This is a genomic window from Pseudoalteromonas rubra, from assembly GCF_005887115.1.
Classification (GTDB): Bacteria; Pseudomonadota; Gammaproteobacteria; order Enterobacterales; family Alteromonadaceae; genus Pseudoalteromonas; species Pseudoalteromonas rubra_F.
Genome location: NZ_PNCJ01000015.1, coordinates 57,672 through 115,342, shown reverse-complemented (window position 1 = coordinate 115,342; position 57,671 = coordinate 57,672). Strand labels below are relative to the sequence as shown.

General features: G+C 46.3%; 46 protein-coding genes and 1 pseudogene (2 of these 47 cut by a window edge). 26 read left to right on the top strand and 21 right to left on the bottom strand.

Going from position 1 to position 57,671, the window contains the following annotated elements; all coding sequences use genetic code 11:
* From CWB98_RS11245 to CWB98_RS11225, 5 genes are all read left to right on the top strand, one after another.
* Window positions 1-44 carry the end of a hypothetical protein gene (locus CWB98_RS11245; protein WP_138544967.1) on the top strand. It extends 376 nt beyond the left edge of the window, so the window shows 44 of its 420 coding nt (coding positions 377-420); the start codon falls outside the window, past its left edge; its stop codon occupies window positions 42-44.
* A 72-nt stretch (window positions 45-116) separates the two neighbouring features.
* Window positions 117-812, top strand: a complete 696-nt coding sequence (locus CWB98_RS11240; protein WP_171045629.1) for a response regulator transcription factor — start codon at window positions 117-119, stop codon at window positions 810-812.
* 6 nt (window positions 813-818) lie between these two features.
* Window positions 819-2,090 (top strand): sensor histidine kinase, encoded by a 1,272-nt coding sequence (locus CWB98_RS11235; RefSeq protein WP_138544965.1) that lies wholly within the window; start codon window positions 819-821, stop codon window positions 2,088-2,090.
* A gap of 363 nt (window positions 2,091-2,453) precedes the next feature.
* On the top strand, window positions 2,454-2,633 hold the full coding sequence (locus tag CWB98_RS11230) for a hypothetical protein (RefSeq protein WP_138544964.1): 180 nt from the start codon (window positions 2,454-2,456) through the stop codon (window positions 2,631-2,633).
* A 109-nt stretch (window positions 2,634-2,742) separates the two neighbouring features.
* Window positions 2,743-3,243: a hypothetical protein gene (locus tag CWB98_RS11225; RefSeq protein ID WP_138544963.1), complete on the top strand. Its 501-nt coding sequence runs from the start codon at window positions 2,743-2,745 to the stop codon at window positions 3,241-3,243.
* Window positions 3,244-3,332: 89 nt separating this feature from the next.
* On the opposite strand, the gene CWB98_RS23950 is transcribed toward CWB98_RS11225, so the two are convergent.
* The gene (locus CWB98_RS23950; protein ID WP_171045628.1) at window positions 3,333-3,503 is read right to left on the bottom strand and encodes a hypothetical protein; all 171 of its coding nucleotides are present in this window, start codon (window positions 3,501-3,503) and stop codon (window positions 3,333-3,335) included.
* 210 nt (window positions 3,504-3,713) lie between these two features.
* Here CWB98_RS23950 and CWB98_RS11220 point away from each other — a divergent pair, with 210 nt between their 5' ends.
* Window positions 3,714-4,445, top strand: coding sequence for a carbon-nitrogen hydrolase family protein (locus CWB98_RS11220; RefSeq protein ID WP_138544962.1), 732 nt, complete (start codon window positions 3,714-3,716; stop codon window positions 4,443-4,445).
* A 480-nt stretch (window positions 4,446-4,925) separates the two neighbouring features.
* Entirely contained in the window at window positions 4,926-5,303 is a 378-nt protein-coding gene (locus CWB98_RS11215; RefSeq protein ID WP_138544961.1) for a hypothetical protein, read from the top strand.
* A 144-nt stretch (window positions 5,304-5,447) separates the two neighbouring features.
* Here the strand turns inward: CWB98_RS11215 and CWB98_RS24405 are convergent.
* Window positions 5,448-5,608, bottom strand: a pseudogene (locus CWB98_RS24405) (IS4 family transposase); the annotation flags it as partial.
* A gap of 129 nt (window positions 5,609-5,737) precedes the next feature.
* On the opposite strand from CWB98_RS24405, the gene CWB98_RS11210 reads away from it, so the two are divergent.
* From CWB98_RS11210 to CWB98_RS11200, 3 genes are all read left to right on the top strand, one after another.
* A complete protein-coding gene (locus tag CWB98_RS11210; RefSeq protein ID WP_138544960.1) occupies window positions 5,738-6,199 on the top strand; it encodes a hypothetical protein in 462 nt (153 codons plus the stop codon).
* 127 nt (window positions 6,200-6,326) lie between these two features.
* A complete protein-coding gene (locus CWB98_RS11205) occupies window positions 6,327-6,572 on the top strand; it encodes a hypothetical protein (RefSeq protein WP_138544959.1) in 246 nt (81 codons plus the stop codon).
* A 116-nt stretch (window positions 6,573-6,688) separates the two neighbouring features.
* Entirely contained in the window at window positions 6,689-7,048 is a 360-nt protein-coding gene (locus CWB98_RS11200) for a hypothetical protein (protein ID WP_138544958.1), read from the top strand.
* A 161-nt stretch (window positions 7,049-7,209) separates the two neighbouring features.
* Here the strand turns inward: CWB98_RS11200 and CWB98_RS11195 are convergent, their stop codons facing one another.
* From CWB98_RS11195 to CWB98_RS11180, 4 genes are all read right to left on the bottom strand, one after another.
* Entirely contained in the window at window positions 7,210-8,739 is a 1,530-nt protein-coding gene (locus tag CWB98_RS11195; protein WP_138544957.1) for a basic secretory protein-like protein, read from the bottom strand.
* 443 nt (window positions 8,740-9,182) lie between these two features.
* Window positions 9,183-10,073: a sterol desaturase family protein gene (locus CWB98_RS11190; RefSeq protein WP_138544956.1), complete on the bottom strand. Its 891-nt coding sequence runs from the start codon at window positions 10,071-10,073 to the stop codon at window positions 9,183-9,185.
* Between the two features lie 4 nt (window positions 10,074-10,077).
* A complete protein-coding gene (locus tag CWB98_RS11185; protein WP_138544955.1) occupies window positions 10,078-10,686 on the bottom strand; it encodes a hypothetical protein in 609 nt (202 codons plus the stop codon).
* Window positions 10,687-10,780: 94 nt separating this feature from the next.
* Entirely contained in the window at window positions 10,781-11,359 is a 579-nt protein-coding gene (locus CWB98_RS11180; protein ID WP_138544954.1) for a TetR/AcrR family transcriptional regulator, read from the bottom strand.
* Window positions 11,360-11,487: 128 nt separating this feature from the next.
* Here CWB98_RS11180 and CWB98_RS11175 point away from each other — a divergent pair, with 128 nt between their 5' ends.
* A complete protein-coding gene (locus CWB98_RS11175) occupies window positions 11,488-11,688 on the top strand; it encodes a hypothetical protein (protein ID WP_212751133.1) in 201 nt (66 codons plus the stop codon).
* Between the two features lie 186 nt (window positions 11,689-11,874).
* On the opposite strand, the gene CWB98_RS11170 is transcribed toward CWB98_RS11175, so the two are convergent.
* Window positions 11,875-13,347, bottom strand: a complete 1,473-nt coding sequence (locus tag CWB98_RS11170) for a serine hydrolase domain-containing protein (protein WP_138544953.1) — start codon at window positions 13,345-13,347, stop codon at window positions 11,875-11,877.
* 160 nt (window positions 13,348-13,507) lie between these two features.
* Between CWB98_RS11170 and CWB98_RS11165 the strand changes: the two genes are divergently transcribed.
* The 3 genes from CWB98_RS11165 (at window position 13,508) to CWB98_RS11155 (ending at window position 16,900) form a co-directional block, all read left to right on the top strand.
* Entirely contained in the window at window positions 13,508-15,613 is a 2,106-nt protein-coding gene (locus CWB98_RS11165) for a winged helix-turn-helix domain-containing protein (RefSeq protein WP_138544952.1), read from the top strand.
* Between the two features lie 531 nt (window positions 15,614-16,144).
* The gene (locus CWB98_RS11160) at window positions 16,145-16,504 is read left to right on the top strand and encodes a hypothetical protein (RefSeq protein ID WP_138544951.1); all 360 of its coding nucleotides are present in this window, start codon (window positions 16,145-16,147) and stop codon (window positions 16,502-16,504) included.
* 21 nt (window positions 16,505-16,525) lie between these two features.
* Window positions 16,526-16,900, top strand: coding sequence for a hypothetical protein (locus CWB98_RS11155; RefSeq protein ID WP_138544950.1), 375 nt, complete (start codon window positions 16,526-16,528; stop codon window positions 16,898-16,900).
* A 270-nt stretch (window positions 16,901-17,170) separates the two neighbouring features.
* Here CWB98_RS11155 and CWB98_RS11150 read toward each other — a convergent pair whose 3' ends face one another.
* Together CWB98_RS11150 and CWB98_RS11145 are read right to left on the bottom strand one after the other, a co-directional pair.
* The gene (locus tag CWB98_RS11150; protein ID WP_138544949.1) at window positions 17,171-17,905 is read right to left on the bottom strand and encodes a zinc-dependent metalloprotease family protein; all 735 of its coding nucleotides are present in this window, start codon (window positions 17,903-17,905) and stop codon (window positions 17,171-17,173) included.
* Between the two features lie 11 nt (window positions 17,906-17,916).
* Entirely contained in the window at window positions 17,917-18,639 is a 723-nt protein-coding gene (locus CWB98_RS11145; protein ID WP_138544948.1) for a hypothetical protein, read from the bottom strand.
* A gap of 712 nt (window positions 18,640-19,351) precedes the next feature.
* Here CWB98_RS11145 and CWB98_RS11140 point away from each other — a divergent pair.
* The gene (locus CWB98_RS11140; RefSeq protein WP_138544947.1) at window positions 19,352-20,215 is read left to right on the top strand and encodes a hypothetical protein; all 864 of its coding nucleotides are present in this window, start codon (window positions 19,352-19,354) and stop codon (window positions 20,213-20,215) included.
* A gap of 118 nt (window positions 20,216-20,333) precedes the next feature.
* Here the strand turns inward: CWB98_RS11140 and CWB98_RS11135 are convergent, their stop codons facing one another.
* The 8 genes from CWB98_RS11135 to CWB98_RS11100 all read right to left on the bottom strand — a co-directional run bounded on the left by CWB98_RS11135 (window position 20,334) and on the right by CWB98_RS11100 (window position 34,341).
* Window positions 20,334-22,862, bottom strand: coding sequence for a TonB-dependent receptor plug domain-containing protein (locus tag CWB98_RS11135; RefSeq protein WP_138544946.1), 2,529 nt, complete (start codon window positions 22,860-22,862; stop codon window positions 20,334-20,336).
* A gap of 187 nt (window positions 22,863-23,049) precedes the next feature.
* Window positions 23,050-24,117: a hypothetical protein gene (locus CWB98_RS11130; protein ID WP_138544945.1), complete on the bottom strand. Its 1,068-nt coding sequence runs from the start codon at window positions 24,115-24,117 to the stop codon at window positions 23,050-23,052.
* 60 nt (window positions 24,118-24,177) lie between these two features.
* Window positions 24,178-25,656: an internalin gene (locus CWB98_RS11125; protein ID WP_138544944.1), complete on the bottom strand. Its 1,479-nt coding sequence runs from the start codon at window positions 25,654-25,656 to the stop codon at window positions 24,178-24,180.
* 11 nt (window positions 25,657-25,667) lie between these two features.
* Window positions 25,668-26,540: a GEVED domain-containing protein gene (locus CWB98_RS11120; RefSeq protein WP_249364666.1), complete on the bottom strand. Its 873-nt coding sequence runs from the start codon at window positions 26,538-26,540 to the stop codon at window positions 25,668-25,670.
* Between the two features lie 10 nt (window positions 26,541-26,550).
* Entirely contained in the window at window positions 26,551-27,798 is a 1,248-nt protein-coding gene (locus CWB98_RS11115) for a hypothetical protein (protein WP_138544943.1), read from the bottom strand.
* A 55-nt stretch (window positions 27,799-27,853) separates the two neighbouring features.
* The gene (locus CWB98_RS11110) at window positions 27,854-29,881 is read right to left on the bottom strand and encodes a Hint domain-containing protein (protein ID WP_138544942.1); all 2,028 of its coding nucleotides are present in this window, start codon (window positions 29,879-29,881) and stop codon (window positions 27,854-27,856) included.
* Window positions 29,882-29,962: 81 nt separating this feature from the next.
* Window positions 29,963-33,328 (bottom strand): M4 family metallopeptidase, encoded by a 3,366-nt coding sequence (locus CWB98_RS11105; RefSeq protein WP_138544941.1) that lies wholly within the window; start codon window positions 33,326-33,328, stop codon window positions 29,963-29,965.
* 380 nt (window positions 33,329-33,708) lie between these two features.
* On the bottom strand, window positions 33,709-34,341 hold the full coding sequence (locus CWB98_RS11100) for an arylesterase (RefSeq protein ID WP_138544940.1): 633 nt from the start codon (window positions 34,339-34,341) through the stop codon (window positions 33,709-33,711).
* On the opposite strand from CWB98_RS11100, the gene CWB98_RS11095 reads away from it, so the two are divergent.
* Both CWB98_RS11095 and CWB98_RS11090 read left to right on the top strand, forming a co-directional pair.
* The gene (locus tag CWB98_RS11095; protein ID WP_138544939.1) at window positions 34,340-35,059 is read left to right on the top strand and encodes an ABC transporter ATP-binding protein; all 720 of its coding nucleotides are present in this window, start codon (window positions 34,340-34,342) and stop codon (window positions 35,057-35,059) included. The genes CWB98_RS11100 and CWB98_RS11095 overlap by 2 nt on opposite strands.
* Entirely contained in the window at window positions 35,049-37,550 is a 2,502-nt protein-coding gene (locus tag CWB98_RS11090; protein ID WP_138544938.1) for an ABC transporter permease, read from the top strand. The genes CWB98_RS11095 and CWB98_RS11090 overlap by 11 nt, the downstream gene beginning before the upstream one ends.
* A gap of 55 nt (window positions 37,551-37,605) precedes the next feature.
* Here the strand turns inward: CWB98_RS11090 and CWB98_RS11085 are convergent, their stop codons facing one another.
* Window positions 37,606-38,394, bottom strand: coding sequence for a class D beta-lactamase (locus CWB98_RS11085; protein WP_138544937.1), 789 nt, complete (start codon window positions 38,392-38,394; stop codon window positions 37,606-37,608).
* Between the two features lie 73 nt (window positions 38,395-38,467).
* Window positions 38,468-39,334: a helix-turn-helix domain-containing protein gene (locus CWB98_RS11080; RefSeq protein ID WP_138544936.1), complete on the bottom strand. Its 867-nt coding sequence runs from the start codon at window positions 39,332-39,334 to the stop codon at window positions 38,468-38,470.
* 377 nt (window positions 39,335-39,711) lie between these two features.
* On the opposite strand from CWB98_RS11080, the gene CWB98_RS11075 reads away from it, so the two are divergent.
* From CWB98_RS11075 to CWB98_RS11060, 4 genes are all read left to right on the top strand, one after another.
* Complete coding sequence (locus CWB98_RS11075; RefSeq protein WP_138544935.1) at window positions 39,712-42,684, top strand: TonB-dependent receptor; 2,973 nt, start codon at window positions 39,712-39,714, stop codon at window positions 42,682-42,684.
* 586 nt (window positions 42,685-43,270) lie between these two features.
* Window positions 43,271-44,533 (top strand): MFS transporter, encoded by a 1,263-nt coding sequence (locus CWB98_RS11070; RefSeq protein WP_138544934.1) that lies wholly within the window; start codon window positions 43,271-43,273, stop codon window positions 44,531-44,533.
* Entirely contained in the window at window positions 44,530-45,393 is an 864-nt protein-coding gene (locus CWB98_RS11065; protein WP_138544933.1) for an ROK family protein, read from the top strand. Before CWB98_RS11070 ends, CWB98_RS11065 begins: the two co-directional genes overlap by 4 nt.
* A gap of 8 nt (window positions 45,394-45,401) precedes the next feature.
* Window positions 45,402-47,981: a family 20 glycosylhydrolase gene (locus tag CWB98_RS11060; RefSeq protein ID WP_138544932.1), complete on the top strand. Its 2,580-nt coding sequence runs from the start codon at window positions 45,402-45,404 to the stop codon at window positions 47,979-47,981.
* A 30-nt stretch (window positions 47,982-48,011) separates the two neighbouring features.
* On the opposite strand, the gene CWB98_RS11055 is transcribed toward CWB98_RS11060, so the two are convergent.
* A complete protein-coding gene (locus tag CWB98_RS11055) occupies window positions 48,012-49,748 on the bottom strand; it encodes an amidohydrolase (RefSeq protein WP_138544931.1) in 1,737 nt (578 codons plus the stop codon).
* A gap of 71 nt (window positions 49,749-49,819) precedes the next feature.
* On the opposite strand from CWB98_RS11055, the gene CWB98_RS11050 reads away from it, so the two are divergent.
* Complete coding sequence (locus CWB98_RS11050; RefSeq protein ID WP_138544930.1) at window positions 49,820-50,500, top strand: response regulator transcription factor; 681 nt, start codon at window positions 49,820-49,822, stop codon at window positions 50,498-50,500.
* Complete coding sequence (locus CWB98_RS11045; RefSeq protein ID WP_138544929.1) at window positions 50,497-51,684, top strand: HAMP domain-containing histidine kinase; 1,188 nt, start codon at window positions 50,497-50,499, stop codon at window positions 51,682-51,684. Before CWB98_RS11050 ends, CWB98_RS11045 begins: the two co-directional genes overlap by 4 nt.
* Here CWB98_RS11045 and CWB98_RS11040 read toward each other — a convergent pair.
* Window positions 51,672-52,136 carry an OsmC family protein gene (locus CWB98_RS11040; protein ID WP_138544928.1) on the bottom strand — a complete coding sequence of 155 codons (465 nt, stop codon included), beginning with the start codon at window positions 52,134-52,136 and terminating at the stop codon, window positions 51,672-51,674. The genes CWB98_RS11045 and CWB98_RS11040 overlap by 13 nt on opposite strands.
* 99 nt (window positions 52,137-52,235) lie before the next feature.
* On the opposite strand from CWB98_RS11040, the gene CWB98_RS11035 reads away from it, so the two are divergent.
* The 3 genes from CWB98_RS11035 to CWB98_RS11025 all read left to right on the top strand — a co-directional run.
* Window positions 52,236-53,162 carry a LysR family transcriptional regulator gene (locus tag CWB98_RS11035; RefSeq protein WP_138544927.1) on the top strand — a complete coding sequence of 309 codons (927 nt, stop codon included), beginning with the start codon at window positions 52,236-52,238 and terminating at the stop codon, window positions 53,160-53,162.
* A 100-nt stretch (window positions 53,163-53,262) separates the two neighbouring features.
* Window positions 53,263-57,417, top strand: coding sequence for a response regulator (locus tag CWB98_RS11030; protein ID WP_138544926.1), 4,155 nt, complete (start codon window positions 53,263-53,265; stop codon window positions 57,415-57,417).
* Window positions 57,395-57,671, top strand: the 5' portion of a protein-coding gene (locus tag CWB98_RS11025) for a CheR family methyltransferase (RefSeq protein ID WP_138544925.1). The gene runs 608 nt beyond the window's last position; the window shows 277 of its 885 coding nt (coding positions 1-277); it begins with the start codon at window positions 57,395-57,397; its stop codon lies beyond the right edge, outside the window. Before CWB98_RS11030 ends, CWB98_RS11025 begins: the two co-directional genes overlap by 23 nt.

Here is a 57,671-nt window from a genome sequence, read left to right as displayed (position 1 = left end):
ACCTGTCTTTGCAGTATGTGCGTCGCTGGTTGCACACGACCTGAGCTGATTTTCACATTGCTTTCACGAATGTCGCGTTAGCCTTTAGTTATATTCTTACGAACGTGGTGTCCTGCATGGCGCAAATAAAAGTACTGCTGATTGAAGACAATCAGGATCTGAGCCTGAATATAGGTGAATATTTTGAGTCGCACGGTGCGGTCATCGACTTTGCTCATACCGGTGAGCTGGGTGTACAACTTGCTTTGGAACAATTTTACGATTGTGTGGTCCTAGATGTGATGCTACCCAAAATGGATGGATTGGCTGTCTGTCAGCAACTCAGAGCAGAAGCCAATCGCCATATTCCCATCATTATGCTCACTGCCCGCGATACGCTTGATGACAAACTCAATGGTTTTTCTTTGGGGGTAGACGACTATCTGACCAAGCCTTTTGCCCTTGAAGAGTTATGGGTACGTTGCAATGCTCTGGCCAAAAGGCATTTACTTAATAGTGAGCACACACTATCTTTGGGGCGTGATGAAAAAGCGGTATCACTTAATAGTCAGACTCAGCACATTGAACGTGCCGGGTGTGAAGTGACGCTTCAGCCTATTCCATTTAAAATTTTGCGTTTACTGATGGAGCATCACCCTCGCGCGCTGAGTCGCAGTGAGCTGTGTGACAGGATCTGGGGAGATGAACCGACAGACTCTGATGCATTACGCTCGCATATCTATCAGCTTCGCAAAGCGATAGACAAGCCATTTAGCAGTCCGATCATCAAAACAATACATGGCATAGGGTTCGCTCTGGATATAGAAGGGTAATGCAGCATGAAAGCCACTCAGTTACGTAACCGGATTGTCGCTTTCTTTGTCGGTATTGCGTTATTTATTAGTGCTGTGTTTGGGGCGGCAAGTTTTTTGTTTGCGTACAGCATAGAAGATCGGTTTTTTGTTTATTTGCTGAATGATGAGGCCCAGACCGTTGCTGCGCAACTTGAGTCTGGCCTTGAAGCCAGGCCCAGACTCGACTTTATTCGCTACTACCCTGAAAAGCATGAATTACCGGCAATCATCCGGGAAGTACTCGAGGATGAACCCAATCGGATCGAGTTTAGCGGAGAAAACGATAGCCATTACCATCTTAAGCAAATTCCCACCGGCTATTTACTGGCCGAAGTCAGTGAGCAGCTGGTGGTGCGTAAGATTAAAGGTGGCATGCTGAAGTTTATTTTGGTTTTGTTTGGCGGCGTTCTCGTGCTGGCGTTGATATTGGCGTTTACGTCTCTGATGATGGCAAAGCGTTTGATCAAGCCGCTGGATACTTTGGTTAAGATTGTAGAAGACGCGCCGGTAGAGCGCTTGCCGCAGAATTTCTCTGGGCAGTTTGTCAACGATGAAATTGGCGCATTCGCCAGAACCCTGGAGCAGGCTTTGTCTCGTATTCGGCGCTTTATCAGTCGCGAGCAGGCATTCACCCGAGATGTTTCCCATGAATTAAGAACGCCAGTGGCAATTACCCAAAGCTCGCTGACTTTACTCAGACAAACATCACTAACCGACAAGCAAGCAGAGCTGGTAGGTCGTATTGCCGATGCTCAGCATCAAATCACACAAAGCCTGGAAGTCTTACTGGCATTGGCCCGGGAAGAAACTTTAGCTGATGCAAATACTCGCGTTTTACCTGTGGTTGAGCAGGTTATCTTAAGCCAGGCAGAAAAAATTGCCGGTAAAGACATCGAGGTAGAAGTCGACATTGCAGCAAAGCTGGAGTTACCCATTGCCCCCAGCGCATTACGGCTGCTGCTGAATAACCTGATCGGCAATGCATTTACCCATATTCGTAGCGGCGTAGTCACCATAGAAGGACGCGCACAGTCAATCATGGTATCGGATACAGGGGAGGGGATTACCCCAGAACTTTTGAAAACGCTGTTTGAACCCGGCGCAAAAGGTCCCGAAAGTGAGGGAATGGGTATGGGGCTTTCCATGGTTAAGCGCCTGTGCGAAAAACTCGACATTGAGCTGAGTGTTTCCAGCTCAGATTCGGGCAGTGCGTTTTGTCTGAAGTTCCCTGATGGAGATAACCAGATCAACCAATAGCTGAGTCTTTATTCACTCACAAGGTGACACAGGGTGTCTAGCAAACCATTCAGCCACTTCCAAACAACTCCGTGGCCTCCAGATAACTCCGTGACCTCCAGGCAACACCATCATCCCGGACGCTTGCGAGCCGGGAACGACTGAAGCACCACGCAGCTTTGCCGTATTGCAGAAGAGCTCCACAAACCGCTCTGTCATCCGGTAAGTGGAGTCATGAGGTGTTTTACCCAGCGTTACCTATCGCCAAACCATTCAGAAGAAAGGTACTGGCCACTATAGATTTGTGAATTTATGATTGGGTGTCTATAAAACTCCGCGATCGCCTGCACTGAAACTGTTGAAGAAGTTGGTTGAAGAGGTCATATGCTCCCAGAAGGGGCGCTTTGGATCAGCAGCTTTTATTATGGGCATATTAAACCAGACAAAAGCTCGCCAACATACGTTGATGACTTTAAGGCTCAAATCGCTGATACTGAAAACTGGTATATGCGGGTTATTGGAATTAATAAAAGCGTTGGTAAATGTATAAAAGCCAATGGTTAATCCGCTAAGAGATTTCCACTTAATTTGGTTAGCTACATTGTCAATAGCAGGTGTCGTGATATTAGTGCGCGCTTCATGTACTTAGAATCAATCTTAATAAAGGTATTTCGTGAGAAAATTTCTGCCAATACTCTTATTCGTAATCACTATATCTGTTCATGCTGAACCGGAGACTACAGTTTCATATGAACAGCTAGTTGTACTAATAAAAGAGTGGAATGATGAAAAAGAAGCTATGTGGTATTACAAAGGTTCAGGTATCGCATTTCACTATTTTCACTACAGCGGTTTCGGTATTGAAACGACATATAAAGTCGCTCGTGATGGCATAGCAGTTGAAGATGAACTCCTATTAACATCGGATAAGAGCATGTGGCATAAGCTGCCTTTGGGGCCTAGGGCTGATTCTTTCGTTAATTGGAGCACTGTTATTCAGATTCTGAACTCAGGCCATGTTGTCAAAATTTTTCAGAGTCATAGTAATACAGTAACGCTCTACCTCAATGATGGAACATCAGTAAAAGCTCAATCCCCTCAGCTAGATGATATTCTTAAAGAAATTAGAAAGTGTGGTGTTCGGTGTGAAAATATCGAGCGTATACTTGAGTAGGAGGTTACAAAACAACCATCTAAAACTGTCAAAATAAGATGTTCAGTAGGGCACATGATTCGCAAGCGGGGCCTGGCCGAACCGTTCTGCTAGGTACAACAACGGCAAATAGTAAGCTGACCTTTATGCATGGCGGTATAGCCAAGCAGCCGGTCCAAACGTTTGATATTGCGCTTAGCAGCGACTAGGCGCTTCATATTTCGATCCGGCTTAGTAAGAGAAAGTTGATTGCTATCGAGCAAAGCTTCGATTGCCAGCATTAATGAACCAAGACGCCGGGCATGAGCTTGGGGGCAGTTTTTTATGAGCATATCGTGTAGGATAGTTGACAACGTATGGTGTTGTTATCTGGTTCGTTTTCGGATAAATAAGTGAGATAAAACAATGCCGAGGGTACCACCATTTTAATTTTAAATATCTGGTGATTCTTCAGACAACGACGTTATTTTTCAGGCCACACGGAGTTAAAGATGAGAATAGCCGTAGCGCAAAGTAGTTCAATAAGAGGTAACGTTAGCCTGAATATGGAAAATCACCTCAGGTTTATCCAGCAAGCTAGTCGCCTTGATGTTGATTATTTAGTTTTTCCAGAACTATCCCTATCTGGTTACGAGCCTGACTTAGCAAAAGAGCTAGCTTTTACAGACGACGATCCACGTCTAAAGCCACTAGTTGAAGCTGCTAAAAAATACCAAATATCTGTCGGTGTTGGTGCACCTTTGCAATCGGAAGGGCAACCTAAGATCGGTTTGATCTTAGTTCACCATACTGGTGCAGTAGACAGGTATGAAAAAATACACCTTCACGAAGGCGAAGAGGTGTTTTTTGGCAGTGGTCAGAAACATCACATGTTTAGCTTAGGTCAAGATACCGTCGCAAATGCGATTTGTGCAGATACAATACATCCAGAACACGCAGAGATCTGTTATGAAGCTGGCGCAACTATTTATATAGCGGGCGTTTTGATCACCCCTGAAGGTTATGGCAAAGACTCTAAGAAGTGGGCAACATATGCATCGGAGTATGGAATGGTAGTCGCTATAGCAAATTACAGTCAGCCGAGTGGTGGTTTGGCATCGTCAGGCAAAAGTGCAATCTGGTACAAAGATAATTTGTTGGCTCAGGCTGGGGAGAGTGGAGATGCCCTTGTCTTAGTCGATAATAGAAGTGGAGTTTGGCTTGGTGAGGTGCACGAAATATAACAAAACCTTCAACCCGATGCCTTCCCACGGTGAGTTTAGGTGACACCCACACCAAGCTGGCGTACAGGGTGTATGCCGTCTACCGTTAGGTGATACTCAAAGCATTGAGAACAATGGGCTATGCCGACTGCAAGGAAGAAGCCGGTCAGTAGTCTGTTGAAGCTGCCCACAATTAGGCTGTGAACTTATGGTGGGTGTCGATAAAAACTTGTTATTATATGCCAAGTAATAAGACACCGTACCATGTGTCTCAATAATCATTCGTCCTTTTCTTCACCCTATTACACTTCTTATCGCATCCACGCACTCTGGGCTATTTGTTATAATTGCTAAACAAACTCTCGGTTGAGTTAATTTGAGAATAAAACTACACAAATCAGAAGTTTAAACAAGAAAACTTGACTTGTTACACGACTGAGGTTAATTTTTAGTTGCTCAAAATGAGAGCGTGAAAATCTAAAGTTAAAAAGGAATGTTTACATGAAAAAATTAAAAGCACTTGCCATTGTCGCTGGCACTCTTTTCGCAGGCTCAGCATTTGCAGCCAACTTAACTTGCTCTGTTTATGTTGCTAATGGCGGTTTTACCAGTGGAAACGGTACGAGCAGCTGTTCTGGTGTCGATTTTACTAATAATAACTCAGCCAGGGCCTTATTTTCTATTGGCAATGTATCTAAATCCATCAAAGAAATTCGCTGGAGCGGTATTAGCTGTACCGGCGGTATAGCTTGTAATACACGGGTGCGCGCATTCTCTTCAGCCTCTGCTTCAGCGCTCATATTGTATAAAGATGGCACCTGGGAAAAAACGAATACCGCCACTGCTTCATATGAAAATGAGCCGGGCACGCCATTTTAATCTGACTTTTGGGCCTTGCAAAGGCCCTCTCCCCTCTATTACCTTATGCCGTCAAATCCAAGCGTAAGTTACAAAGGCAGCCTCCTAAAACTGCTAAAAGAAGATGTTGCCAAGCAGTCGGTCCATACGTTTGATATTGTGCTAGTCTGCGACAGAACTCTTCATATTTCGGCCCAGCTCGGTAAGAGAAAAGTGGTTGCTATCGAGTAAAGCTTCAGCTGCCAGAATTAATGAACCAAGACGCCTGGCATGAATTTTGGGCAGTTTTTTCTGAGCATAGCGTGTAGGATGAAGGAATCACGTATAGTGTTGTTATCTATTTTTTTTTTGCGAAATAAATTAGATCAAACAATGCTGTGCGTGTCCATCACATTGATTTTAATTATGATTATCTGGGGATTCTTCAGAGCTTAGCGTTAGGTGTAATTTGAATTATGCGAAATCATTTAGTTATTTTATCTATATTTATTTTCTCTCTATACGCACCTTTATCAAAATGTGCTCCCAATGACCTTATAGGAATATGGATAATTAACCATAACAGTGAGCATGTGGACTATAGTTTCATTGAGTATCAGGCCAATGGCGACAAGTGTGAAATTGAATTTTCATTAGTTAATTCTCTAGATGTAACTCTTTATTGGAATAAATGGCGATTGGAAAACGGTGTCATACATTCTTCCATATACAATACCACCTCATTTATTGAATATGGTTTTGAGATTGGAGACAAAATAAATACTTTAAACAAAAATGAGCTTTTTGTGGATATGGTTATCCCTGAGGGTGATTATGAAACGGAATATCATTACAAAAAACATGGCGCTAAGTCAGGTCAAATCTGCGATACAGTGAGAAAGTTTTTTAAAAATAAAAGTAATGAACCTACTAAATAGCTTATACCTAAAAATTGCCTAAATATCGTGCGAAAAACAGCAGGCTTGCGCTCCGCCGTCGCTAATTTTAGCCTGCTATTTCGCGTCGGTTAGGCAAGCATTGGGTACAATCGAGGCGTTTGTGATTTTGAACTTAATCTATTTTGTTTTATCGCTATTTTTTACCTTTCTTGTATATGAAAGCTTACCGCGAAATGGATGCCATTCTAATGGTGTTTGCATAGATTTTGATTCTTTTGAATTAGTGGGTATCTTGTACTTCTTTTTGGCTTTGTTCTTTGCAGTTTGGTGCTTAAAAAGGCTTTTTAATAAAGCAACGTATAAAGAGCTAAATGATTACAGTGCAAAAGATTTAAGTGATATTGATGGTTAATTGCATATAACAAGGGTTCAATTCGCGCCAGCTAAGAAAGTGCGGATGAAGCTGAGACTGATTAGATATAGCTACCTCAGCGCATTTACCACGCAAAATACATCTTTGGAGTTAACTTGCTTAAGGTATTAATACTCGTTTTATCTATTGGAATAATAGGGTGTAGTACCTACCAACCTATCTCAGGGTATCCCGAGAATGGTGCCAATGGGTATTCTGAAAAAGTGCTCAGTGAAAACCGCTTTCTTGTTCGTGTGGACGGCAGAGATACCGAGTCATATGGCAGTTTAAGGATGAAACTGGTGCGCAGAGCCGCCGAGCTATGCCCGGGTTCATTTGAACTGACAGACTACACAATGAAACAGGGCTTTGTGATTCACGCAAAAAGCGTTCACTGGCCATACGTAACAGCACATTTGATTTGTACAGAACTGCCAATAGATAAGTCCGTATTGTTTTCAGGCGGCATACAATAAACGCCTCATAATCGGCGCTTTGGAGAGCTTTGCTGTGTAAAAACGCAGTGGTGCGGCGCACATAACGAACGATATGCCCAGCCTGACTATTAAAGTACGTGACAGCGGCTGAACCATCATAAGCCCGAAGCCTATGCAGGTTTCGGGCTGTTCACTGTCTGCTAATACTGTAGCTGTCCGCCGTTTTGAATAAATTGCACGTAATCTTGCCAGGCTTGCTCTACACCAATGCCCAGTATATCGGTGAAGACACGGTCGAATGACCAGGTGTGGTTGGTGTAATCCACTGCAGACTGGTTAAATTTACGGATAAACAGCGGATCTTTTTCCTGCTTGATGTAATGCAGGAAGAAGCCGGTGGTGGTGTATCCGCCCAGCCACTTTTTAGGGTTGGTGATATCCGGTTGTCTGGTTTTATGAAAACCCGCGCCAATTCGCACGGCATCTGCCAGGCCTTCGGTATAGGCCCAGTAAGGACCGCCGTCACCATAGCCGTCGTGCGTTATCGGAGAGTTGTTATAGCCATGGGTAACTTCATGGAATAAGATGCCGTCAATTTCGTCGCGGATCGCGTTGTCGTCATTGTTTCCTTCCCGGTAGACTTTTTCCAGATGTTTTGTGCTGACGGCAATAGTCATCTCGCCGGACCCATCCTGGCCGAGTTTATAGGCCACAAAGTCGTTGCCCCAGGCATCTTTTTCTCTGAGTTCAAAACGCAGGTGTCTGAAACGTTGCGATTCTTTCGGATCGGTATAGAGCACTTTGGCTACATCTACGCAGCGGTTTGCCATATGGCCAGCAGGGTCACTGATGATGCGCTTCACCAGTTGCGAGCCCGCCGTTTCCGGGTTCATATCAACAAAATCGACCACCGGCTTATCCCAGTTACCGCCGCCATTGTCGCTTTGTTCTTGTATATTGATGGTGTAACGGGTGGCAGACCAGCCATAAACTGAGACATACAGGTCGCTGCCCTGAGCCTGACAGGATTCCGCAGCTGTGGGCGACGTGCTGGCACACTGGTAGTTGTTGGTGGTTGGCAGGCTACCCTGGCCGATATACAGATCGGCATCGCCGCTACCTGAGGTGGTTGCCAAGACCTTTCCCGCGACATTGAATGGCCCATAATGCTGCCAGCTCCCCTTATTGAGCGACTTGCTGTCTGTGAGTGGCAGAGAATCTCCCGGTGGTGTCGTTCCACCCAGCAATTCGATTTCTGCCAGTTGCAAAATTCCCGCGCCCTGATTGGCAGTGACGTTGAGCTTGTAGTGGCGGTAAGCCTGACTGTTCGTAACACTATACTGACGAGTCTGATAACGTGCAGAAAAGGTTTGATTGATTTGTGTATCAAGTTCGTACCAGGTGTTGCCATCGGTGGAGCCCAATAGTTGCCAGTCTTGTGGATCGCGGCTGGCCGCATCGTTGGCCGAAGTCAATGTGTAACCCGATACTATCTGAGGGGTATTGAACTGATAAGCTATCCAGCCTGTAGGCGTGAAGGTCAGCCATTTGCTGTACTGAGAATCATCAAATGCCTTGCTGCGTCCTTCAGCCGAGCCATTCTCCCCACTGGCGGTGATAATCCCTGCATTTGGCTGAGTCAGGTCGGTACTCGCGAAGCTTAATGGAGCTATAAGTGCTCCGCTTAGGCACAATGCCAGCGTGATTGGATTTAAAAGTTGTGTTTTCATCCTGTTGCTCTCTTTTACATGTTGTAATGTGTGCTGTATCGTTCCAATTTATTTTTGAGCGATAAAGATTTGCTTCTCATTTTGATTCGAGCATGCCTGCTCTTTTTCTTTCTGGAACGGTCTAAATGTGACGTTTAATATATAAGTTGTCAAACATATGTAAATAATAATTGATTTAAAATTGAGCAGTTCGGTTATAAGTAGCGAAGAGTGTGTTTCACTTTCTACTTTGATTGTCTGATAAAATTAAGATTGTTTGTGAGTCGAGTACTGGCAAAAGACGCGATGATATCAGCACCGGAATTGTCTGCTCAGAGGTGAAATTGCGCTGATGGGAAAGGTTTCCTTTTGGGATTTCGGAAACCTGTTTCGGGCCCGACGTGGTTAATATGACATACAGCGCACGCTTTAATCCTCTAAAAGCCAGGCCAGCTGACGTTTGTTTACCCTTTGTTTTTCTGTTCTTGTTGCCAGGCCCAGACAGGCGGCTTTATCAGTAACTTAAACCTGTATGTCCAGCTTGGAGCATTAAAGAGTTGCCTGAACAACTTTGCGTACCCGCTAAAGAAAATGGTAAACGGGTTTACGCTGCTAACTCGTGGAAAGACGCCATATCTGACTTGTGCTTCTTCCCTGGCAAAGGTACCGAACAGCTTGTCCCAGATAATAAAAATGCCCGCATAGTTTTTGTCCAGATACTGTTTGTTCGTAGCGTGGTGCACCCGATGATGAGAAGGAGTATTAAAAATGGCTTCTATCGGGCGAGGCAGCTTTTTAACGGTTTCTGTATGCAATAAAGTTTGATAGACCTGTACGACTACCTCGGCCAGCAAGATGATAAACGGATGGAAACCCATTAACGCCAGTGGCAGGTAAAAAAACAGCGGGAAAAACCAATCCATTGGACCATGGCGATAAGCAACAGAAATATTGAAATGTGGTGAGCTGTGATGGACGGTGTGTGTTGCCCAGGCAAAGCCGTTCTTATGTAAAAAGCGGTGTTCCCAATAGTAAGCGAGATCGGCCAGTACAATACAGCACAATATAGTCCAGGGAGTGAGTGGCAGATCTGTAATTCTGAAATTATCATAAACGTAGAAAAATATGCCTACGTAGGTCAGTGCAATTAAGGCAACCAAAAGCATAAACAGCCCAAGCGTCACAAAGTTGGCAAGACTGTCACCAATCAGGTTTTTGGTAAATTGTTTTTTGCAGGCATACCGGAGCATTTCAACAATGAATAAGCCTAATGCAATGACTAAAAACCAGTCGTCGATAAAGACTTCAAGCCACCAAATATCGTCTGCTGATAGAGGATAGGTTAATAAGTCCATGGGTTTACTCTCCATAATTTACCAGCAGTTCAGAGCTCGTTATTTCACTATGCTCTGACAGATAATGGATCTCAACGACTCGGTTTATTGGTCTGCGGTAATCGATGTCTTGCCATGCCAGAGCAATATCTTGAATGGTATGCTTTTTCTTTGATAACAACCGCTCATACTGCGCGGCGTTAAGCGTGACTGTGTCATCTGCAGAAGACAGGGTATCTATGGAATAGCCGATAGTGATAGTGGCTTGCTCAAAGTTTGCTGAGAAGTCTTTATACACAACATAGACCGCGAGAGGCTGCTTGATTAACCGGCTATTTAAGGCCGTATTAGTATTAAATTCCTGCCAAAGCCGTTGCACTTTATCTGTAGGTAAAGTTGCTGTATTGCCGGAGATTATCAGTGTATCAAGAGTAACCCGTAAGGTGTTGTGTTCCTCTGTTCTCGTTTTAGTCTCTACATTCGAGCGTGTTGCCTCGAGGGGGAATTGTTTCGGGGTAACTGAATCGGGTTGTGCAGAGGATAGAGCTTGTACAGGCATTGGCTGTAGTAAAGCAATCCCCCAAACTGAAATGGCAATGATCCCTGTGACTAACAAGGAGCTGGCTAGCTTCATATCTAAATCCTATCGATGTGTGATGAATGAAGCATAGCCTAAATTTTGAGTTTTAAATTGTCAATATGAAAATTTATTAGTTCAAGTGACCGATTTACGTCAGTGTGGTGCAAAGTAGTTTCGAAGCGGCTTTGAGTTTATAAACCTGATCAACCAGGGTTAGCGGTAAAAAAGATTCTGATAATAAATAGTTGGCGTAAATTCCGTGAGCAACCAGCTCCACTTTATCTGCGTCTGCACCGGGATATTCATCGCGTAAAACATCGCTGATAATTGTAATAAATTCATCCATAATATTTGCCTGATCTTGTTTGATAGCTGGTAAACGCTTGGCTTCAGAGAAGATGGCTTCACCGATAATGGTCGCATTAATCCTTTCCTGAGAACCCACTGTGAATAGAGCGTCTATGATTGATTCAACTTTATTTGTCGAAGGGAGCCAGCATAAAACTTGCTGCCACTGCTCTGAGTATCGGGTGCGTAACCGTGTGCTCAGTGCGCAGATGATATCGTCACGGTTACCAATGTAATGACGTAAAATAGTACGTTTTACGCCTGCGGTTTCAGCGATATTCTCGAGTGATGTTGTTTGGATCCCATACTTCAAAATGCAGGCTTCAAGTGCATCCAGTATCTCTTCTGTACGTTGTGCCGCCATACTTGGTCTTGCCATGGTTTCTCCTGTTTCGCTTTTTCAGTCACTATATCAACAGAGGTTTTGATTGTCATGTTGACAATTAACGATGTTGCAAGTTATGGTGTAAATTGTCATTGTGAAAATCTATAGTGAGGAAGTTGAGGATGTGGATGGGGTTACCGTGGAGTTATTGGCTTGGTTTTGGACTATTGTTGTGGTTGCTCTATGACTTGATAAGAGGGGTCAGTTATTTGTGGCAGCGCTATGTGCGCAGTGAGCAGCCCTATATGTACTGGCTGACCATATTACTCTGGACTTTGGTTGCTGCATCATGCTTTGTCTACCCACACTGGCCATACGTTTGAGTTGTGCTTGCTGCTCACAGATGTCAGGGGGGAGAGGAACGCTGTTCATTCGTTTCGAGATAGTTGGGGTTTTGTACGAAAATCGCGGTATAGAGCGTTACCTGGTATGGGGTCTAAAAAATTCCCCATACCAGAGCTTTCAGGACAACTGTGTCAGCACTGTTTCGCATGTCATTCGAGTTGGCACTATAAATGTTCAATTAGATAATCGGCGACTGTCAGCACAGGAGTTGTGGCGTCATCCTGGTTCCCGAGAATAATCAGCACTAAGTCTTTATCCAGAAAAACCCTAAACTCTGCACTGACCCCAATGAATGCGCCACTGTGCCCTATGACTTTGCCGTTTTTGCCCTCCCAGATGCCAAAACCGTAACCATAGCGCGCTGAATTGAATTCAGGTTTTGCGCTGTAAGCCAATTCGCTGTAATGATTCGACAGTAGTTTGTGGCTGGTTAATGCTTTGGAGAAAGCATGAAGGTCTTTAATGGTCGAATAACTGCCGCCTGCTGAGTTCCCTTTAATTGCATGAATAAACCAGTTAGATTGCATGGAGTTTAATTTGTCGGAGTAGAAATACCCCATTGCCATATTTGGCGTTACGCCATCAATATCATAGTTACCAGTGTCGGGCATCCCTGCTTTGTCGAATATGTGCGTTTTCACATACGTATCGTAAGACTCCTGAGTTATAGACTCTATGACTAATCCCAACAAAATCATTCCCTCGTTACTGTACCTGAAGCGTGTGCCAGGTTCGGCTGTAAGCGGCAGATACTTTAAAAAAGGCAAATGATCGTTCAGGTTACGTAGATCATTAGGATGGGTTTTTGGATAGTCAGGGTAACCCAGCCCTGAAGTATGGCTGAGTAGGTGCGCTATTGTGACCTTTTCAAATGCGCCTTTGCCAAAGTAACCCCTGTCAAGGTATTTCACAACTGGATCCTGCAATGATAGCTTTCCTGCTTCAACGAGCTGTAGCACACTGACTCCGGTGAACATTTTGCTCATACTTCCCAGATTAAACTTAGTTTGGAGGTTATTTGGTACGCCAAAGCGTCGCTCTGCTAACCCTTTGGCACTTTGATACAGCACGCCCTGACGGTCTGCTAATAAGACAGTTCCTGAGAAAGCTCCGTTGTTTGCAATTTTATTGATATATCGGCTAAGTTTTTCAACTATCTCTGTCTTAGTTAAGCGCTGGTCGTTGTTTAAAATGTTTGGCTGTTGTGGGGTTAAGTAAAGTCCTGTTACTTTATGTGGTTTCTCATTCGAGAGGTTTACGGTGACTGTGTAAATCAGCTCTGTACTTTTTGATAGCATGTCTACCCGTACAATAGAGCGGTCCGGATCTTTTGGGAGAGTTGCATGAACCTGCATTGACTGGTGACGGTGTTTAACAGACTTAAGCCAGCCTATGTATCTTTGTCTTCCTTCTCCTCCCCACCTTTTCAGTGCGTCTGGATGAAAATACAAATCAACATAGTGTTCTATGGCCTCTGGTTTAGTGCTTTGCAACATCTCAACCAATGCATGCATGTGTGCAGGTTCGTCAAAACTCTGTTCTTCATTTGCCAATAGCTGTGCACTCGTAAGCATTAAAAAGGTGAGAAAACCCATTAAAGCACTTCTGGATGAATGCACTAATCGCTCACTGTTCATTATTACCTGCCTTTGTTTTGTCGTTAGAATCGATAGATAAATCGTGTTAATTTAGCGTTTCACGAGCAGTGTGCCGATGCATTGCTCTTTTGGCGATGTACAAAGCATTAAGGTTTCGTACGGATTTGGTTAAGATAAAATAAGTAAGGAATACATAATCTTGAAGTTGAACGGCCCAAGCCATTCAGAGCTAAATGACACTCTCGATGAGTTTGATAAAGCAGAGTTTTGGCTCAATGAAACACGAGTGTTACCTTACACCGGAGAGTTGGTCCGGGGTCAGTTGGTGTCGCGCCTTGAACCAAAAGTAATGGATGTACTCGTCATGTTGGCGAACAATGCAAACTCGGTGTTAAGCCCGCAGACAATTTTTTCGCATGTATGGCCTCGTTCTATCTACAGCCCGGTTTCGATCCGAAGAGCGATTAGTCAAATCAGAATTGCACTGAATGACCATGATAAAACAGTACTAAAGACCCACCCCAAAAGAGGGTATGCATTGTATGCTGACGTACGTCGTGTCGCCGAGCGAGATTCATTATCATCAGAGCAACAGACACTCTCTTCAACTTTGCAGCAATCCAGACGCGGAAAAGGACATCTAAAAACAATGGCGCTCACCGTTAGTCCGGTTGCACTGATATGTATTTGGTTGTTTTCAGTCATGCTTCAAAGTACGGCATCGAATTCACCTGAAGTTGAAAATATTCAGCCTTTAACGGCAAGTCCGCAAAATGAGTATTACAGCCGGTTTACGCCAGACAGCAAAGCAATTGCGTATTTAAAGACGAAAACTGATGATAGAAATGCCACTGAGATTTGGCTAACTGCCGCTGATCGTTCTTTTACCCAAAAGATATGGGAACACAATGCAGAGATCCGTTATTTTTCATGGGATGAAACCGTTCCTGCATCAGATGGATATCGTCTGGTGTATGCCGTTCAGCAACCCGACCATTTGCAATTTGAGAGTGTGTTGTTTGACAGTCATTTTCAGGTGGAGTCCCGTCAGGTTCATTTTGACCTGGCCGGGAAAATTGGTATCAGCACGTTCGTTACATTGGACCAGAATGTATACTTCCTGGCAAAGCATGAAGCAGTCAACCGAATCTATCGTGGTGATTTAAGCACAGGGAAAACAGAGGTTTTACTCAGCCCCACTGAGCAGTTTAACCCATATCGTATTGCACTATCAGCTGATAAACACTCACTCACTGTGCTGGGTTTTGATCGGCAGCGGCACTCAATCATTAAAAGGTTCAGCCTGAAGGATGGGAAAAGTGAAGTGATTGCAGATCTTGGGCCAAATTGGTACTTCATTAACTATGTTGATGCGCTAAATGGCTACTTACTGAGTGATGGCAAACATCTGCAATTTCTGGATGAAAGCAATCAGCTTAAAGATATTGCGTTTGAAAATTACGATTTTCTGCATTTTCCAAGTGTTTCACCCAGCGGTAAATTACTCACTTTTACACAGACAAAACTGCAAGGTAACGCCTATATTCAATGGTATGAGCAGGACGAAGCGCAGCGCCTTAGCAATTCGAATCGTCATACATGGTTAGTCAGTCTCTCTCCGTCAGGCAAATATGTGGCATTTGTCTCAAACCGCAATGGGTATGCGCAAATATTTGTTAAAGCGCTGACTGATGGGCGTGAATGGTTGGTCTATGCAAATCAACAGCAACACCTTGCTTTATCCCAGCCTGTATGGAATGAAAATGAAACTAAGCTCGCGTTTGCACGAAACGGGTTATTGACCACGGTTGAGTGGCAGCAAAATTCGCATCAAGCAGTGAATGAAAGTCAGCTTGTGGGGACTCCGACGCAGTGGCTGGACAAAGGGGCGCGTATTTTATTTGAACGCAAGAGCGCGGATGAAACACTGTGGTTTGAGTACGCAGAGGGTCACGACCCCATACACAAGCGCACACTGAAACAAGGGAGGCTCGTTGTGACCAGCGCTGGGCACTTTGTGGTGACTAAACGCGAGGTACAAAAAGGAAATGGACAAGCCATTTTTTCTGCACCAGAGCATCAACAGATCTTAGCGCACAAATGGCATCAAAATGCGCTGTGGCTGCTCATAGAGCAGGGTGAGTCTGTGTATCATCTAAGGCAAATATCAGCAGAGGGTAAAACCTCGCATTTAATACGTACTCTTCCTGCACCTGATGGCACGGTGTCGGACTTTGATGAAGCTGGGGTAGTCTATTCAGATTTTGAAGCAGACAAGGATATTGTGACACTGGAGCTTCGATAGCGTGGCTGGGAATAAAGTAAAACAGGGCCCGACACTTATGCCAAATAGACTGGCTTTGTCTGCCCAGCACGGGGGTTGCTTGTTATTCCATGTTTGCAATGTCTTCATATTGTGTTGCGCTACCAAAGACATGCGGATAGGCCAAAAAACACGCAAGCACCCAATGTAATTGACACATCAAGGTCTCTTTGAGCATCCATATATGTCTCTTGGGAATTGTGGCGTTGTTATTCGGTTCGTTTTTGATGAAATAAAGTGAGTAAACCACAGCTGGCAGTTCCTTGTGTGGTCATCATATTGATTTGAGTTATAAATATCAGGATATTACTCAGATTTCGGTTTTATAAGTGCGTTATAATGGCGACAATGTCGTCGCTTCACTACCTCTGACAAACTAAATAACGGAAGTGGTATGTGTGCTAAAAAAGTTCACATCTAGTAAAAATGCCCGGTGAAGTATCCGGCTGTAGGTTTTGGTGATGAGTTCGCCAATCTGGCATTGTAATAAATTGAAATTTTAGGAATTCACAAATGAAGTACCTGGCTGTCCCCTTACTGCTAATAAGTCTGGCGACACAGTCCCAAGAGAGCGAAGCCGAAGTCTTAGACAAGTATGTCGAAATCCAACAACATAGCTTCCTGGCTGCACATCTCGATGATAAGTGTAAGTTCTTAAGCTCCTCGGATCGTCTGCTGCTAGATCAGGCCATTAAAGCTTTGGGGGATGAGATTACGCTTCATCCACTTAATAAGGTTAAGTCGTTGGGTAATCCGTTTCTCTCTGCGACGATGAAAGAACGTGCCGAGTTATATCATTGCGACGAAGGTGTCGAGACATACGTGCAAAGTAAAATTGATGTCGCGAAAATCATTTTAAAACACTATCAATAACTGAAAGGAAAAAGGACCTTGATGAAAAAGTTACTATTGGCAGCTGCTGCCATCACATCTGCTGCAAGTTTTGCAGGCTCTGCAGATAGGGAGCAGGCTTTTTTTGATAAAATTGTGGAAATGCAACAACATAACCGTCTTAGTATCCATCTGGATGAAAAATGTAAGTACTTAAAACCCAATGTACGCAATGAGCTAGAAGCGGCGTCTAAGAAAGTTGGACAACTCATCCTTGTACACCCAATGAACAATATGGGTAGTGGGGCCAACACATTTGTCGATGTTAAAATGCATGAGCGTTCTATAGAAATACCGTGTAATAACAAAGCTAAAGCTCAGGTCAAAGATACTCTCAGGATTGCACGACAGTTTATGGTCATTATTAATCAGTCGTAACCAACAAAGTTATGCACGTTTAGCATTGAAGCTCGCTTTGCTTGGAGACTATTCGTGAATAAGTGTGATTACGTCAAAATCGCTTGGTACTTATACCGTCAGTATCCCTTGGTAATCACATTAGTACATATTACAAATTTTCCCACCCAGTTTTCTACTGTGCATGTGCCACACTCTTAGCCCCCAATGCTTCGCTTTACCGGATTAAACAAAAAGAGCGCTCGTCGAGCGCTCTTTTTTTATTCACCTGATAATTGCTCAGGTTGTTTGTTATTTCATGTTTGCAATGTCGTCTTTGGTTGCATTCACGGTTTTCCAGGCATATGACTCGCCTACAACGCCGAAAGGATAGCCGTTTGCTGTCCAGTTAGGGTTTGAGAAGTAGTCATACTGTGTCGCACTACCAAAGACATGTGGATAAGCCATGATGCTGGTAAATACATTATATACACCGTGTCCCATACCATCAGTGTATACGCCGCCAGAGGTGTCCCCTTGTCTGCGTGCATGGGTCAACCCCTGGTTGTGGCCTAACTCATGAACAAAGGTGGTTGCACCACAGTCTACCGCAGTAATGGAGTACATTTTATTGACCTGAGAAGAGTACAAATTACCATTGCTGCCCTGGCCAACCCAGGCAATACCACAACTGATGAGATTGCTGCCAGCAGATGAACCAACGCCCAACAATGCAACCATATCAGCATTATTTGCATCACGATACTGCGCGATAGATGCGCTGTCCGTCAGTGCGTTTAACCAGTTTTCGTCAGCTGTTACCTGCGCACTGCCGATAGAAGCTGAAGCAACCAGGTTAAGTCTTAAGTTAATTTCATTTTGGCTATAAACCTGATTAGAAAATGAGATTAGCTGGTTTATTTTCGTTTGGATGTTCGACGTATTGGCTGCTGCTTCATCACTGTACAAGATTGCAATGTCGATTGTATTCGCCTGAGTTAAACCTGAGGCTAAGGTGAGCGCCGTCGCTAAGATTGCTTTTTTCATATTGATTTTCCTTACTTCTTACTTGTTGTTTGAGTGTTGATAGGCGGGGAAAAGAGATCTTTAGCCCCTTCTGCAGGCGCACGCTCTTGAGGCGTATGCTCTACATGATTCTTATATAGGTCGCGTTTTGCGGCGATCCAGCCATGTTTGCCATGGGATTCAAAAACATAATTGCCAGTAGGGACTGTGAATTGTCCGTAAATGGCATCATTTCCCACTGTCATCACTGAATTATGGAAGCGGTTATCCGAACCGGTTACTTTTGCAAAAACACTTTTGTCACCATTTGGAAATACATCTACCTGAGTGACTTCTGCACGATGCATTTCGGTGGTCTGTGGAATGGTTAAATCAAAGGTATCCCCAACTTCCAGCTGCTGCATGGCCACTAGGTTGAATTCGACATAGGCTTCTTCACTAATATCTTTTACCAGCACGCCCGCTTCTATTAATACTGCTTTGGCATCATCAGAGATTGATGCTATTTCTCCTATATCTTGCGGTAACCGCTCCTCGTCCTGCGTTATTTCTTTTGTTGTGTTTGGGGCAATTTCAATTTGTTGCTTGGGTGAACTTGAAACAGCAAGGGGATCAGTCTTAACTACGTTTTTATTCACTATTAACGCATCTTTTTGCGCAATGGGGGTTTGTGTAATTTCCGGTGTAGATCCGGAAAAAAGCCAATATGATATTAATATGCCTATTAAAATAAGTGAAAACGTCAGTTTATTCATTTTTTTATTCTTCGGTTGGCTGGGAGGAAAGTGAATATAATTAAAGTTAACAAATGTGTCAATTAGGTTGCAAAACTCTTTTTTTGGTGATTTTATTGTTATGATATAACGAACTATTATTGTCAGTAGTGAATAAGTATTAGTCAAAAAATGAGTTAAAAAACAAATTCCAGCACGAAAGAGTAAGTAATAAAAGGGCTTTATTGCGTTTGGTTAAATTAGCTACTGTTATGTATTTATTGCTTTTTTATTCTACCTAGAGAAATTCATTTGGCTCGACCCATTTATCTGTACCGATTAATGCGAGTGTTTTTAACGGCCTGCAGTTAAGTATTATCTATTCGGATGAAGGAATTTCCTCTCATGTGAGATATTAATGGGGCTTGAAATTTATCTCGGAGGAATATGTTATTCATTTTTATTATATCTATGATTAATGAAATTTGTCTCAATCACCGACTAGTCGACACTGCTTATAACCCCATAACACGGTAATGGGGTGGGGTAGTTTATTCTCAGCATGACCCCCATCTTGATATAAGTATTAATTTTAGGAACTGCTGCTTACTTTTGATTGAAATCAAGGTTGTATAAGTCACAGCTTGTTAAAAATGTTGTGAAAATAATACTGGATAGATTGTGGGTGTAAATATATTACTACCTTTTGGTTTCATTTGTACCTAAATTATCTTGAATCTATAGGAGTAAGGAAATGAAAATAAAACACATAGCACAGGCTTTAATCATTGCTTCCACTACTTTGTCGTCGACAGGGGTGTTGGCAGAAGGGTATACCAATTCACCAGTGCGGGTTGCGATTGACCATCAGGGCATACTTTATGTGCAAAAAGACGATTCATTTGGTGTCTGGCATCGACAAGCGCTGCCTTATGGGCAAAAAGCGCTGGCGGCTTCCGGTGGATACTTCCACTATCATTTTGGTACTTCACCAGAAGACCCTGGCTATGCGTACTATGAAGGAGCGACATTCAGCGTTTCAGAAAGTGGTAATGCATTCAGATATAAAGATAATAACTGGCAGCCAGTAACGGGTTGCTGGGGCGCAACAGATGTGAGCTCATTCACAGTGGCGCATGTTTACTGTGTCAACGGGGATGGTACTTTAAAGAAATTTAATGATGCAACGGAAAATTTCGAAGGTAACTACCGAATCGATAACGAAGTTATTACTAAAATTGATGTTGCACTGGGTGGGGTTATTTGGGCGATCACCGAAAGTGACAAGCTATATAAGTTTAACGGGATACGCTGGGAGCAGCAATCAGTTGCTTGTGCAAAATTATGCACACTTAAAGACATTGCGGTGGGTAGTGGTCAGGTTTATCTGGTTGCCAGCGTGTATGGCAGCAATGATGGCCCGCAGAGTGTATATACACTGAACGATGGCGAGCTGGTTAAGTTTGGCGCTTTTTACAATATTGATGTAGACAGAGAAGGGGTGATCTGGGCTATTTCAAACTACACCCGAACACTGTTTTACAAGCGCCCTGGTATGAGCGAGTTTGCAGAAGATACACAAATGAGCCAGAGGGTCTCATCAAATATTGGTGGATAATAAGTCCGTCTCAGTGATGATCAGTAAGGGTAAATGCAGAATTATTCAGCCTGTTTGAGCTATCTCTGCATATCCGCACTGAAAGGGAAGGGGTGATGACTATCACCCCTTTTCATGTTTAAAAGCTAAAGCTCACTTTGGCATAGTAAGTCATACCGTCAAAGCCATAGGGCAAAGCACGCAATGGATAGCGCATCGCGCCATTGGTAATGAAGTTAAGTACTTCATCTTCGCCTAGCTCGTCTGGCGTTTCATCGAACAGGTTATCGATGCCGGCAGACAGTGCAATGCTGTCGGTAAGCTGATAACCCGCGTTGATGTCAACCAGAACGGCTGACTCCACAACACTGGTTTCCTGCCAGCTATTGGTTGGCGACAAGAAATCAGGCAACACTATGTGTCCGCCAGCAAAGTAGCTGACTTCAGTTTTACCAAAGTAATTAAAACGCAGCAGGGTATTCCAGTCGTCCTGCTGGTAGTCAAAGGTTAGCGTGGCGCGCTCTCTTGGCTGACCATGAGTAAGGAATGAGCGTCTTTGTGCATCAAGTACAATGTTGTCAGGAATACCCTGAGGCGCATTTACTTTGTCAATCTCGGTCTTGTTTTTATTCGCTGCAAAGGTGATGTCCAACTCACCAGCTGCCAGAGCCAGTGAATAGGAAGCGATTAAATCAAACCCCTTGGTTGTCGAATCAAGCGAATTTGAGAAAAAGTTACCTTGTACGGCACCGGTGGCTGTTAGTGCGGCGTTGGCTGCCGGGAAAGCGTCCAGCTCATCACTGTTAACACCAATGAAGCTGCCAAGATTGATGCGGTCGTAAATCTTGATCTGATAGAAATCCAAAGTGACAGACAAATCGTTGCTAACGTCCCAGGCCAAACCTAAGTTGTAGTTGTCAGAGGATTCCAATTTCAGGCCATCCACGCCAAGCGCGGCTGGGAAGGGAGAACCTGCGGTTGCGGTATAAGAGGTAGCCAGTGTGCCATCTCCACCCAGTGTTGTGGTAAAGGCGGTATAACCCGATTGTTGCAACGACGGCGCTCTAAAGCCCGTTGAAGCTGCGGCGCGCAGTGCGAGGTCTTCCGTCAGTTCATAGCGGGTAGCCAGTTTCCAGATGGTGTCATCGTTTGAGTCAGACACATCTTCATAGCGCAGTGCTGCACTGATCAGCCAGTCTTCATTGAGCAGGGTTTCTGCTTCTATATAAATGGCATGACTGGAACGGTCGGCTTTATTGGCAGCATCTGGTCTGAGCCCCTGATAAGCCTGAAAGCCGCAATCTGCAAAAATTTCAGCATCAATCACAGAGGGGAAAGAACGGTCAGAGTTCGAGGCACCACATGCATAAGATGCCACTTCACCCGGGACTATCTCATAATTTTCCTTGCGGTATTCGGCTCCCACAGACAGGTAAATCGGCTCGCCACCGTCTATGTCAATAATGCCGCTGATATCCAGGTTGGTCGTCCATTGGTCAAATCTGAAGCCACCTGAATAACCGCCTCTGGGACCAGCATTGTTGGCAATGTCTTGTGCCGATGCATTGGGGTTACTCGCCAGATATTCAGCAGCATAAGACGAATTGATGGTGTTGGATGACGAGTAGTCGTACTGGTTTTCTCCGTACACACTGGATACATCGAATGCCCAGTCAGGGTTGATATCGCCTTTCAGGCCAATTGCGAAGGACAGATCTTCAGCTTCGTTATCGATCCTCGGTAGAAAACCATCCGGATACACCTGGGGCACGTTGCGCTCTGCACGATTAAAGTCGCGGTAAAAGCCGTTGCCTAAGGCTGTACGGTTTGAAAAGCCGGCAAATGAATACAACTCTTTGTCACCGACAGGCAGCGCAGCATTGTAGAACACAGAGATAAACTCACTGTCAGAATTGCCCTGCTTCCAGCGTACATCATCGGATAAAGTGCCCGGGGCAGTGGTTGAGGAGCCACCAGTATCACGCTCGGCCCGGTTGGTACCGTCGGCATCGCGATATTCCAAGGAGACATTGATAAAGCCGCCCTGGCTGCCTAAATCAAACCCTCGGTTTAGGCCCAGAGAGTAGGTATCCCCGTCGCCCTCGCCTGTCGAACCTGCCTGTACAAAACCTGTCGTGACACCGGTGCTGTCGTTCAAAGAAAGGTTGATAACGCCGGCTATGGCATCTGAGCCATAACGCGCCGCGGCACCGTCTCGGAGTATCTCTACATTTTTCAGCGCCATCATAGGTATAGAGTTCATGTCTGTGCCGGCGGCACCGGCTCCAACCGTGCCAGATAATCCAAAGATGGCCTGAGTATGACGGCGTTTACCATTGACCAGAACCAGAGTTTGATCCGGTTGAAGGCCACGCAATGTTGCCGGTCGGAACAAGTCAGAGCCATCCGAAACTTGAGTCCGGCTAAAGTTAAATGAGGGTGCTATGGATTGCAGACTCTGCCCTAATTCAGTAAAGCCACCTTTATTTAGTTGATCGGTGTCCAGTATGTCTATGGGAGAGGTTGACTCGGTAGCCGTCCGGTTAGATACCTTAGAGCCCAGTACTGAAATGGTTTCTATGTTTTGTTCGTTGGCTTGTTCAGCCATCGCGGCGGAGCACGCAAAGAGTGCCAGTGCAACTGGCGAAAGTTTAATAGTCGTTGTCATCACTTCTACTACTCTGTTGATGTTATGTAATTATTCTGTGTTTGTTGAGCAGACGTTGACATAAATCAATTTTGAGTGCAATCGGATTGGACTAAAGTAGAAGATGAATTTTATTCATTTCAATGTAAATGAACCTCTCAAGTGGCTAAGAAAACTAGCCACTTGAGTGAGAAAAATACATGCTTATTTAAGGCCCACACTGACTTAACCAGGGCGAGGCAAGGCAGGTTTGGCGTAGCATCTGAGCATCGCTGAGTGCTATCTGGGCGGCCTCAAACTGGGCTTCCAATATAGGTTTCTCGGCCTCACTGGCTACCGCTAAGAACGCTTTGGCACGTTCTAAGTGTCTGACCGCTTCACCGTACTGATGCTCAGCCCAACGCCAGGTTGGTTCATAAAGGGTATTACTCATCACCGACGCCCAGTCAGCGGCACCATAGTGGCCTGAATCCTGAAAGCTTTTGACTACAAAGCTACGAGGCACTTTGTCTAAGTCGGCCAAATCGAGCATGAGGCCATTGGGGTCGAAACTATACGCCACGAGCTTTTCCAGTGTCTGCAGGCAAGGGGTAATGTTACCTCCACGGCAGTAGGTGGGTTGCTCGCTGAGCTGTTGCTGCAGTTTAGCTGGTAATGGCCCATTTGAGTTAACATCGACGCTGAATACCGCATTTTCGGCATACTTTTCGATTTCTTTGACCTTAGTAATGGTCTTTTTGAAAAACAGTAAACGTATCTTTATTTTGATCACAAAGCGTTTGTAATCTTCCTCGGTTTTGAAGTGCAGCCGGGTGTTGACGAACAGATCGCGACCATAGTTAACCTGATAGACAAAGTGGCTGTCGCAGTCTTTGAGATCTACGCCCGCTTTTACCTGGCGGTCTTCCAAAGTGCTATAGCCTTCATCAAACTTAAGATGAAGCTGCGATGTGAGTGTACGCTGATCGGTGGCATTACGATGTGTCATAGAAGTCGACACACTGCCGGCAATAATAAACAGATTAACACCGCCATGTACCTCTCCGAAGGTACGGCGTTTGATCAAGGTCTCGTCAACGCGCTGGAAATAATCCAGACTGCCGCTGAGTTCATTATGCAGCACAGGTGTGCCTTGTAAGCAAGTATCACTCAGCTGATGCATATTAGGGTCGAAAGCCCGGCCAAGGTCATTAGCACCGACTTTTTCACTGTAATAGACCTGGCTATGTGCGGCGAAAGCGCACCCCAGAGCCAGTAAAGGTAAAAACTTTTTCATATCCGCTCCCTGAAAAGAAATCGCAATGTGCTCAAGCACATTGCGATTAATTATGGCAGGTTATTGCGCAAACGCTGTACCGTAAGTGGTCAGAGCGCCTTCACATAAACGCCAGTTCAGGATCCCACGAGCCGGGGCTGTGACGTCGATGAAAGTCGGAGCCCAGCGCATGTTTCTGAAGCGGGCGCTTTGCTCCTCAGTGACAATACCAGCACGCACGGCTTCTTGCCTTGCCAGTTCACATTGCTTCCAATCTTGCTGGTCATTACTTGGTAGTTGCAAGTCGGTCACATTGTAGGTGGCAGGGCAGTTTTTACCGCGCTGCACACAGGCACTCTTCATTTCCTGGACCTTATTTTCACATGCGTAACCAAACGGGTTGTCGCGGCAAAACTGTGCAGCATTGAAGAAGAACCAGGCATTGTCATAGGCGAGGTCTTTGATCTGCTCCACAGCCAGGCGTTGAGATGCGGGCAAGTAGGCATAGTAGCTATTGAGCAGTTTATCGGCACGTTGCTCGTCCAAAATAGCCTGCTTGAAATCATCCTCAAGTTCACTGATCAGCCATTTTGTCGCATTTCTGACTATCTGATACTCAGGCACTAATGCGCGTAACGCCAGTGAAGAGTTTTCATAACGCGTGGTGTAGTAACGCACCACATTATAGTCACTCAGTGAATTGAGCTGAGAGTTGAAACCAGACTTTGCATACTTCACTGCTTCATAGAACATATCAAAGCATGGCTCTGGGTTGTCCAGTGAACAGGTGATGATGTTGTTTGGTATGATTGTCAACAGCTGCTTAGGATCGCCCCCTTGCTGGATGGCACGTACTGTGATCTTCACTGACGATTTGGTTTCGTCCTTGAGGTATCTAAGTTGGCCGCCTACGTTGAATACACCCCCATATAAATCCACATCCAGATAACCACCAATATCTGATTTGTCCTTGTTACTACCGTAATCGATCTTAAGGTTTACCAGAACATTTGCGCCGTATTCAATACCCGTTACAAACTCATCACCAACCAGAGTTTGCAGTTTGGTCTGATGGTTGTTGGCCACATCACTACCCACTTGAGACAGGGTATAGCCCTGATTTTGATCTTTAGGTAAGAACAGGCGCTTTTTAGGTGTGCTTGAGGCACTAAAGGTGTATGAACTAGAGTAAGTGCTGGAAGCCATTTCTTTAGCCAATGAAGCACCTGCGGAGACACGAACAACCGGGAAGTTGACGTCAACATCCACACTACCGTTCAGGGTGTTGAGCATATCATCGTAGCTCATATCGATGCCGGTTTTGAACTTGAGCTCGGTATTACCGAAGGTCTCATCAATCACACCCGCAACAGGCTGTACATTGAGAAAGCGTTTCTTTTGGCTGTCATACGCTGTACCCATGGCAACATGATCGTTGATCAGGCCTGAGATCACAGAGCCAGACAAGTTGGCGCTCGAAATGTTCGCCTCTTTTTCTTGCGCAGCAAGACTGTGTCCTGTCATTGCCAGTGCAAAAACAGATAAATAAATAGGTTTCATATCATCTTTCCTTAACGAACCGTTACAAGGTAGTCTTCGACTTCACCATATTGAATACGGGAGCAAGCGTTGTCTGAGCCACCACCCGCATCGGTTGCAATGCGCATCAATGTCGTGCCCTCGGGTACATCTGCCGGAATATCCATCGTGAACTTAAACACCCCGTCTGATGCCGATTTGTAGACCATTTCACTGTTGTCTAGCTGACCATTGTGATCCCAATCAACCCAGACTCGAGCAACGACGTACGAAGGAAAATCAGGTTCCAGATTGCCCGGCGTGATAGAGACCTTGACGCTTCGGTTTGCAGGCAAGGTGACCACCTTTCCTGACACCATAGTGTGTGCTTTGGTCCCCGATTGATGCTCGAAGTCCTCAATGGTGACTTTGGAGATCCATTCCCACTCGTTATCAAAGCTGGCATTGTCGCAGTAGTTATGTGACAGCACTGTGGTTTTCAAAGCCACAGGCTGATATTCTGGCGGCATAAGCGTACATGCCTGACTATCACTGGTGCCTGCGACCCACTCATAAGGATTGCTGAAATCCTCATTAGCAAAGGTCACATATTGTGCTTTTCCCGCAGCAATTTTATCTGCCGACAGCCACAGCTCTTTGAGTTGGCGTAACTTCTCTTCTTTGCTGACAATGTCTCGGGTATCGAACATCTGCTCCCACAGTTCAACGAGTAATCCGTCGTAGCATTTTTGCATCCAGGCAAATCTGCCCTGAGCCTCTGTTACCGTGAGCATGTCACCAAGCTCGCTATAACGGGCGGCCTGTAGTTGGGCATCGCTTAGATCCTGAGCCTGTGCTGTGGCACCCAACAGGGGCAAAGCCAGGGCGGCAGACACAATCGATGTGCTTATAGAAAACTTTTTCATAATGGTATCCTTACTTTAATACGTCGCTGATGGCGCTGTAGTCGCGATAGTAAGCTAAGTTACCTGACTCATAGTCGAGGCAGTAATTTCCTTCAGGGTTACGCTCACAGTAGTCGACCATATCCGCAAACAAGTTGGCATTAGCGCGACTAGATGTTTCGATTTCCTGCAGTTGATTCAGCTGCTCTGCGCTAAATTGTGCAGCATAGTAACGCTGTAGATTTTTCGCTCTGCGGTAGGTGAGTCGCTCTTCAATCCAGCGTGAAGTCAGCTCTTTAATAACGAGCTTGGTCAGGTAGTTGACTGGGGTGTAGCCCGCGTCAGGGATTAACTGTTGCAAGCCTGCGCCCGAATCCAGGTATTTGGCGACGTAGCTATCAGTGATGTTGTAATCATCCAGTGAATTAAACTGGTTGATGTAATCTGATTTCAAATAGTTTACAGCGGCTTCGAACAGGTTGAAGCAAGGCTCCGGGTTTAGCAGCGTACAACGCATAATGCCATTGGGGATGATGTTCAACAGTCGGTTTGGATCGCCGCCGCTCTGATAGCCGCTGATGGATATTTTAACGGACTGTCTTTTCTCTTCATCAATTTTTTGTAGCTGGCCATCAACCTTGACCTTACCTATCCAGTCGACACTGAGGTAACCACCGATCTGGCGTTTGTCTTCCTCATTGCGATAATCAATTTTCATGTTGATTACGACGTTGGAGCCATAGGCAAACCCCTGCACGAAGCCATCACCGAGGTTTGCCGCTTTGTTACCCGGATAAGCTTGAGCCAGCTCTGTGGCTGCCTGCGTTGGCTGGTACCCTTGGTCTGAATTTGGCATTAAGATACGAGACTTGGGTTTGACCGACGAATACACGGTATAGGTACCTGTGTAACGGTCAGCACTGATATCTTTGGCATAGTTTGCGCCCGCATCAACACGCACTGCCGGGAATTTAAAGCCGGCATCGACTTTACCGTCGATAAGTTTGAGCGCCTGCTCATATCTCAGGTCAACACCAACGCGAAAGTCGATGCTGGTATTGCCCAGATGCTCAACGGCCATGCCTTGTACAGACTGAATGCCTAATAAGACATCGCCTTTGCTTTGATGCGCTGTACCAAGCGGCACTAAATCGATGCTTTTTGCCTCTGCGGAAAGCGGGGCTAATTCGCTGAGTTTCTCTGGCGTTTTGGTTGCCTGCGCGAGGGCCTGGGATGTCGATAGTGCCAGCGCAAGGCAAATGAATTGATTTTTATTCATTGTGTTCACTCCGTGAAGAGGCCCCTTTTAGAGGCCTCACTGGTTTGTTTCCTGCTTACTGAATGCTGTTTAGGTAATCTTTGTGCCAAGCTTCAGGAATTCGATTCAGGACGTCTTGTGTAGTTTCCACTTCATCCTCAAATTCATTGTCACTTTGCATTGCCAGATCGCCCACCTGCAGGCCATTTGCAAACATTGAGAAAGTTTCACCGGTAATGTGTTTTGGATCATCAGAGGTGCGAGCCAGTTTGAGGTTGTATACGTTGTCCTCATATTTCACTTGCTCGATCTTAGTGACTAACTCCAGGCCATTGGTAGTATGAATACGGTCACCTTGCTGAACCTTGTTAGCCCAGGCCGAGACTCCCGATTGGGTGACTACCGGGTGCGATTCAGTAAGCAGCAGCTCTTTGCCTGAATCTGTGGTGATCTTGATCATAGGTAAGGCTTCAACACCGATTGAGACGTCTTTGATTTCAAGTGGCATGTGTGAGTTTGGAGCAAACTGACTTGCACCAAGTACTAAGTCGCCAACCTGTAACTGTTCGATAGGCAGTTGCTTACCATTGGCCAACATGATCATCGAGCCTTTTGCGAGACAGCTATACACCATCTGCATAGCTGGATGCTCAATGTCTGTCCAGGTTTGCTCTTCAGGCATGTCTGTGCTGCCCACAACGTAGGTGAAATTACGCAGACGTTTTCTGCCACGCATTTCTTGCTCAACTTCAACCGATAAGTTCATGATCCAGTGCGCATCTGCGTAACGGCCATAAAGGGTTGCGTCACCAAATACCCCTTTTGAGCGTGGGATATTCCATGAGATGCGAGTGTAATCGTAGATGTTGTCACCGACTTGCTTTTTCAAATATTTCAGTGAAATGTGATCAGAGAAAAGGTGTTCTGAGCCCTGGTAACCGCCTAATTTGGATGCACCACCGCCTTCTTTAGTCTGAATGAAAATTTCGGTGCCATGGTATAGACCCATAGGTTGGGTGCCAGCAGGTTTGATCGCATAGCTTGGGTTACCATTGGCGTCATAAGTGACATCTTTAGAGCTCCAGTCCGGGCGATAGATTTTGGTTACTTTACCCATGACATCACGATAGCCTGAAAACGGTACAAGCACCTTCAATTGGTCATTTGGGGTGCCACTAGGGTAAACCGCGTCGTAATCACAGTCATTGTACATACGGTTCAGGCAGATTTTGATTCGGTCCAGTGTCGGATCCGCATTGATCTCTTTTTTGTCAACCGGGTTAGTGACGGCACTTTCCAGGATTGCGCCTTGCTGGATAGTCGGCATAGATGACGAGGGCAGTGCTTCAGTCCATGCCTGAGTTGACGCAGTGGCATGTTTTAGGTCTTGGCTGGCTGAAAGCGCGTTCTGATAGCCCAATTCTGCCAGCAGTGTTTCTTTAGAATATTCAACGATGGTGTTTTTGTCTTCAGCAACTTCGTTGCCATTTTCATCGATATATACCACGGTCACCCAGGCGTCAGCGAAAATTTGCTCTGCAGCAAGCAGTCTTGGCATGATATCGCTGAGTTTGCCGAGCGAAGCTATGTCCATACGCTTTTTGGAAATCCCTTCTCCATAGTACTCAGCAAAACGAGGTATGGTGATGTCCTGGCCATTTTCGTCTATTAGTGCAATGTCGATAAAAGTGTAGGTCGTTGATGCAACTTCACTATTGATAGCAGAGATCATCACATACTCTGTGCCTGACGCGTCTTTAACAGCTCTCAAACCCATATGTTTGAAAAAAGAACAGACTTTATCAGCGTTACAATTTGAGCTAATGCTATTGTTCAGGCTGTTAAGTTGCTCAGTCTGAGCAGCTTTGAGCCCAAATTTCTTTGCCTGCTCGCGTTTGTCCAATAGATTGAACAGGTGTGGGCGATTGCGCTTATTAAGGCCATGCTTACTCAGTCGTTGTTGTACTTTTTCTGCACTGCCTAATGCCTGGAATTTTAAAGTAGACTTAGGTAAAGCGGTGCTATTTTCGGACAAAGGACTCGCGACAGTAGCAAGAGAAGCCCCTCCCAAAGCAGCGATGACTGCTAGGCTAACAAGTTTCATAAAGTTTCCTTTTTGAGTGGTTTTTATGAGGTAGCTCGTAGGCAAAGTTGCCTTTGCCTACATTACTGCGAGCGGTTTTAGTTAATATCGGGTGACTTTGATTTTTAGGTCTTCAATTTCACCGTAATTAAATCTGTTACAAGCATCAGACTTATAGTCATTAGTTGGACGCTCTTCTAATTTAGAGCGTAATACGAACCATTTTGACCAATCCCAGGTACTGACATTGGGCAGTGTCAATGACTTTGTAGCGCTGATCCGGCAATATTCTGAACCGGAAACTGTGGTGCACTGGCTATTGTCTATCCAGTAGTTGTAGTTTGGATCATTGTCTAATCCGGATTCAGAAGGTGCGAACTCCTCGTTGCCGTCCGCATCAAGCCAAATGGTGAAGCGCACATCACGGTTACCATTTTGCAGTAAGTTTTCGGCAGTAGAGCGAGGCATTAGGTTGGTCATGATTTCAACACTAATATAGGTTCTTCTCTTAATATCGGTGCCGCTTAAATTATTCAGGCTGTAGCCGTCACGGTTAAACCCAGCTGCGGAGGGGACATTGGCAATCAGTGTCGAGTAATTGAATAACTTCATGTCGTCGATATAAATGACATCGGCATTGGCGCCATTACTGATTTTGGCTGGACACGCGTTTACGGGATCCAGTGATATGCGGGTTTGCTTGGTATCGTTCTCACTTTGGTCAGGATACTGAATTTGTAATGATACATCGAACTGACCACCGTTGGTTGGAAAGTCAATTATGCCAGGATCTCGTGCAGTGCTGATACGATTATCAAAGCCGAATTGCCAATAGAATTGCGGGTTTTTAGCCTCATTGACCTGAGAAGTATTAGTAAATTTTACCCGGTTGCCATCTAGATACTGTACCTCAAAATCAGAGATCAGCGGCAGGTTGTCTGAGTCCACATCCATCATTACATCCACAACCTGAGCGTTGTCTGCAACACCACATACATCCAACAAGGAATAGTCAAACTCATTGTTAGCAATGGCAACGCGTAGCAGTCCAAGTCCACGGTTAGTCTGTTGATCAAGGGTAAATTTCACGCTACTCCCTGAGATGGTTTGGCTTGACAGCACTGCTTCACTCGATTCCATCAGTCCATTTCTGTTGCTATCAAAGTACACGGAAACACGTTTTCCGCTCAGGTCCTGTGCAAAGCTTAGAGTGTGCTCTCTCGGTTTTGCGACAGGCCAGGGCGTATCTAGTTTTGCTCTGTATCCGGCGTTGAGTCCCGACAAAGTAAAGTTATTGATAGACAGAGTGCTGGTGTGTAACACAGCATTATTCATAAATGGTTCACAGCGAAGTGCAGCAGGGCGGCTATAAAAATGGTTATAAGCCGACTGAGTTGCCTGGTTTCCATTTTGATCCTCGGTGGTTACGTTGACAGAGAATCGGATCAGGGTGTCTTCAACAACCTGTTTACTGCGTTGTAAGTAGGGATAGATGGGTGTGCCACTGTCGTGCTGCCAGCTCTCACTCTGGCCGTCACCCCAGTTTACGTTGATGCTGCGAATAGTATCTTGATTGATGCGACTTAAATCGTAGCTGGCCTGATTGTAGTTAAGCCATGCATCGGCGTCCAAAGTCGACAGTCCGATCCCAGTAGAAATACCGACACCAGCCAGGCTGTGTGATACATCTGCTTTGATTTGGTTCAAAGATTTGTTGCCGACTTGAATGTGGGCCGTCTGGTCAACCAGACAGAAGCCAAACTCATTTAAAGACATACCTGAGAATACACAGCCAGACGTGTTGGCGCGCAAAAATAAGCGATAAGCTTGCTGGATGGTCCAGCCTTGTGTTTTGACAAGCTCATAAAACGCTTTTCTTAAAACGCCACCATTATCATGGCCTGTTTTGGCTGTGGTAAAATCTTTGACGTGATCTATGCTTCGCCCATCCCAAGATGGCAATTCAAAGAAACGTGCCGCTTTATCCTGTGGGAAAACATCCCAGCCGTACCACCACTTACGGTTCTTAGTGTATAGCCCCGATTGATCGGTAAATTGGTCTGCGAATGCCTGAGACTGTGTATAAGCGCCTGATGCGGTATGTTGATAATAGTCGAGTATTGCAATCGCAGATATATCGGACAATCCTTCGTTAATTGCACTGTCTACGTCTTCTCTACCGAGTCCTGAGTTCCACTCGGTAATGGCATGGGCTATTTCATGTGCGGCAATGCTCATACCTGTCAGAGCAAAATACTCATATCCGCCGTTGCCTGAGCCATAGTTAACAAACTCACCATCCCAGGAAGCGGAGTTAGTGCCAAAAATGGTATTTCGGTTTACTTTTTGGGAAAGTGGTTTAATGCAATAGCCGTTGTTGTCGCAGTCAGTACTTTGTTGCGGGTATAACGCTTTAAGTTGTGTATGGAAGTATTGCATAACCAGACCAGCGTTAAAGTGTGCTTCGTTTGCCGGGCTATAGCTGTAATAGGCATCAAATGTCTGATCGATCTCGCGTTTTACAAAGTTTTCGTTATTTGTCTGACAGACATATGAAACCGGAGTAGTTTCGGAGACTGCTGCATCGTAAGTCACCACATAAGGGTTATCTAAAATACAGTTGTTATTTTCTTTCTTGACGATGAATGGGTAGCCATTAAATTCATAGAAAATAGCGGTCTGGCTTAGATCTTCAAATCTGAGCTCTGCCCCTTTGGGGGCAATTTCATCAAACTGGTAGCTGGTACAGTTTTGCATACTGTCGGGACTGGGGGAGTAACATATAGCGCCTAGCTTGTCGTTGCCACCTATACCACCACCGGCGACATACCCTGCGTCTTTCAGTGACTGCTGAGAAAAAGCAAACGACATATCATAGGACTTAGAAACGACAGTAAGATCGTCACCATTGAGCAGTATCTTTTCTTTTCTATCGTTAAACGTCGCCAAAACTTCGATGACAGGGATCAAGGTATCGCTATTGAGAAAAAAGGCTTTCTCATAGCTATATTTGGCAACATCTATTAGCTCGGGCAGGGCTTCAAGACGCTGGCTGAGTTGAGTATGTGGCATGTCGTGAAACAGAGCCTGTCCCTGAGATGCAATCCCGGAGATTAAACTGCCCATTGCCTGGCGGATCTCACCATTATTGTTACGGACAACCACCAGGTTACTCGATAACACCGGATAATTTCCGACATAAGCACGATAGTGTTCATAGACAGTAGGAGCACCTGTTCTTTTTGTTAATTTATAGTGAACATTGTGTGCTGTTTTTTCTGCAGTTAGCCTGCCTGTCCCAAGTGTTGACGCTGAAAATGAGTGAGGATGACTTTCTGAAATTACTTGCTTCAGGTCGTCCCACAGAAATTGCTTGTTATGCAGTGATTGAGATTTGACGTCAGCGAGTGCGCTGGAAATGGGCAGCGCAGCAACACCTAAACCAAATAAGTACCCCAAATGTTTCATGCAGTTTGTCCTTAATGAGTGTCAATATGTGGCCTTATATGACCTTGATTAGTTGGAAAACTCTAATGCCAGTGTTGGATAGTATATGAATTAAATAAATTGTTGCAAATGTTTATTTTATGTTCAGTTTGTGTTTCTTTTGGGTTTATTTTTAAGTCTGCAATAATTTGGTGGAAAGTGTCTTCCCATGTCATTGTTTTTGTTTCTACAGCGCAAGAAGTCGCTATTTGTGGGTTGCGAACAATAGAATAAAAATTTCTTATTTTTGTAATCTTGTTGATTGGATAATTCTGTTAAAGACAGTGGCGGAAGGGGAACTTGATCTACTTTTGCAGCAATGCGTAGATCAAGTTAATCATTTTTGCGGGTTTATTGGGTGGCTATTTTGCAGCGGTTTCAAGCCATTTTGTGATGCGCTCATACATGAAATCTCGAATGAGAGGTTGAGCTTTTTCATTGGGGTGCAGATTATCGTTTTGCATCAGGCTGCGATCTGCTGCAATGGGCAGCATAAAGTAATCCATTAAATAGGCGCCAGTTTGTTCTGCTACCAAAGGGTAGCTATCGGCAAACAGGGTGCTGTAGCGCTGACCATAATTAGGCGGGATCTGGATCTGCATTAAAGCGACTTTGGCACCGTTAGCCTGGCTTTTCTCTACCAGCTTGCGTAAATGTTTGCGGATCAGTTTAGGTGGAAACCCGCGCAGACCATCGTTTGCACCCAGCTCGATGAGTACGTGGCTGGGCTGATGGCTTTCAAGTTGTTTATCGATTGTCAGTAGCGCATTATCTGTGGTTTGTCCTGAGACACTGGTATTGACCAGAGTGATCGCTTTTTGCTCCGTCTCGTATTTATTTTGTAACAAATTAACCCAGGACGGTGCTTGTTTGAGACCATAACCGGCGCTTAAGCTATCACCAATGATCATAATTTTGGTATCGTTGGCGTTCGCTTTTGATATGAAAAGTGTGCCGAAGATCAATACCACCAGTTGTAGGAAAAATCGCATCATGTCAGTGCTTTCTCAGTTAAATATTATTCAGGTTAAGGAGTTGGGTAAAACCGTCAGTACCTTTGAAGGTGACCTCACTATCCTTAGCGATATCAATTTTTCTGTCAAGTCAGGGGAGTCAGTGGCAGTGGTCGGCACATCTGGCTCGGGCAAATCAACGCTACTCAGCCTGCTGGCTGGTTTGGACATTGCCAGCAAAGGAGAAGTCTACCTCGATGGTGAAGCACTTCACCAACTTAATGAAGAGCAGCGCGCACGTTTGAGGGCCGAAAAGGTCGGCTTTGTATTTCAGTCATTTATGCTGGTGCAAAGCCTGACAGCACTGGAAAACGTGATGCTACCTGCTGAACTGGCAGGCGAAAAAAATGCCCGAGAGCAGGCTCAGGCTCTGTTGGAAAAAGTAGGGCTGGCACATCGGGTTGGCCACTATCCTTCGCAATTGTCGGGGGGGGAGCAACAGCGTGTCGCAATCGCGCGTGCCTTTATCGGAACACCCAAAATTCTTTTTGCCGATGAGCCATCTGCAAATTTGGACTCAAAAAATGGTCAGTTAATCGAAAGTCTGTTGTTTGATTTAAACAAGCAGCATGGCACAACCTTAATCCTGGTAACACACGATGAAGATCTGGCAAAACAGTGTGACCGTATCATTCATATCGAGGCTGGTCAGCTGGCAAAGATCCGTGATGGCGAGGGGGTAGCAGCACATGTGGGCTAAACTGGCGCTGAGATTATTTTTTCGTGAGTTGCGCCGTGGTGAACTGACCATCATTTTTGCCGCCATTGCTTTGGCGGTACTGACCGTCTTCAGCTTAAGCTCAGTCACAGAGCGGATCCGGCTCAATATTGAACAGAAATCTGCCGACTTCATTGCCGCAGATCGTCGCTTGGCCAGTAATCATGAGTTAGACGAGCGCTACCTCAAAGTCGCGCAAGACTTTGGGCTCGAAACGGCACAAAATATATTTTTTGACTCCATGCTCTTCGTAGATGATGAGTTGGTGCTTGGGTCGATTAAAGCAGTGAGCAATAGCCACCCGCTGCGCGGTAAGATCACACTCAGAGATACATTGGAAGGGGAACAATACGACATTGCTGCGGCGCCCGCTAAAGGAGAAGCCTGGCTCAGTGAAGGTTTGTTTTATACGCTTGGCCTTAAGGTGGGCGATAAGGTAGAAATTGGTGCGGGCATGTTTACTGTCTCTAAAGTGCTGGTACAGGAGCCAGATTCTGCCTTTTTCTCTTTGGCTGGTAATAAACGAGTGTTGCTGAATATTGCTGATATACCAACCACGCAAGCCGTGCAGCCCGGTAGTGATGTTTTTTATCGTTTGTTGTTTGCTGGCGATGAGCAGATCCTGAAAGATTACTATGCCTGGCTTAAACCTCAATTAAGAGAAAACCAGAACTGGCAGGGCATCAAAGACCGGCAATCACCTTTGGGTGAAAACCTGGAACGCTCTGAACGGTTTTTACTGCTGGCGGGTTTATTCGGCATTATGCTGGCTGCGGTTGCAATGGCTGTATCTGCCAAACGCTACTGTGAACGCCAGTATGATCCGGTTGCTATGATGAAAACCTTAGGAGGCAGCCGTGACACGATAAAACGGATATTTTTGATGCACTTGTCGCTGGTAACGTTAAGCTCTCTGTTCATTGGATTGGCAATTGGCTATGGTTTACAGGAGGTTGCCGTTGACTATCTGACACGCTTTGTTGCTAACGAGTTACCGCCTGCCGGACCTCGTCCGTGGCTTTTGTCGATTGCCATCGGGGTGGTGTGTGCACTCATGTTTTCGCTTAAACCGCTGTTGGACCTGTTCGACATTCCTCCTTTGCGAGTACTCAGAAGAAGTCTGGGTGACAAACTGGCCGTAAGCCGTATACATATGGCTGTGTCGGTCGGCACCATATTCATGTTGATGTGGCTATTCAGTGGTGATATTAAAACCACTCTGCTGTTGTTTGCTGGCACCGCGACTCTGATGGCCGTGTTGTTTGGTTTGTCTCGATTGTTTTTCAGTGCGGGTCGCAAACTTGGCCTGAGTCCCGGAAACAGCTGGTCTCTGGCCATCGCGACCTTGCAAAAGCGTGCTAACGCGAATGCTGTGCAATTGATTAGTTTTGCTCTGGCTATCAAACTGATGTTGTTCCTGTTTGTGCTGAAAAACGACATGATCTCTGACTGGCAGATGCAGGTCCCCGAGGATGCACCCAATGCTTTTATGATCAATATTGGTGAGCGCGATGTTGACCAGTTTAAGCAGTTCTTTGCTGAGCAGAATATCCACCATGAAGCGTTTTATCCGGTCTTTCGGGGTCGGGTGAATGCTTTAAATGGAGAGGCATTCGCACGTCGGGTATCCAAGCAAGAAGGAGAACAGGAGCAAGACGATGCGCGAAGCGGTGTTGGTCGTGAGCTCAACCTGACCTGGACGGACACGCTGCCAGATGGTAACGAGATACTGGAAGGCCAGTGGTTTGAGCAAACCGATGAATTGCAGGTGTCAGTATTTGAAGGGACGGCAGAGCGGGTCGGCATCGAGTTAGGAGACACGCTAACTTTCCTGGTGAACACCCAGACATTCGAAGCGAAAGTAACCAGCATTCGAAGCGTTGATTGGGGAACACTTAAGCCAAACTTCGTGATGATCTTTAACTCGGCAATGGCTGAACGACTACCGGTGACTTACTTCACTGCGGCTAAACTGGAAGAAAACCATGTACGTCCGATCAGCCGGATGTTATTGCAGTACCCCACCGTGAGTATGATTGATATCAAAAATAACATCGCTCAGGTGCAGTCGATGATAGCTCAGGTATCGCTGGCAATTGGGTTTGTGTTATCTATTGTATTGATCAGCGGTGCGCTGGTCCTTATCTCTCAGGTACAAGCCAGTCTTGCGGAGCGTATGCAGGAGGTGGTTATTCTTCGTACCCTGGGGGCCAGAGGAAGACTGATTAAACTTGCGACGCTCTATGAGTTTTTACTATTGGGGGCACTTGCAGGCTTTGTGGCAGCACTGGTGAGTGATATCACGCTATTGGTCATTCAGCAGCAATTGTTTGATGTTGAGGGTCGTCTGCATCCATACGTTTGGCTTTTAGGGCCGCTGTCCGGCGCATCTTTCGTGGCACTGATAGGGTATTTTATGGTGGCACACACAATGCGGCAAAATACCCAGGGATTACTACGTAAAGTGGCCTAATTGTCCCGATGTCGAGATGCCGTGGTGTGTGCAAGTATCACACGCCACGGCGGGCTCACAATATCTTCATCTCGTGCAGTGTCGCTTTAGCAATTTCGACTCGCGTTGCTGCCATTTCTTTAAAAGTTCTAGCATCCATATTGAAAGCAAAGTAATGACGCCCCTGAGCGTTTTCAACCATGCCAACATACCAACCCAGGTATTTGCCCTTTGCGACAGGGCCGGTCCCCGTTTTGGCAAAAAGTTTTGTGTCTTCGGTTTGCTCTTGCAGGAAAATCTTATTAAATGCTTCATAGGTAGTGGGTTTTAGTTTGAAAGCATGCGACTGCAATCGACGTAAAAACTCGACTTGTTCGACAGCACTGAGTTTTATACTGCTGTTCAGCCAGAACTTATCGTGTGGACCACTGATATCACGGTTACCATAATTAAAGTCATTCAAGTACCTTTGCATCAGCGGTTTGCTAAGCAAGTTTGTCCAGGTTTGGTATAAGGGTAATGCTGAGTATTTAAATGCGTCTTCAGGTGTGATCGACTCTTTGCGCCAGGCATCAAACCACCATGACTTGGCTGGATACCTGGCATGGTCTATCTGGTAGCCTTGGCCGGGCTTGATGGTATCCGTGTCCAACAAGATCAGGGTATTGGGGATCTTGTAGGTAGAAAAGGGTGTATAGGCCTGAGTTGCACGCGTTTTGTTAACAAATTGCCATTGTTGGCTGTGCTCGCTATAAACTGCCATTGTACAGGGCTGCCCATCCTGACAAGCCGGCAGTGTTGCCTTGGTAGTAATGACACTCGCCATTACCAGAGGGGAAAGTGAAATAGACGAGAGAAGTGGCATAGGTATATCCTTGTTATTTTTATTAGCTCGCGCTCATCATATAAACACAAACTTACCTTAGCCTGAACCGTTTTTAGATCAGCGCTTTTTGCTGCACTCTGGCACGAAACTGGCTGGGTGTGCATTGCTTGATTGCCAAAAAGCGACGGTTAAAATTAGACAAATTATTAAACCCGCACTGATCACTGATAACCGTGATAGGGGCTTTGGTTTTAAGCAGCAATTTACAGGCCTTGGCAATTCTTAGCTGGTTAATAAACTCAGTAACCGTACATTCCGTACGCTTTTTAAAGAAGCGGTGAAAGTGGTTAGTGCTCATATGAGCTTGTCTGGCCAGCAGCTCAGCACTTAGAGGTTCGGTGTAATTGTCGTAGATATAATTGATCACATGGTCAAACTTATCTTTGGCGGGGTCCAGCTGTTTGGCAAAGCTGAATTCCATAGTTGAAAGGGTGTGATATTCACTGCCCGCCATCAGATTAAGAAGTTGAAAGAGTAAAATATAGCGCTCCAGTGGAGTGGCATTTTGCATTTTCCGAAACAGCTTTTCACTTTTTTTTGCTGTGTCTGTGTCAAAACTTAAACCACATTTGGCGTGGTCCAGCAAGGTGTGTAACCCCTGAAGTTCAGGATTTTGTTGCAGCTGTTGCTGTAACCAGGGAGCCGGAATTTGCGCAACATGCACAATATGTTTGCTGCCATCTGTATTGTCACGGGACTGCCAGGTGTGTGGTAGTTCCGGGCCCATTAACACCAGGTCGTAATCTCCATATGATGCAATGTGATCGCCAATGTGGCACATTCCCTGGCTATTTAACGTCAGGCAAATTTCATATTCAGGGTGATAGTGCCAGTTAAAAGGGATTTCTTCTAGCTGATACAGACAGTATCGCCATGAACAATTATGAGACGGGATGACTTTTTCACACATCGCTTTCATGGCATTGCTCCTATACAAAAATCGGCTAATGGCTATACAGACGTATTTTTACGTCATTGTTTGCTCTATCTAGTTATATTCAAGCCTTGGTCTCTAAATGGTGATGCATTTCACTTATCTTGCAATACTATTCTATGCATTATATTTAAAAGGGTACATTTTTTTAACAATGGTTAAGAAAAGAATGCATAATGCATGTACCTAGTTCGTCACTAAGTACTACAGAGTAAAATGACAGCGCTGTTATTTGATAGGTTTGTACCGATATGAGTTTGAAAATGCAAACTTATAAGTTGCAAGCCTGTTCAAATAGGGAAAGTGCCTGGTGATTATTTCGTCAGACGTACATCTTAAGAATATAGAATAAGAGGAAAGAGATGAAACATTGTAATGCAGCATTCAGATTGTCTCGCATTTCATTTGCGGTAACCGCCGCAGTGATTTCGAGCACCGCTTTTGTCATGCCGGCCCAGGCTGAGCAAGAGGAGTCTGTCGAAGTCATTGAAGTACGGGGGATCCGCGCTTCGACAGAAAAAAGCCTGAACACAAAACGCTTTGCCGATGGAGTAGTCGACTCTATCACAGCGGAAGACATTGGTAAGCTTCCCGACGTCACCATTGCAGATTCACTACAACGGGTACCGGGTATTCAGATCCGCCGTAGTGCTGGTGAAGGTTCGACAATTAATGTCCGCGGTATGCCACAGGTTACAACGTTACTTAATGGCGAGCAATTTCTAAGTGCAGGCTCACTGACCACAGTTCAGCCTGACTTTACGGATATTCCATCCAGCCTTGTCGGTGCAATGGATGTAATGAAATCGCCTACAGCAGATACACTCGCAGGGGGGATTTCTGGTACGGTTGATCTCAAGACCCGCAAGCCATTTGATTTGGAGCAAGGGTTTAGCGGTGCGGCATTGATTGAAGCATCTCGGGGCTCTTATTCAAAAGAAACTGACCCTAAAGCGATGATTGCAGCGGGCTATAACGCAGATCGTTTTGCGGTGCTGGCGACCCTGACCAGAGACGAAGTGAATCTGGCGAACTACCGTTTTGGTTCGACCAACCACGGCTGGGGTTATGCGCCGCAAGAGGACGGCGGTTGTTGGTATTGTCCTGCAGGTGATATCAATGGTGACGGGGATACCGATGATGCAGAATTCACTTATGTGAGTTACGGGATGGTTAACAGGTTTACTGAGCGTGAGCGCACCGGTGGCAGTTTGAGTTTCCAGGCGCAGCTCAGTAACAACTTTGAACTGAGCGCAGACGTTTTTTATACCAAAATGGATGATGCAGACCGTCAGCGTGGTTTGATGGCCGATAATGCCTGGGGTGGTCACTGGGATTGGCAAGAGCAGCATGATGCTATCAATAGAGGCAAAACAGATGGCGGATACAATTTGTATACGGCTCAGGACATTACCCTGCATGCACCGCGCGTAGTTGCGCATTCAGAAAGTCATACCAACGAGCGTGAATCTACCAATTACAATTTCGAACTGACTTACAAAGGCGATGGGAACTTTTCGGGTAAGATGCGTGTTATTACCGCGGACGCAGAGCGCATGCACACTGAAAACGTTGCACAGGGCTATATGACCAGTGGTTTGGCGCATAATCTGCGTCGTAATGAAGGTAACGGCCCGATTGCCGTAAACCCGGGGGGGTACGGTCCGGGCACTGTACCAGTCATACTGAATTATCAGGGTGATCATCCGGTACTGGTTCCACCCAGTGAACTACAGGGCGAAGTATTTGGCTCTAATATGAATCGCTACTCTGTGGTATCGACTTACTCCGAAAACAACTTCAATGAAGATGCTAGCCTGGATATTGTTCGCCTGGATGGTGAGTACTTGTTCGATGATTTGGGCTCATTGACTAAAATGAGTTTTGGTGCTCGCTTGGGTAATCGTGATGTCACACGTGAGCAGTATGTGTTACTGGCTCCATTCAGTAACCCGGTTGGTGAAGGCAGCGTAGATGTTATGTGGAAAGATCAGGGCTTGGCGGCATTTGATACTGATGGTAGCGGTGGTGTGCCAAGTGCATCTGATGGTGATCTTACTATGGGTTATGACACTCCTTATACGTTCGATAAACTGCCTGATAGCTGGATCCAGCAGGTCTCTGACTTTGGTCCGGTCAATGGTGGCAGCTATTTCTTCATTGATCCGCGCCAGCTGGATGACCCGTTTGCTTTCCAGAATCAACTTTATCCGGGTAACAAGAAAGGCGGCGTACCCGGCAGTACTTATGAAGTTGAAGAAGAGACACAAACACTCTACTGGCGTGCTGATTTCTCCAGTGATCTTTATACCGCGAACGTGGGCTTCCAGTACATTAAAACGGATCTGGACATACTGCAAAACGTGATTGGTGACTCAATTTGTGTAAACTGTCCGGGCTCTGTGGCTGCAGATGCTGGTGATATTAATACCAGCAAGTCGTTCAGCGACTTCCTGCCGTCATTAAACCTGGCGGTGAACCTGAGTGATGATGTGATCTTCCGCTCTGCCTGGGGCAAAACCATGACACGCCTCGATCTAAGCGCAATTGCAGGTGGATTACAGGTTAGTCGCTCGCGTGCTGGTGATGATCTGGCTGCGCGTGAAGGTATCTCGCCAGATCTGCTGATTGCGACGAACGCGACCATGCAGGGTAACCCGGAGCTTGAACCCTGGCGTGCAACCAACACCGATGTGGCATTGGAGTGGTACTTCTCTCCAAGTGCTTTGGTGAGCGTTGGTGTATTCAACATTCAGCTGAAATCCTTCATTGAAACCAGCACCTGGACAATGCCATTGGCCGATGCGGATGGTGTGGTACGTCGTGAAGTGAGTGTAACCGGTCAGGTAAATGGCCAGGGGGGTACGATGAATGGTGCTGAATTCACGTATCAGCAAGCATTTGACTTCCTGCCAGGGTTTTGGAGCGGGTTCGGTGCGGCATTCAACTACACCTACTCTGACAGTGAAAGTGGCCGGGTGGATTTCTACGGCGAGGCATTGCCACTAGAAGATAACTCTAAAGAATCATCTAATGCGGTACTGTGGTATGAAAAAGACGGCTTCCAGTTCCGTTTAGCCGCAAACCATCGCTCTAAGCGCTTGGCTCAGGTCACCACCACAGGCGGTATGGGCGATACTGCCATCTGGACTGAGCCAACTACCTATATTGATGTTTCGGCCAGCTATGATGTGACTGATTATCTGACGGTTTATATGTCGGGCAGTAACCTGACAGAGGAATACGAATCCAACTATGCACAGTGGAAGAATAACCGTATTTCACAAAACGTCTACGAGCGTCGTCTGACACTGGGTGTACGCGGTCGCTGGTAATTCTCCCTAGGGCCTGAAGTAGGTAGTTCAGGCCTTTTCTTTTCTGGCTGTATAAATTAACCGCGCTATGAACGCGTTTCAATGGAGATACAGCTGTGATTTTTTCTCACTCAACATATTTTTAAACTCAGAAACTTACCGTACTCTTTCGTTGTCCAATGAAAAAATAGCAAGTCTTGAACAGTATTGACGAGAGATTAGCGGCAATACTGCGCTTCACTCACCTCAAATAAATTTGCTGATAGAATTTATTAACTTATTCATACCGCAAGTTGAATAATATTTTAGTCTTTCTTTTCAATCTAACGAGTCCTAACGGTTTGTCTGGTGATGAAGCTAAGCTTACTGATAGTTATCCAGTTTTTAGCATAATCGAAGGCCATCAACCGCACTAGAAAAGTATTAGCAATTGTTTGAATTGTGCCGCTATAGCGCTGGCAATGGCGGCACACTAGTCTTACCAACGGGTTAAGGCGGTGGCTATCCTTAACAGGATCCCCTTGGATCATTGAGTTTGTCTGCCCACAAACTGATTCCAAACTAGTCACCGCCTTTTTATCTCTCTGTTCATAATAAGGTAAGACACATGAAACCCAATTACGTCGTGGTTGCTCTGGTATTGGTGACCTTCTTTATGGTGTCCTTTTTCACCAATATTCTCGGTCCAATATTTCCCCAGCTGATAAGTAGCTTCAATATTGGTCTGACTTTGGCTGGTTTATTTCCCTTTGCTTTTTTCATTGCCTACGGGGTGATGTCCATTCCTGCTGGGTTACTGGTTCAGCGCTTCGGTGAAAAGCGCGTTATGCTTGGAGCATTTGTGCTGGCAGGTTCCGGGGCGCTGTTGTTTGCTGTAGCACCGGTATTCTTGGTTGCTATGTTGGCGCTATTTCTGATTGGGACTGCGATGGCAATGTTGCAGGTTGCCATTAATCCCTTGCTCCGGCGCAGCGGTGGCAGCGCGCATTTTGCCGTGTTCTCAGTACTGGCCCAGCTACTGTTTGGTGCCGCGGCGAGTTTGTCGCCTTGGGTATATGTCACACTCGCCACTCACATACAGGCGTCTCCTGCTGACTTCAGCTTGATCCCCACGGCCATGCCCTGGCTCAGCATGTACTGGTTGTTTGCCCTGTTAAGTGTGGTGATGTTGATCTGGATTAGTCTGGTCAGGTTACAAGCGGTTGAACGCAGTGACGAGGAAAGGCTGAGTGTGACGGCTTGTATGGTGTATTTTCGTGACCCTGTTGTAGTACGGTTCTTTTTTGCCATTGTGGCGTATGTGGCATTGGAGCAGGGCATCGCCAACTCTATTTCGGTGTTTTTGCAAACCTATCATCAGATAGAGCCAGATCAGAGCGCGCAGGTGATCAGCCACTTCTGGATGATGTTGACGCTGGGGTGCGTGCTGGGTTTACTGCTACTGAAACTACTTGATGCAAAATTAGTGCTTATGTTGTTCTGCCTGGGCGCCACGATGAGCCTGGTTGTGGCTTTGTTAGGCACTGCGCAGTCCGCTTTGCTCGCATTTCCGTTGTCCGGCTTCTTTTTGTCTGTGATGTGGTCAGTGTTGTTCTCATTGGCATTAAACTCTGTGCCAAGTGGTCATGGTACTGTTTCGGGCGTGCTTTGCACGGGGATTGTGGGAGGTGCGCTGGCTTCTCCCTTGATTGGTATTTTGACTCAGTTGAGTGGCTCTTTACAGCTGGCATGCTTTGTCCTGTTAGTGCCACTTGGATACATTGCCTGGATTGCCTGGTGGGCGAAACCTATTGTGAAAAACCACACTATTAAAACATTCTGGACAAAGAAAGCCCTTTCAACTGAGCAACAGGAAGTAACAAGCCAATGAGTACAATCGTCAGTGTTGACCTGGGAGGAACCAAAGCACAGGTTGCCCGGGTCGATGAGCAGGGGGTTTATGATGCTCGTCGTTATAGTGTGCCTGCTACCGCAACGAAGTCACAAGTTAATGATTTTATAACAGGGATCGTTGCTGAGCAGCTAACCGGGCAATGTTGTGGCATAGCAATTGGTGTTCCCGGCATGGTTGATCTTAGCAGTGGCACTGTGCTGGAGACTGTCAATATACCGGCCTGGCAAGATGTGCCTCTTGCAGCACAATTAAATGCATATTTTTCTCTCCCTGTAGTTGTTAACAATGATGTTAACTGTTTTACTATGGGTGAATATTGTTATGGCCATCATTATCTGTCGGGCACTGGTTTGCATACACCTGTGCCTAACCTGCTAGGAGTGTGCCTTGGAACCGGGCTCGGAGCTGGGCTTGTTTTCGATGGTCGTCTTTACAGCGGCAGACATTGTGCCGCGGGTGAGTTTGGCAGCTTTCCGTATCAAGACGGGATATTAGAGCATTATACCAGCGGCCAGTTTTTCTTGAAGCGGGGGACGAATGGCGCTGAGCAGGCTTTACTGGCACACCAAGGGGATCGCTATGCACAATCTCTGTTTGATGAATTTGGAAGCCACCTGGGCTATGCCATAGCGCAGACTTTGTTGGCCTTTGATCCGGATAAGATTGTACTGGGTGGCTCAGTTAGCCAGTCGTTTGACTTATTTGAAAGAGCGATGTGGCAGAGCTTGGCCAGACAAACGCATCCGGCGTTGTTTAAACGGCTAGAAATTGCAGTCGGTAAATTAGAGCACGCAGCGCTGCGTGGTGCATTTAAGTTGTTTCAGCAACAACTTTAGGAGGGAATATGAAGAAGTTAGCTTGTCTGTTGATGGCGCTGTTGAGTGCCCCAGCGGCTCTGGCAATGACGCAAGGACAGTTGAATGAAATCGCGGATACACTCCAGATCCGCTACCACCTGATTGATGCCATGCCAAAACACTGTCCTGAACCCGCCAAACAGTGTTATTTGTCTGAGCTAAGATTGCGCTCACCGGTGCAATACTCGGGATCTGATTGGGCTATTTATTTCAGTCAGCTGATGCCCATATACCAGATTGAGTCAGCATTGTTTAAGATTGAGCACTTAAATGGTGACTTACATCGACTGACACCCACAGATGCGTTTCGTGGATTTTCATCGGATGATGAGCATATTGTACGTTTTTATACGAAAAACTCACAGATCACCCGATCTGAGTTTATGCCCAACTATATTTTGGCAGACCAATCGCAACATTTGACACCCAGGGTGATTGCCAGTACTCGGTCGGTTCGTGATGAATATACTCTGCTGGAACAACAGCCTTATCTTGCGCCGTTCGACTCATATAATCAATTACGTGTGAGTGATAAAGATCAGACTCCCTGGATGGGTGCTGCCTATCTTGCGCAGCACCAATCGGTGCCTGAGTTCACCCATGCACCACATGGCGTCATCCCCATGCCAAGACAGCTGAAAGTGGTCTCTCAGGGACGGATTATGCTAGACAAAGGTGTTCACTTTGAGTTGGCGGGTGTTAATCTGGCACAACTTGAAATGGCCGCTAAACGACTTGCTCAGCTTGGCGTTAAGCAGACTAAAAAGGGGTTGCCAGTAAGAGTCACTGTCGAGCCCTCATTGTCAATTGAACAAGAGGGTTACCACCTGAACAGTTCTACCCACGCCATAGACATTAAGGCGTCCAGTGCTGCTGGAGCCTTCTACGGCGTGCAAACGTTAATTGGGCTAATGGACCTGAAAACGTTGAGTATCCCCAGTGTATCTATCGAAGATTCGCCCCGGTATTCGTTTCGGGGGCTGCATATCGACAGTGCCCGCAATTTCCGATCCAAGCAATTTATACTGGATACTATCGCGCAGATGGGCGCGTATAAACTGAATAAGCTGCACTTGCATCTGGCCGATGACGAGGGCTGGCGGCTGGCTATTGCAGGCCTGCCCGAGTTGACAAAAGTAGGCGGGTTACGGTGTCTTGATCTCAGCGAAACGCGTTGTCTGTTGCCGCAATTGGGTGCTGGCACTGGCACGGGGGCGCCGCGCAATGGGCATTACTCTCAGCAGGATTACAGCGATATTTTACGTTTTGCACAAGCGCACCACATAGAGGTTATTCCCTCTTTGGATATGCCTGGCCATTCCCGGGCTGCCATTGTCGCCATGGAAGCACGCTATCGAGCCTTGATGGCTAAAGGTAAATCCGAAGCGGCCAATAAATATCGGCTGGTGGAAGAAGCCGACACGACGACGTACTCTTCTATCCAGCATTACCATGACAACACTCTAAATGTGTGCTTGCCAGCCACTTATCGATTTGTTGACAAGGTACTGACAGAGCTTAAGCGCATGCATGAAATGGCAGGAGTACCATTGAAAACCTACCATATCGGCGCCGACGAAACTGCCGGTGCCTGGCTGGACTCTCCAGCGTGTCAGGCCCTGAACAAGCAACAAGCCATTACTTCAATGAACGGCTATTTCATAGAGAAAGTCGCTGCAATGGTGGCCGAAAAAGGGATAACAGTAGCGGGCTGGAGTGATGGCCTGAGTGATGTGGACCCGCTGAAGATGCCAAAGCATGTGCAAAGCAATGTCTGGAGCACGCTGAGTGAACAAGGCCACAAGGTTGCCCATCAGCAGGCTAACCTGGGTTGGGATGTGGTTCTGTCGCTGCCGGATGTCACCTATTTTGATTTCCCTTATCAGTCTCACCCGCATGAGCGTGGTAATCACTGGGCAAGTCGAGCACTGGATACTCGCAAAGTGTTTGAATTCATGCCTGATAACTTGCCAATTCATGCCGAGTTCTGGCGTGATGTGCTCTTTCATACTTACAGCGCAGATGACAAAGAATCAGGTCTTGTACAAGGTGCCGGTTATATTGGCATGCAAGGACACTTGTGGAGTGAGATGATCCGGGACGATTTACAGGCCGAATACATGCTGTACCCGCGCCTGCTGGCACTGGCCGAACGTGCCTGGCATAAGCCTGCCTGGGCAGTGCCTTATCAGAGTGGTCGGGTTTTTGATGAAAAAAGTGGCTACTTTAAGGCCAAAAATCGGCAATTGCGTGAGCAGGATTGGCAACGTTTTGTAGCCTTGTTAGGCTATCGGGAACTCCCCAAGCTGACACGTCAGGGGCGCTTTTTCCGTATTCCTACCGTGGCTGCAAGCCGGCGTGATGACGGTACACTTAACCTGTTTAGTGAATTACCCGGGTTTAAACTGGAGGCACTGATTAATGGCCGCTGGGTAAACTATCATCCGAAACTGGACTTTGATGCCGTAAATGCCGTGCGTGCGGCCCTGCCGGATGGATCGCGAGCAGGCCGGTCATTGCCTTTACCCGCGCCTGTTGAATCAACAGTTAATCACCTGGGAAATTAAAAAAGGGGCTGATCGTAGCCCCTTAATCACTTAACGCTGATAAACAATCTCGCCATCAAGTAGTGTCATGACTACCTGTGCATTGCGGATCTGCGTGGCATTGGCTTCAAATAAATCTCGGTCAATGACCACCAGATCTGCCAGTTTACCGGCTTCGATGCTACCGACACGTTGCTCCTGGCGCATAGCATAGGCGCTGTTAAGCGTGTAGGCTTCTATCGCCTGTGCCAGCGTAATGGCCTGCGGCTGACGAGAAACCGCATTGCTTAATCCGATGAACGGATTAAACGGGCTGACATTCCAGTCGCTTGATAAGGTGAGCGTGGCTTTGTTGTCTACCAGACTTCGAATGGGCACCAAATCCTGCGCTCGTTCAGAACCAATTAACGGTATAGTTTCGGGCCAGTGACTCGGATCTGTAAAGTCTCCGGCAACTTGCGCATCGGCAATCACTCCTAGCTTGTCGAAGCGCGGTAAATCAGCAGGGTCAATGACCTCCAGATGGGTAATTCTATGACGGGCTTGCCCATTTGAAGCCTTTTCAATGGCATTCAGTGCTTCATGAATGCCACGGTCACCAATACCGTGGATATTAAAGTCAAAGCCAGTAGGCTCCAGTGCTTTGATATACTTTTCAAGTCGAGCCTGAGTAAAGTAATTCAGCCCCCGGTTGCCATCCAGTTCCAGCCAGTTTTCCAGATAGGGTTCATGCATTGCTGCTGTGGTATTGACTAAAATACCGTCCATATAGAACTTGACCTGGTTAACCTGTAACAGCTCAGCCGGGTTATTCTGATACAAAGATTTAAGTTTGGCTAATTGGGTACTGTCGTTCATTTGTGGGTAAGCCCATAACCCCAACGAGACGCGCAGTGTCAATTTGTCTTCCTTCGCAACGCGCTGCCAGGTCTCCAGATGACCACGCTGCCAGTAGGTGCGCGCGTCACTGATGGAGGTGATGCCAGCCTTGTTAAGCTCAGGCATGGTATACTCAATCAGTCCAAGATAGTCACTCTGTGTAGCTTCCGGAAGTGACTGCATGGCCAGCTCCATGACCTGGTTGCCCGCATTGTCGTACAAAATACCGTTGAGCGCCCCTTGCTCATCGCGCCCAAGCACCCCACCAATAGGGTCAATGCTTCTGGCAGACAGGCCAGCAAGCGCCAGTGCTTTACTGTTTACCCACATAGAATGAGAAGTTTGTTCCATAATGATCACCGGGCGGTCAGGCACGGCTTCATCGAGTACTGCCAACGGAGAATCAGACATCTCCAGCAGCGTTGATATCTCATGGCCATAGCCGATCAGCCAGGCAGCCGTGGGATGTTGGCTGGCTGCGTAAGCTACTTCGTCTATATATTCTCCGGCGGTTGCTGCGGCAGGCACCGTAAACTGGGTCGCCTCCGAGGCTGACTCAAGCGGGTGCATATGTACGTCATGGAATCCGGGCAGCATCATCTTGCCCTGCAAGTCAAAGTGCTGTGTGGTTTCGCCTATATACTGCTGAGCTTGTTCATTGCTGCCAACCAGGACAATTTTGTTGTCTTGCAGTACCACGGCCTGTGCCCATGGTTGCTCAGTATTCACTGTGTATATTCGTCCATTGGTAAAGACCATAGTGGCGCTATTAATATCACTGGTCTGCGCAACATTCTGGCTGCTTGTCGGCTGTGTAGTTGGGCTCGTTGTTTGATTGTCTGAGTTACAGCCACTGAGGGCTAAACCGGCTATCAGAACGCTGCTGGTGATCATCTTTGTTGCTCGCATTGTTGACTCCTCGTTGATGCCGATACACTATCAATAGCATGGTAACCACAAGGTAACAGTATAGAGGTTAAATGCTGATCTTATTGGTTGAAGACGACTCGGTTCTGGCTGTGCAAACCATCGACTTCCTTAACGCAGAAGGGATTGAGGTGGATTATGCCGCAACGCTTGCCAGCGCAAAAGAGATTGCGGCCAAAAATGCCGCTTTTGACAAATACGATGCGATTGTTCTGGACATGGCATTGCCTGATGGTAATGCATTGAGTTTGTTGCAACAAACACTTGCGGGGTTTGACGCTCCGGTATTATTCTGCACTGCCGCAACGGCACTGGATGATAAGCTGGCTGCATTTGATGCCGGTGCACTCGACTACTTAACCAAACCCTTTGCGCTGCCGGAATTGGCAATACGAATCAAGCTGTTAGCGGGTAAAGTAAGCAAACAAAACCAGGTGTTTGAGCTGGGTGATCTGCATATCGACTTTTCGGCAAAAATTGCCCGACGAGGAAATCGCACCATAGTGCTATCGCCTCAGCAATGGCAATTACTCGCTTTACTGGCTGAGCAAGCCCCTGCTCCTGTCAGCAAAGTCCAGATCTTACGCCATATCTGGCCGGACAGGGAGGTGAACAATAACATGTATAAGTCTCTGTTAACCAGGCTGAGGCATAACCTGAGCCGAGGTGATGAAGTGTCAGTGATACATACGCTTAAGGGTCACGGTGTAGCGTTGAGAGAAACCGCGTCATGAAGCAAAAAACGCTCAGGTGGTATCTGGCCAGGCGATTGTTATTGCTGTTTTGCATATTTTCTATGATCTGGATTTGGGTAGCCAGCCAGGTTTATCACTATGCCTGGGATGGTACGTCAGAATATTATCTTTATCAGGATTTGGAGGTCGCGCTGTCGGGCCAGCTAAAATTACCTTATGAGGATAGCGGCAAGTTGATGGGTCTCTGGCAAGATCTGCCCACAGACTATCAGCGTACTTTTGAGCGTCATGGGTTGGGGCCTGACGAACAGACCCGGGAATTCACACAGTTACTGACACTGGGTGAAGACTATGTGTATATTCTGCGCTATGCAGAGATGCCGTCCGAACCGCTGTACATTGTGCATCGCATTGCCGGGCAGGATTCGCCCAGCCTGCTGGTGGTGTTTATTGCCCTGACGCTGGCGCTGTTTGTGCTTGCCGCCCTGATATGGTGGCCTACTCATCAACGTATTGTGCGCGAGTCTGAACAATTCATTGCGTCTTTGAAGTCACCGGATAGCAACCTAACCCAGTTTGAGGAGTTTGCTTCTCAGTCTATTCTTGCCGCCACTGATGCTTATGCACAAGACTATGCCCGGCAACAGGAGCGACTGTATTCCGCTTTTTTAAGTCACGAGCTTAATACGCCGCTGGCACAGATCCAAAATACGCTGGCACGATTTGAACAACTGGATGAGCTGCCTCTGGATACTTTACCTTTATTAACTCAGCTTGAACAAGCAGGTCAGGATCTGGTTTTGCTGAGTGAGGCTATTTTGTTGCTGTGCCGAGCCGATCAGGCACGTCTGACAGTAACTGAACTGAGTGGGGCTCTGATAAGCTGGCAACAGACTTGGCAGCAACAAGGCCTGTGCATAGAGCTGAATTTGCCAACAGAGCCAGTCAGTCAGCCAGTTCAGCTGCGTCTGTTGACCTTACTCCTGACGCAGCTGGGCAAAAACGCACTGCAACATGGTGAAGGCACACTCGTTGTAACACTGGATAATCGTGGCATGACCTTTTCCAATCGAGTGGGTCAACAACAAGCACATCATGGTCAGGGGTTAGGTACCCAAATTATTGCCCGCGTATGTGCATGTTTTGGCTGGCGGGAACAGTCTAATTCGCATTCGGAGCAGCAATTTACGCTGACGATCCATTTTTCCGGTTACACCGGTTGAACCAGTACCTCGGTTTTAACAGAGTTGGCTATAAAGCACAGCTCATGAGCCTGATGATGTAACGTGTTCAGGCTAGCCTGGTCTTGAGTATTATGTGTGGCCAGGGTTACTTCGGGGCGCAGAATGACCTGGGTCATGGCCATTTTACCCGTGCTGTCTTCACTGAGGGTGCCAACAGCCCTATCTTCGTAACTTTCCACCACAAAGCCTGATTTTGCAGCCAGGTGAAGGAAAAATAGCATATGACAACTAGACAAGGAGGCAACAAACGCTTCTTCCGGATCCGCGTATTCAGGCACTGAATATGGCTGTGGCACGATGTGTGGTGATGCAGAAGCTGCGAGCTTCGCTCCGCCACCCAATTGCCAGTGGTGTGCGCGGCTGTATTGTTGTTCAGTAAAACGCTCATTGTGGTTGAGCTGCCAACGAATAGTTGCATGATATTGGGACATTTTATTGCTCCAGATTGTGATGACTGACATCAGTATGGAGTTGAATTGCTATGAGTAAAAGCGATAATAACTCAACCTGTTGTTAAGTATATTCACATCATGATTGAGGCAAATATTTCGCTGACTGCACTACAAAGCTTTGCCGTGGTCGCAGCTGAGCTGAGTTTCACCAAAGCCGGTCAGATCCTGCACAAAACCCCCAGCGCGATTAGCCACCAAATGAAACAACTGGAGCAGCAGCTCAATGTGCAGTTGTTTTACAGAAAATCCAAAGGCGTAATATTGACACCAGCAGGCAAGTTACTAAAGGCGGATGTCAATCACGGATTGGCACAAATCAACGCAGGGATCCGCCAGGCCAGGCTTAAGGCGCAAACTGACAGGCAGACTCTCGTTCTTGCGGTGATCCCTTCATTACTGGAACACTGGCTGTTGCCCAGGCTCAGTCGCTTATACACAGCGCTGCCTGCCATTCAACTGGAGCTGATAGCAATGGACCAGCTGGCCGATTTCGCCAGCAATCGGGTTCATGGTCATCTGCACTTTGGTCGGGGAGCGTTTGCTAATTTGGACAGTCGCTGGCTGGCCGATGAGTATACCTATCCCGTGATTTCACCAACGCTTCGCCAGCAATATCCTCATTTGTCTTCGGTCAGAGACTGGATTGGGCAAGTGCCCTTACTGGCTTATCGTGGTGGGGTCGAGGATGCGCCAGCAAATCTTGGTTGGGAAGCATGGCTGAATCGCTTTAACCCATCAGACGCTCGGGTGCCGCGTGTTAACACCTTCAGCCATGTGGGTCTGGCGATAGGGGCGGCCAAACATGGCCAGGGTATGGCCCTGGGTTGGCACCACATTGTACATCATGCCCTGAATCGTCGAGAGTTAGAGCAACTCCCGGTTGAACCAATCAAGTTGGCATTTTCTTACCATCTGGTAGCCCCCAAATGCCAATGGTTCCGGCCAGAAATGGTGGCTTTATTTGAGTGGCTCAAATTAGAATTTTCTCTCTCATCAATCGGGTGAACTTTAGGCAGAAAATTGCCCCAACTTTTGGCTGCATGACTATACTCTGAGTGAACACTTCCAGAATAAATGGACTGGCGCTTTACAGAGATAAGGAATAATGGAGTTAAATACGTTAAGTACGCGCATTAGTGCGGGGTTTGTACTCGCCTTTTTGATCCCCGCTGCAATTGTTATTGCGGCACTTTTTCAGCTTGCTGAGCTGGAGCGCAGCAGCACTCACTTTAGTGGCAATGAATTGGCCAGTGTTAAGCATATGCAGGCGCTGAGATCGAATTTTGAGGACTCTAAACTCGAGCTGAAATCCTGGATGGCAGGTGGTGGTCAGCAGCACCTGCAAGGAAGGCGCGAGGCCTGGCAAAACATCGACGAATCTCTTTTCAAGATAAAGCGGCTATCTTTATCTGCGTTGAATCGTGATCAGGTTGTAAGGCTGGAAGCAAAATTGGGCGAAGCCAGGTTAGTGCAGCAGAAAATAGAAGCTGTTGCCCAAACCGAAGAGAACTTTCCTGGGCTACAAATTCTGTTTAATCAGGCAATGCCCAGAGCTGAGCGGATCCAAAATGCGGTAACCTTGTTGATAGAGCGAGAAGAAGAACTCGCTGGAGGAGAGCAGCGCAAGCAGCTTCTTAAACATCTGGCCGACTTTAGGGCCAGCTTCGCGAGTGCAATGAGCGCTGCAAAAGCATTTTTACTCAGTAATCAGGAGTCTTATTTCAGAGACTTTGAGGAATATCACTCGTGGCATGAAGATGCCTGGTTAAGCGTTCAGCAGCAACAGGCATTGCTGGATGAACAACAAATAATGCAATTTCAGAAAATTACACGCCTACGTGTCGAATACTGGGGGTTGGTAAGAGACATGTTCGAGTTCAGGCGGAGCACTAATTGGGATCAGGCTGAAAGTATCTGGCAAGAGCAGTTAGGTCCGTTAACGCGCGCACTCAAAAATCAGCTGATAGAAATAGAGATAGCCCAGCAACGACTTGCCGACAACAGCCTCATGTCTAACCAACACAGTTTAGCTGAGTTGTCTTTGTTCTCTGTCATTGCGCTCGTGCTGGCAGCATTGATTACAACTTTCATCGCATACCTAATCAATAAGCAAATAGGGCAATCAGTCAGCCAGTCTATTGAAGTTGCAGAGCAAGTCGCTGATGGTGACTTTAGCACCAATGTTCAGCTCCAAGGCAGCATTGAGATTGTTCGGTTGTCAAAATCTTTGTCACGTATGACAGAAACACTCAGAGCAATCACACAACATGTGAAGTTAATAGAAAACGGCGACTACCAGGCAGACTTTGTGCCCAAAGGAGAGCAAGACCAGCTGGGCAAAGCGCTTGACTCGATGACCAAGAAATTAAGAGAGAGCAAACTGGAACTAGAGTCGCAGAGTTGGTTAAAAGCGGGGTTATCTGAGTTCTCTGACTTGTTGACTGGCGCTCGGACCGTTACAGATATTTATCAGGCTTCAGTGGATTTTTGCACCAAACATACCGGGGCTGAGGTCGGCGTATTGTACGCAAAAGAAGGGGGCGGTTTTAAGCTTGTCAGTAGTTTTGCATATAAACATCGCAATTCTGCGAGCAACGAGTTTATGGCTGGTGAAGGTTTAGCTGGTCAGGCGGTGTTAGAAGGCAAGGTGATGTGCTTTTCTGATTTACCCGCTGATCATATACCGCTTGAGATTGAATCCGGGCTCGGTCACTCTGCGGCTAAATTCATTGTCGCGGTCCCCTTGGTCGACAGATTACAAAATGGCGCCGTTTTGGGGGTACTTTTACTCGGGAACACTAAACCTTTCAAAGCTATAGATATAGAGTGGCTCGAGCAAAGCGCAGATAAACAGGCTCAGGCGCTTACATCCGCTCAATCTCGGGGGCGATTGCAAGAGCTGCTGGAAGAGTCGCAACAACAAGCGGAAGAGCTTGAATCTCAGCAGCAAGACCTTAAAGCCGCCAATGAGGAGCTGGAGCAGCAAACACAGGAGCTCAAGCGCTCGGAAGAAGAGCTCAGGGAGCAAAGAAGCCAGCTTACCCAAACCAATACCGAGCTTACAGAGCGTACAGACATCTTGCAAAAGCAAAAAATTGAAATTGAAAATGCCCGAATTGAGTTGCAACATCGTGCGGAGCAATTGGCCGTATCGAGCAAATACAAATCTGAGTTTCTGGCCAACATGTCTCACGAATTAAGAACGCCGCTCAATAGCTTACTCTTACTGTCACAGTCTTTAGCCCGGAACTCTGAGGGCAATTTAACCGAAGATCAGCTTGAGGACATTGAGGTGATTTATAACGGTGGCCAGTCTTTGCTGACCTTAATTAATGAGATCCTGGATCTGTCAAAAGTTGAGGCGGGTAAACTTAAATTGATTTCGGACCGAGTTGATTTGCACAGTTTTGTCGCCCGACTAAAAAGACAGTTTGACCCGGTTGCAAAAGAAAAAAATCTTGAGTTTAAAATCACGATTTCTGCGTTGGCGCCGAAGGACATAGAGACAGACGAGCTGAGACTGGAACAGGTACTTCGCAACCTGCTGTCCAATGCTTTCAAGTTTACGGAACAAGGTTATGTGGAGCTGTGTATAGAGCCCGTTGCCGGCGACGTTCAGTTTAATAATTCAACATTGACTCCGGATAACTGTCTGAGCTTTTTAGTGAGGGATACGGGCATTGGAATCGAGCAAGGCATGCAAAAAGCGATTTTTGAAGCTTTCCAGCAAGCGGATGGGTCAACCAGTCGGGCTTTTGGAGGCACTGGTTTGGGATTGACCATTTCGAGAGAGTTTAGCCTGTTACTGGGCGGAGAGATCCAATTGGTCAGCGAGGTGAATAAGGGCAGTACCTTTTCTTTGTATATTCCGCGCCACAAACACCCCGATCATGAAGAGCAGAATGAGCCTCAGTCTAAACCTGATTTGTCAATAAACCAGGTTGCTCAGCAAAACGACTTTGTTAAAGCGCATGATGATGCCCTGCTGGCTGAGCAGCAACCTTTAGATGCAGATGTAATCGTCACCACAGGTGCCAAACCAGTTTCAGATCAAGGACATAATAGTACAATTTTGATTGTGGAAGATGACAGTCAATTTGCCAGTATTTTATCTGATATTGCCCGCAAACATCAGTTTGACCCGCTAGTGTGTTCGCAAGCTGAGCAGGCACTGAACATGATACAGCAAGCGCTGCCCAGCGCGGTGATATTGGATATCGGACTGCCGGATATGGATGGCATGATGTTATTGGACACCTTAAAGTCGCAGCCTAAAACACGCCAAATCCCGGTACATATTGTCTCGGGCAAAAACAAGGATCCAAAAGCGCTGCAAAAAGGTGCCATCGACTTTTTAACCAAGCCCGTGTCGTTAGAGCAAATGGAACAAGTTTTTGCAAAGTTCGAGGTCTTGTTGCAAAAACACATTAAGCATTTGCTCTTAGTAGAAGATGATACCGATGCCTGTAAAGTGATTAAGCAGGTTTTACAGCAAAAAGGACTAGAGCTACATGTTGCCAATGATGGCGGCACTGCCATGCAGGTGCTGAAACAACATCAGATAGACTGCTGTATTGTTGATTTGAACCTACCGGATATGTCGGGTTTTGAATTGCTTGAAAGAATGGATGCCGAATCGGGCCTGACACTGCCGCCAATTATAGTCTATACCGCACAAGACTTAAGTCGGGATGAGTACCATCAATTGTTGCGCTTTACGGATAAAATTGTACTGAAAACGGATCACGCGCCGGTGCGCTTGCAAGATGAAGTCGAGCTCTTTTTACACTCAGTAGAGCAGCAGCTACCACCCAGTGTGATAGCCTCAAAGCAAAATGAGATAATCAGCCAGCCCGTTGATTTATCAGGTTTTCATGTACTTCTGGTCGATGATGATCTGCGAAACACCTATGCCTTATCCAAGCTGTTGAAAGAGCAAGGCCTGACCGTGACCATGGCAGACAATGGTCAACTGGCTCTGGAAAAGCTACAGCAAAGTGAACAATTTGACCTGGTCCTGATGGATATTATGATGCCCGTAATGGATGGCTTTGAAGCCATGCGGCACATTCGTGCAGATATTTCCCAGAACCTCCCCATTATCGCATTAACCGCCAAGGCGATGAGTGAGGACAAACAGAAATGTCTTGAGGCCGGAGCCAGTGATTACCTTGCTAAGCCGGTTGATATCAATGTATTGATTTCTATGATGAAAATCTGGCTATACGAAACGCAAAATGCAAGTGACAGACTCCATTAACCTCACGCAGGGCAAAGATCCTGAGAGAAGGCTAACCCCAGAGCAACTGTTAGAAGTCGACATTCTGCTGGATGTACTATACCAACGCAGTGGCTACGATTTTTCGCAGTATGCTCGCAGTACGCTGATCCGGCGGCTGCAAAACTGTATGCTCATGGACGACGTGCCCTATTTTTCTCACTTAATCCCCAAAGTGTTATATGAAAAAGGGTACATGCACAAGCTGATTCAGGAGCTGTCGGTCAGTGTGACGG

What these genes read in the sequence shown, in the direction of transcription:
- CWB98_RS11175 (WP_212751133.1), top strand. Translation starts at nt 11,488, where the DNA reads ATGTGGATGGGGTTACCGTGGAGTTATTGGCTTGGTTTTGGACTATTG.
- CWB98_RS11220 (WP_138544962.1), top strand. Translation starts at nt 3,714, where the DNA reads ATGAGAATAGCCGTAGCGCAAAGTAGTTCAATAAGAGGTAACGTTAGC.
- CWB98_RS11110 (WP_138544942.1), bottom strand. Translation starts at nt 29,881, where the DNA reads ATGAAACTTGTTAGCCTAGCAGTCATCGCTGCTTTGGGAGGGGCTTCT.
- CWB98_RS11100 (WP_138544940.1), bottom strand. Translation starts at nt 34,341, where the DNA reads ATGATGCGATTTTTCCTACAACTGGTGGTATTGATCTTCGGCACACTT.
- CWB98_RS11065 (WP_138544933.1), top strand. Translation starts at nt 44,530, where the DNA reads ATGAGTACAATCGTCAGTGTTGACCTGGGAGGAACCAAAGCACAGGTT.
- CWB98_RS11090 (WP_138544938.1), top strand. Translation starts at nt 35,049, where the DNA reads ATGTGGGCTAAACTGGCGCTGAGATTATTTTTTCGTGAGTTGCGCCGT.
- CWB98_RS11185 (WP_138544955.1), bottom strand. Translation starts at nt 10,686, where the DNA reads ATGAAGCTAGCCAGCTCCTTGTTAGTCACAGGGATCATTGCCATTTCA.
- CWB98_RS23950 (WP_171045628.1), bottom strand. Translation starts at nt 3,503, where the DNA reads ATGCTGGCAATCGAAGCTTTGCTCGATAGCAATCAACTTTCTCTTACT.
- CWB98_RS11195 (WP_138544957.1), bottom strand. Translation starts at nt 8,739, where the DNA reads ATGAAAACACAACTTTTAAATCCAATCACGCTGGCATTGTGCCTAAGC.
- CWB98_RS11240 (WP_171045629.1), top strand. Translation starts at nt 117, where the DNA reads ATGGCGCAAATAAAAGTACTGCTGATTGAAGACAATCAGGATCTGAGC.
- CWB98_RS11095 (WP_138544939.1), top strand. Translation starts at nt 34,340, where the DNA reads ATGTCAGTGCTTTCTCAGTTAAATATTATTCAGGTTAAGGAGTTGGGT.
- CWB98_RS11170 (WP_138544953.1), bottom strand. Translation starts at nt 13,347, where the DNA reads ATGAACAGTGAGCGATTAGTGCATTCATCCAGAAGTGCTTTAATGGGT.
- CWB98_RS11230 (WP_138544964.1), top strand. Translation starts at nt 2,454, where the DNA reads ATGCTCCCAGAAGGGGCGCTTTGGATCAGCAGCTTTTATTATGGGCAT.
- CWB98_RS11075 (WP_138544935.1), top strand. Translation starts at nt 39,712, where the DNA reads ATGAAACATTGTAATGCAGCATTCAGATTGTCTCGCATTTCATTTGCG.
- CWB98_RS11150 (WP_138544949.1), bottom strand. Translation starts at nt 17,905, where the DNA reads ATGAAAAAAGCAATCTTAGCGACGGCGCTCACCTTAGCCTCAGGTTTA.
- CWB98_RS11050 (WP_138544930.1), top strand. Translation starts at nt 49,820, where the DNA reads ATGCTGATCTTATTGGTTGAAGACGACTCGGTTCTGGCTGTGCAAACC.
- CWB98_RS11235 (WP_138544965.1), top strand. Translation starts at nt 819, where the DNA reads ATGAAAGCCACTCAGTTACGTAACCGGATTGTCGCTTTCTTTGTCGGT.
- CWB98_RS11180 (WP_138544954.1), bottom strand. Translation starts at nt 11,359, where the DNA reads ATGGCAAGACCAAGTATGGCGGCACAACGTACAGAAGAGATACTGGAT.
- CWB98_RS11145 (WP_138544948.1), bottom strand. Translation starts at nt 18,639, where the DNA reads ATGAATAAACTGACGTTTTCACTTATTTTAATAGGCATATTAATATCA.
- CWB98_RS11040 (WP_138544928.1), bottom strand. Translation starts at nt 52,136, where the DNA reads ATGTCCCAATATCATGCAACTATTCGTTGGCAGCTCAACCACAATGAG.
- CWB98_RS11085 (WP_138544937.1), bottom strand. Translation starts at nt 38,394, where the DNA reads ATGCCACTTCTCTCGTCTATTTCACTTTCCCCTCTGGTAATGGCGAGT.
- CWB98_RS11140 (WP_138544947.1), top strand. Translation starts at nt 19,352, where the DNA reads ATGAAAATAAAACACATAGCACAGGCTTTAATCATTGCTTCCACTACT.
- CWB98_RS11105 (WP_138544941.1), bottom strand. Translation starts at nt 33,328, where the DNA reads ATGAAACATTTGGGGTACTTATTTGGTTTAGGTGTTGCTGCGCTGCCC.
- CWB98_RS11030 (WP_138544926.1), top strand. Translation starts at nt 53,263, where the DNA reads ATGGAGTTAAATACGTTAAGTACGCGCATTAGTGCGGGGTTTGTACTC.
- CWB98_RS11120 (WP_249364666.1), bottom strand. Translation starts at nt 26,540, where the DNA reads ATGAAAAAGTTTTCTATAAGCACATCGATTGTGTCTGCCGCCCTGGCT.
- CWB98_RS11055 (WP_138544931.1), bottom strand. Translation starts at nt 49,748, where the DNA reads ATGCGAGCAACAAAGATGATCACCAGCAGCGTTCTGATAGCCGGTTTA.
- CWB98_RS11130 (WP_138544945.1), bottom strand. Translation starts at nt 24,117, where the DNA reads ATGAAAAAGTTTTTACCTTTACTGGCTCTGGGGTGCGCTTTCGCCGCA.
- CWB98_RS11215 (WP_138544961.1), top strand. Translation starts at nt 4,926, where the DNA reads ATGAAAAAATTAAAAGCACTTGCCATTGTCGCTGGCACTCTTTTCGCA.
- CWB98_RS11155 (WP_138544950.1), top strand. Translation starts at nt 16,526, where the DNA reads ATGAAAAAGTTACTATTGGCAGCTGCTGCCATCACATCTGCTGCAAGT.
- CWB98_RS11210 (WP_138544960.1), top strand. Translation starts at nt 5,738, where the DNA reads ATGCGAAATCATTTAGTTATTTTATCTATATTTATTTTCTCTCTATAC.
- CWB98_RS11160 (WP_138544951.1), top strand. Translation starts at nt 16,145, where the DNA reads ATGAAGTACCTGGCTGTCCCCTTACTGCTAATAAGTCTGGCGACACAG.
- CWB98_RS11035 (WP_138544927.1), top strand. Translation starts at nt 52,236, where the DNA reads ATGATTGAGGCAAATATTTCGCTGACTGCACTACAAAGCTTTGCCGTG.
- CWB98_RS11070 (WP_138544934.1), top strand. Translation starts at nt 43,271, where the DNA reads ATGAAACCCAATTACGTCGTGGTTGCTCTGGTATTGGTGACCTTCTTT.
- CWB98_RS11060 (WP_138544932.1), top strand. Translation starts at nt 45,402, where the DNA reads ATGAAGAAGTTAGCTTGTCTGTTGATGGCGCTGTTGAGTGCCCCAGCG.
- CWB98_RS11135 (WP_138544946.1), bottom strand. Translation starts at nt 22,862, where the DNA reads ATGACAACGACTATTAAACTTTCGCCAGTTGCACTGGCACTCTTTGCG.
- CWB98_RS11190 (WP_138544956.1), bottom strand. Translation starts at nt 10,073, where the DNA reads ATGGACTTATTAACCTATCCTCTATCAGCAGACGATATTTGGTGGCTT.
- CWB98_RS11045 (WP_138544929.1), top strand. Translation starts at nt 50,497, where the DNA reads ATGAAGCAAAAAACGCTCAGGTGGTATCTGGCCAGGCGATTGTTATTG.
- CWB98_RS11125 (WP_138544944.1), bottom strand. Translation starts at nt 25,656, where the DNA reads ATGAAACCTATTTATTTATCTGTTTTTGCACTGGCAATGACAGGACAC.
- CWB98_RS11080 (WP_138544936.1), bottom strand. Translation starts at nt 39,334, where the DNA reads ATGAAAGCGATGTGTGAAAAAGTCATCCCGTCTCATAATTGTTCATGG.
- CWB98_RS11115 (WP_138544943.1), bottom strand. Translation starts at nt 27,798, where the DNA reads ATGAATAAAAATCAATTCATTTGCCTTGCGCTGGCACTATCGACATCC.